The organism is Bacillus cereus group sp. BfR-BA-01311, assembly GCF_022664295.1.
In the GTDB taxonomy this organism is placed as follows: Bacteria; Bacillota; Bacilli; order Bacillales; family Bacillaceae_G; genus Bacillus_A; species Bacillus_A cereus.
This window is the reverse complement of sequence record NZ_JAKUHC010000004.1, coordinates 115,344-173,014: the sequence shown is the minus strand read 5'-3', so window position 1 is coordinate 173,014 and position 57,671 is coordinate 115,344. Positions and strand designations below refer to the sequence as shown.

Below are 57,671 nucleotides of genomic sequence, written 5' to 3'. Positions count from 1 at the left end.
AGAAAAATGGTCCATGTAAAAGCTGTATTAGCAGATCAGCTATTAGCGAATGCAAATGATCCCAGTTGGTATATGCCATTTTCAGATGCAGTTAAGGATTTATCTGAGAGGGAAGCTTTCTGGAAACCGAATGAAGAGAGTAATAGTATAGCTGAAATCGTACAACATTTACTGTATTGGAACTCTACGTGGCAAACTAGGTATAAAGAATCAAATGTGAATGCAGTACCCGCTATAGGAGATAATAACAAAAGTTTTATGCTCTCAGATAATCAAATTTTCGATGAATTACGGGAAAAACTACTAGAAAAACTGTTACAATGGCAAAATCTCATAAATGAAGAAAAGGTTGAAAGTGATGTAGTGGGATTTCCTGTTTCTGCAAAGTGGTGGGAAGTGCTAGCGAATGTAACAACTCATAATGCATATCATATTGGTCAAATTATTTACATCCGAAAATTACAGAAGAGCTTTGATAATGAATAAAGTAACAATTCTCTTATTAAGGGAACAAAAGTGGACAAAACGAGACAAACGTCTCATTTTGTCCACTTTTTTATTGTTAAAAGATAGAGAAAACCTATTAAAACAAGGATTAGAATTTGGCACGGTACTTGCAATATAAAGGACGAACAAGAAAATAGGAGGGCTGGACATGTTAAAAACAACTGAAAGTAAAGGGAATGAAATTACGAAAGAACAAGCTCGTTGGATGTACGAAAAAATGTTAGAAATTCGTAAGTTTGAAGATAAGGTGCATGAATTGTTCGCGCAAGGCGTTTTGCCAGGTTTCGTTCATTTATACGCAGGTGAAGAAGCGGTAGCAGTTGGTGTATGTGCCCACTTAACGGATAGTGACAGTATTACAAGTACACATAGAGGTCATGGACATTGTATCGCAAAAGGTTGTGATTTAAATGGTATGATGGCTGAACTTTTCGGGAAAGCGACAGGATTATGTAAAGGTAAAGGCGGTTCCATGCATATTGCCGATTTAGATAAAGGAATGCTTGGTGCGAATGGCATTGTAGGCGGGGGTTTCCCACTTGCTTGCGGTTCAGCATTAACAGCTAAATATAAAGGAACAAAAGATGTAAGTGTTTGCTTCTTCGGTGACGGAGCAAATAATGAAGGAACATTCCATGAAGGGGTTAATTTAGCGGCGATCTGGAAGTTACCAGTTATTTTTATTGCAGAAAATAACGGTTACGGTGAAGCAACTACATTTGAATATGCTTCAAGTTGTGATTCTATCGCTGATCGCGCAAAAGCTTATAATATTCCAGGTGTTCAAGTAGATGGAAAAGATCTTCTAGCTGTATATAAAGCTGCTGCAGAAGCAGTTGAACGTGCGCGTAATGGTGATGGTCCAACAATTATTGAATGTATGACATATCGTAATTATGGTCATTTCGAAGGTGAAGCGCAAACATATAAAACATCAGAAGAAAAAGAAGAACATTTAAACGAAAAAGATGCAATTGTGAATTTCCGTAAGCATTTAATTCATGAAGGTTTATTAACAGAATCTGAACTTGTTGATATGGAAAAAGCAGTAGATGATGCAGTACAAAGATCCATTGAATTTAGTGAAAATAGTCCATACCCAGACGATGAAGAATTATTAAAAGATGTATACGTTTCTTACAAATAAGAGGAGGGTGAAAAATTATGACTAGAACAGTAAGTATGTCAACTGCAATTAATGAAGCGATGAAAATCTCAATGCGTCGTGATGAAAATGTAATTTTAATAGGTGAAGATGTTGCAGGCGGTGCACAAGTTGATCACCTGCAAGATGATGAAGCTTGGGGTGGTGTTCTTGGTGTTACGAAAGGACTTGTACAAGAGTTTGGCCGAAATCGTATATTGGATACACCAATTTCTGAAGCGGGTTATATGGGAGCTGCGATGGCAGCTGCTGCAACTGGGTTACGTCCGATAGCTGAGTTAATGTTTAATGATTTTATCGGTAGTTGTCTTGACCAAGTATTAAACCAAGGTGCGAAATTCCGTTATATGTTTGGAGGTAAAGCAAAAGTACCCGTTACAGTACGTACGATGCATGGCGCTGGTTTTAGTGCAGCAGCTCAACATTCACAAAGTTTGTACGCATTATTTACGAGCATACCAGGTATTAAAGTTGTTGTTCCTTCCACACCGTATGATGCAAAAGGCTTATTATTAGCGGCAATTGAAGATGATGATCCAGTAATCTTCTTTGAGGATAAAACACTTTACAATATGAAAGGTGAAGTGCCAGAAGGATACTATACAATTCCATTAGGAAAAGCAGATATTAAACGGGAAGGTTCTGATGTAACAATTGTCGCAATCGGAAAGCAAGTTCATACAGCGCTTGCAGCTGCAAAGCAATTATCGAAAAAGGGGCTTGAAGTAGAAGTAATTGATCCACGATCTTTATCACCACTTGATGAAGATACTATTTTATCATCTGTTGAAAAAACAAATCGTCTTATCGTCATTGACGAAGCGAATCCTAGATGTAGTATTGCAACAGATATTGCGGCAATTGTAGCGGATAAAGGTTTTGATTTATTAGATGCACCTATTAAACGAATTACAGCACCACATACACCTGTTCCGTTCTCACCACCACTTGAAAAGTTGTATTTGCCAACGCCAGAAAAAGTAATTGAAACTGTATCAGAAATGATTGGAGACCAATCTTTATTACATGTGTAATAAAACGATGAGAAGGGAGAGAGAGACATGGCTGTAGAAGTTGTAATGCCGAAGTTAGGTATGGCGATGAAAGAAGGTATTATTACGAGCTGGAATATTAAAGCAGGCGATAATGTAGCAAAAGGAGAACTAATTGCTAGTATTAATTCAGAAAAAATTGAAACGGAAATTGAAGCGCCAGCTGATGGTACGGTACTTGATATAGCTGTAAGTGAAGATGAAGGAGTGCCGCCTGGTACTGTAATTTGCTACATCGGTAAACCGAATGAAAAGGTAGAAATGCAGGAAAGCACACATGTTGTAGAAGAAAAAACATCTAATATAGAAGTACAAAATCAAGAACCAAATGGGAAAGAAGTATCGAAGCAAAGAATTAAAATTTCACCTGTAGCCAAGAAAATTGCAAAGTCTGAAAATCTGGATATCAAGGCATTAGTTGGTACAGGTCCTGGCGGAAGGATCACAAAGGCAGATGTATTAAAAGTACTTGAGATAAGAGTAAACGTTCCGGAAATATCTGAACGAGAAGAAAGTAAAGCGATTCCTGTTACTGGTATGCGTAAAGCAATCGCAAATCGTATGCACGCAAGCTTACAAAATAGCGCACAATTAACGTTAACGATGAAAGTAGATGTAACAGATCTAGTTGCTTTACATAAAGAAATAGCGGAAGTTGTACAAAAAAGATATGATAATAAATTAACTATTACGGATTTCGTCTCGCATGCTGTTGTATTAGCACTTGGAGAGCATAAAGAAATGAACAGCGCTTATATAGATGATGCAATTCATCAATTTGAACATGTGCATTTAGGCATGGCAGTCGCATTAGAAAAAGGGTTAGTCGTTCCAGCTATTCGCTTTGCAAATAATTTATCTTTAGTAGAATTGTCTAAAGAGATTAAGAATGTGGCACAAAAGGCGCGAGCAGGTAGCTTAAGTAGTGATGATATGCACGGAACGACATTTACAATTAGTAATTTAGGTAGCTTTGGTATTGAATATTTCACACCTGTATTAAATACACCTGAGACTGGCATTTTAGGTATTGGCGCAATTGAACATGTTCCTGTATATAAAGGGAAAAAATTAAAAAAAGGTAGTATGTTACCTTTAAGTTTAACATTCGATCATCGTGTACTAGACGGTGCACCAGCAGCTGCATTTTTACGCACAATTAAACATTATTTAGAAGAACCTATAACAATTCTTCTATAAAGAGAAGGTGAGAGAATGAGTAAATTAGTTGTTATTGGGGGCGGACCTGCTGGCTATGTAGCAGCAATTACCGCGGCTCAAAATGGCAAAGATGTCACTCTTATTGATGAAGCTGACCTTGGCGGAACATGTTTAAATGTTGGGTGTATGCCGACGAAATCACTGTTAGAAAGTGCTGAAGTACATGACATTGTGAGAAAAGCGAATGATTATGGGGTTACGCTTAATACAGGAAGTATATCAATTGATTGGGATCAAATACAGGCGAGGAAATCACAAATCGTAATGCAACTCGTCCAAGGAATACAATATTTAATGAAGAAAAATAAAATTAAAGTTGTAAAAGGAAAAGCGAAATTCGAAACGGATCATCGTATGCGAGTTGTACAAGGAAATAAAGAAGAAGTAGTTGATGGAGAGAGCTTTATTATCGCAGCTGGTTCCGAACCTACAGAATTACCATTCGCTCCGTTTGATGGAAAATGGATTTTAAATAGTAGCCATGCCATGTCTCTTGAGAGTGTACCATCGTCATTGTTAATCGTTGGCGGTGGTGTAATAGGATGCGAGTTTGCAAGCATTTATAGTAGACTTGGCACAAAAGTATCGATAGTTGAAATGGCATCGCAATTAATACCTGGTGAAGATGAAGATATCGCGAATACTTTAAGAGAGAAATTAGAAAAAGATGGGGTGAAAATTTTTACGGGAGCAGTTTTAAAAGGTTTAAATAACTATAAGAAGCAAGCTTCATTTGAATACGAGGGAATTACTCACGAAGTAACTCCAGAATTTGTTCTTGTTTCTGTAGGAAGAAAACCACGAGTGCAACAATTAGGATTAGAAAAGGCAGGGGTTCAGTTTTCAAATAAAGGGATTGCTGTGAATGAACATATGCAAACGAACGTATCGCATATTTACGCAGCTGGTGATGTGATTGGTGGAATTCAGCTTGCTCACGTTGCCTTCCATGAAGGAACGACAGCAGCATTACACGCAAGCGGAGAAGACGTGAAAGTAAATTATCACGCTGTGCCCCGTTGTATATACACAGCTCCAGAAATAGCTAGTGTCGGGTTAAGTGAAAAAGGTGCAAGAGAACAATATGGTGATATTCTCATCGGAGAATTTCCTTTTACAGCGAACGGAAAAGCTCTTATTTTAGGAGAACAAGTAGGTAAAGTAAAAGTCATTGTAGAACCTAAATACCAAGAAATTGTAGGGATTTCTATTATCGGTCCTCATGCAACTGAACTTATTGGTCAAGGAACCGTAATGATTCATACAGAAGTTACCGCTGATATAATGAGAGATTATATTGCAGCACATCCAACTTTATCTGAGGCGATTCATGAAGCGTTAATGCAAGCAGTAGGACATGCTGTACATGCTTAAATAGAAATATGATAAACCACTATTCTCTAAATGAAAGAGAGAATAGTGGTTTGAATTTTTATAGAAGAAATTAAATATCTTATTACTATTTAATTTCAATCGCTGAAGTAATATCGTTCCAATCAGCAGCTAAATTAGCAGTTTTACCGTACCAATCAGCATGTTTAAATAAAACGCCTTTTCCATATCCTTGTGTTGAAGTGTGCTCCCAAAGTGTAGTTGAATAACTTGCAGAAGGTGACGCTGTACTTACAGAAGAAATTCTGTCATTCCAGCTAGATGGTAAGTTTTTAAAGCCGCTACTCCAGTAAATATATTGTCCACCTTTATCTTTATGTTCATAAAAATCAGTACTACCAGCACCGCTACCTAAAGGATTAATTTTATTTTTAATTGCTTTTTTATCCTTTTCAATATACGCATCTAATGTTTCACGGCTAGTAAAACCATAAGCTAGCCAATCTCCATTTTCATTTTGCTCTGGTAATACCATAGTAATTTGGATATCTTTCTTATCCTGCTCACTTAATTTTGCAAATGAATTAACATTTTGTTCATCCACTTTTAAATAATCAAATGACTTAATTGTGTTACTTTTTTCTTCAGCACTTACCGCACCTAGTCCTCCAGTTAGTGCAAAACCCGCTACTAATGTCCCTGCTACTAATTTCTTCAACATATAACCATCCCTTTTTGTTTGAATTTTTGTACAGGTGAATCTTGTACAGCTAAAATGTATTCTAATTTTATACTTTTGTAAATATTCTGAAGTTTTAGAAATAACAGGCGGAATATTTACAGTTTTACATTTTTTCTTTAGAAAGAATGGTTATTGGAATGATATAATAAGTGGATATATTGTTTTTACTGGATGTAAAGATGTTTTAGGAGAGGTGTCATTGAAATATTTTACAAGAGATTGGTATAAAGAAATGCAAGTTTTAGAATTTGTAAGTTTTATAGATTCTATAAAATAATGGTCGGAAATGGATATAGAAAGTTTAAAGGAGGAAATTGAGAAAAGGAAAATAGATTTATTAAAGTTCCTTCCTGAATCGATATACTCAATTATACAAAACATCACAACTAATTCAGAATACCCATCAGGTGAACTGAAAAAACGTATGCGAAAGTGGTCAACAGATTATGAGAAAAGAGTGGCACAATTAGATCAATCATACGTAGAATATTTTAATTCCATTGAGAAAAAACTTCCGTCAAATGTCGTTCAGTTACACAAGACATCATTACACGACAGTGTAATTAAAGTAGTAAAGAGAGAATCAGAAGATACTTTGTCTATCGTATTAGATTGCAGTGGTACTTTTAGTGAATTTGATAAACTTGAAGTAACCTTTATAGGAGTAACAAAGTGTTCTATGCCGGAAAACTTTGAAAATGCTTGGTGGTTATATCATGAAATAGCTCTTACTGAAGATGGTTTTGAACTAGGTGTTTTATTCGACTGTCCATTTAGAGAAGTGACGATTTGTGCGACAGATGTATTACTTGTGAAGAAATAATTTTTTATGGAGCATTACAAACGTTTGACATAATAAAAAAATAAAGTTATTGTAGATACATGAAGTCTACAATAGGGGCTGTACTATGAAATATTCTAAAGCTACAAATTATGCTCTTCATACAATGCTTTTTCTGGCAAAGGCCACACCAAATAAGTTAGTTAGTGTTCACCAATTGGCAGAAATGCAAAATGTTTCACCAACGTACTTGTCTAAAATACTAACTAAGTTGACGAAGGAAGGGATGATACACTCATCATCTGGTCCAAAAGGCGGTTACTCGCTTAGTAAGAATTGGGAAGATATTTCATTTTTAGATATTATACATGCAATTGAAGGTAAAACATCATTGTTTGAATGTTGTTTACATGACAAACCGGGATGTTTAATTAATGAAGTAATGCTTGCAGCAGAAGAGAAAATGGAAGAAGAGTTACGAAATCAAAAAATCGTAGATCTTGCGAAAAAAATAAAAGTGGATTTTTAATCTGCTTTTATTTTTAAATTAATTAAGGATAAAAAGACTCTTTAATATCTTTAATTGTAGTTAGAAAATGATATGAAGAAGGAGAGAAGATGATGACTAAATTTTGGAATGATCGATATAAATTAGATGAATATTTTTACGGGGAAGAACCTAATACATTTATTAAAGAACAAGCATTTCGTTTAGCAAATCACAATAAAGTAATAGCATTTGCGGAGGGAGAAGGTAGAAATGCTGTATTTCTAGCAAGACAAGGGAACGAAGTAACAGCTATTGATTATTCGGAAGATGGATTAGAGAAGACAAAAAAATTGGCAGAGAAGCACAACGTAAACGTGCATACAAAAAAAGTAGATTTATTAGCTGATAGTTTGCCAGAAAATGAATATGATGCAGCAATTATGGTATTTGGACATTTTCATGATGATTATAAAAAAATGATATTAGGTAAAATGATACAAACGATAAAGCCTGGTGGTTTAATTATGTTTGAAGTTTACTCAAAAAAACAAATAAACTATGGTACTGGTGGACCAAAAGATGTTGATATGCTGTATGATCCAATTGATATCCTTACTTGGTGTGAAGAACATAAGGTAATTCATTTCTTTAATGGCGAACAAGAGCGAATTGAAGGGAAAGGGCACACTGGTTTAGCTGATGTTATTCAAGTTGTTATTAGAAAATTAATATAAGTGTTAATGAAAGTTAAATGTATGAATGTAAAAGACCAGTCATGTAAGACTGGTCTTTCTATTTAGATACTAAATTATCAAGCTTCCAATATGTATCTGTTAACGGCGCTGCTTTGCTATCTATGTATAAATACATATTATTTAAATCTTTTGGTGAAGTTTTCAGTTCAAATACAACGTCAGTAGTTAAAGAGAATTCGTGTGGAACATTTTTATAGTGCTCGTCATCTATTGGATGAGCTTCACCTTCATATTTCTCACCAGTTTTTTCATCTTGTATGAAATATTTTATTTCCGAAAGATCAATAGTTTGTCCATCGTCTCGAACATTATTAATCATAACACGAGTAGTAAGGCGCCGCTCTTTGTCTATTTTTTCAAACTTTGCATTCTCAACTGTCGCTCTATAGTATTCGTTTTTAACTATTTCTCCATAGTGCATTGCATTCTTTTCGAGAGCGCTTTTTTCTTGTTTTGATGTAGTATTGCTATTACATCCTGTTAATATTCCAGTAAATAATAATGCTGTACATGTCGTTTTGATTAATGATTTCATAGTAATCCCTTTCTGTATTAAAAAGTAAAACATAGGAATAATTTTACATCAACAGGAAGGTAAATGGAAGTATTTTTGCGTAATATACAGATATACATTTATTTGGTTGTCAAGTTAACAGGATAGAAAGAGGGAGAAGACTGTATAAAACGGAATAAATAAGAATTGAAAATATTGTAAAACGGAAGAGGCATGCATATAATTAAAATAAAGTTTAAGTTTCTGAACCTTCAATAACGGTGGTGATAACATGTTTACTGAAGAACGTCGAGAGAAAATTTTAGAACTACTTAATACAGATGGAAGAGTAATAGCAAAGGATCTTGCGGAAAGATTTGATATGTCTATTGATTCTATAAGAAGAGATTTGTCTATTATGGAAAAGGATGGTTTATTAAAAAGAACGCACGGAGGTGCAATTGAACTTACGCGAGTGAGAAACTTAGCTGCGGAACCAACTAAACGTTATAGTGATAGCTCAATATATGAGGACACAATTGCAAGAGTTGCGGTATCTTATATACAAGAAGGTGATTCAATTTTTATTGGTGGGGCTTCCGTTCATAATGCGATGCTGAAATATTTACCGGAAGTATCATTTACGGTTATTACGAATTCTATAGAAATAGCTGGTTATCTACGAGAATATAAGAATATTGATACGTATTTAATTGGCGGAAAAGTAAAACCTTCAGGGAATATTACTGATACACTTGCCTCTGAATTGATAAGTAGATTTTCTATTGATCTGTATTTCTCTACAGGTGGAGGCATTTCATTACAAGGTATTAGTACCGCAACACCTGAAGTTGCTTATTTTAGTAAAAGAGTAAGTGAAATTGCTAGAAGAAATATTTGTTTAGTTCCGCATAATAAACTTGGAATAGATTGTTTTATAAGAGGAGAGTCTCTAAAAAAAATTGACATTATTATAACTGACGAAGAGGCTAGTAAAGAAACTGTTCAGGACTTTGAGAAACAAGGTAAACAAATTGTAATAGCACCATTATATTCATTTGAAAGGAGTTTGACATGATTGTAAAAGAGCAAGAGTTTCATATAAATGGATTAACTTATACAATTCGTTCTGCAGCTGAGAAAGATGCTGACCAGTTATCGAAAATTAGAGTTCAGATTGATGGAGAAACTGAAAATATGGATAGAGATGCTGGAGAGGGATTTATAGATAATCTAGAATTTCAAAAAATAATAAAAACAGATAGTGAAGAGACGAAGAATCTCTTTTTAGTTGCAGAAGTGCACAATCGAATCGTTGGATTTTCAAGGTGTGAAGGATCAAATTTTAAGAGATTATCTCATAAAGTGGAGTTTGGCGTTTGCATTTTAAAAGAGTTTTGGGGATATAAAATGGGGAAGAGCCTATTACAACAATCTATTAAATGGGCTGATGAAAATGCAGTAAATAAAATATCTTTACAAGTATTAGAGACAAACGAGAAAGCTATTCATCTTTATAAAAAATTAGGTTTTGAAGTAGAAGGCGTTTTGAAAAATGACAAAAGACTATCGGATGGAAAGTATTATAATACGGTATTGATGGGAAGATTTACTAATACTTTTCATGAAAGAGGTGAAGAAGTATGTTTTACAGAAGGAAGTACTATGTAGTGAAAAATGAATTCATAGAAGTATTTAATGATCATTTCAATAATACGAACTTACCTAATCAATTAAAGCATGGTTCTAGGCTAATAGGACGCTGGATGAAAGATAATAAGAATGGTACGTCTGAAGTATTTGCCATATGGGAATATGATAGTTATGAACAGTATAATGAAATAGAATCGAAAATTAGAAGTGACGAGAGGCATATTAAAGGAATACATGAATGGTATGAAAACCATGGCGGGAAAGAATATGTTTTACAGGAGTACATAGTAGAGATGAAAAATGAAGAGTTAGTATGTACTGTAAAGTAACAGAGGGGTGAGGGATAATAGAAATTAAAACAAAATTATATTTTAGTTTAGCATCCGTTATTTTATTTGCAATAGCCGTGATTGTTTTCTTTATAAATGGTAATCCACAAAAGTGGTTTTGGTTCTTTATTTTCTTTGCGTCCATTATACAAAATATAGTGCTACTAAAAAAGAATAAAGAAGTGTATTAGGATATTCAAATTATTAACATATTTGTGTCGTATTGCTAGTTGTATTGAAAACGCTTTTATTCAGTTTTATAATAAAAGTATGTTTTATAAATCTCCAAAACAATTAAAAGGGAGATGATACAATGTTAGCTTCACCGTTTTACTTACATGCATGGAAAAAGTTTGTTAATGAAGGTGTTCTTGATTCAAATCGCATAAATCAAAGAATTTCAGAATCGTGGCATCGATGTAAACAGGCTAATGTTAATCCTCACATGAATAAAGGTCAGAAAATTTTGTCTTCTCATATTTTTCGAGAACAAAAGAAAAAGAGTGAAATTTTCCTTGATATAGCACTACCTCAAATACAAAATATGAGAAAAACCATTGATGAACTACAAATGATGGCATTATTAATCGATCCAGATGGTTACGTTCTATCGTTAAGTGGAAATAAACAAACGTTAAAGCGAGCGAAACATATTAATTTTATTGAAGGTGTAAAATGGACGGAAGCAGCTGTGGGGACAAACGCAATAGGAACAGCGCTAGAAATTGAAGAAGCTATTATGATAAGTGGTACTGAACATTACTCCGTGGCATCTCATAGCTGGAGTTGTGCGGCTGCTCCCATTCATAACGATGATGGGAAATTAATTGGTATTCTAGATTTCTCCTGTCCAATTGAATTTTCACATCCATATATGCTCGGTATGGTAACTTCAATTGCACATGCGATTGAACGTGAATGTAGCATAAAAGTTCATCAAAATGAATTACACTTAATCCATCGTTTTTTAGATGTCATTGATAGTGATGAACAAGTAGTTATTTGTAATCATCGTGATGTTATCGTTTCTGCGAGTAAGAGCGTTCGGGAACGAGTAACTAATTGGTCAAGAATGAAACTTGAAGATTTAGTGCACCATGGATTGGAAACTAAATTAGAGATACCGGTATATAGTAATGAAAGAATGATCGGGAAATGTATGTATTTAAAGGAAAACAAACAAATGAATACATATTCTGCTTTCACATTTATAAAAGGAATTACTTTTCCAGGAGTTACCGGGACAAGCAAAGCATTTCAACACACACTAGAAGAAATTAAGCTTGTTTCACCGACTGATGCTAGTGTGTATGTATGTGGTGAGACAGGAGTAGGAAAGGAATATGTCGCGAGAGCGATTCATGAAAATAGTCCAAGAAAAGACGGGCCCTTTATAGCTGTTAACTGCGGTTCTTTGCCTAAAGAATTAATGGAAAGTGAATTGTTCGGTTATGCTGAAGGTGCGTTTACAGGTGCGCGACGTCAAGGATATAAAGGGAAATTTGAACAAGCGAAGGGAGGAACATTATTTTTAGATGAAATTGGTGAAGTACCACCAGAGATGCAAGTAGCCTTATTGCGTGTTTTACAAGAACGCACAATAACTCCAATAGGAAGTTCAAAAGAGGTACCAGTAAATATTCGTATTATTACTGCCACACATAAAGATTTACTAAGGTTAGTAGAAGAAGGGAAATTCCGTCAAGATTTATATTATCGTTTACATGTTTATCCACTATATGTTCCATCGTTAATAGAAAGAAAAGAGGATATTCCATATTTTATACAACACTTTTGCGAACGGAAGAATTGGAATGTTGTATTTCCGAAGAGTATTTGTAATCAATTTTTACAACATACATGGCCCGGAAATATTCGAGAACTAGTAAATGCATTAGAACGCATTTACATTTTGTCGCAAGGACGGGAAATATGCGAAAAACAAGTCGCTTTTTTGATACAAACAATGATGGGAAATCAACAACAACTTGAGTTACAAGTTGAAAATAAAACCGAACATACATTGAATTTTCGCGAAAAAATACAGCGTGATAGCATGATTGAAGCATTACAAAAGACAAACGGAAATGTTTCATTAGCTGCAAAACTATTAGATGTACCCCGTAGTACATTTTATAAACGAATGCAAAAATATAAGTTATAAAGTAGATTTTTGTAATCTACTTTTTCTTTGTGGGCTCATGTTCTGTCGGAATGTGCGCTTACCGGGGAAATAATAGAATTGTTAGAAGGGAAATTTCCTAATGGGGGTTAGTGTGTGAAGTACATTGAAATTGGAATCGGGAATAGGTGGTTCGTTCGAACAGAAACCGAAAATAAAGATGGAACTGAATTTGAAGAACGAGGAATTATAAAACCTGTTTATTTTGAGTCTTTATACATACGTATTTGGTTTCGGAAAACTTGTTTTATTTTTGATACGAAAGAGGGGTTTAAGAAAGATAAGAAGAGGAGGGTTGAATATAAATTTATAGTTGGAATTGTAAGTAGACTGGATAAAGAAGAAGTGGGCTAACATACGTAGTTATATTGGACAGGTAATTCTTTTGACTTATATCAAATTCATGAAAAGCACATTTACTAAATATAAATTGTTAATAAAACCACTAAAAATTATTATCAAGACCTAAAAGCTAAAAATCCTAAAAAAATAAAGGGCCAGATTGTTGAGGAAACAGTAATAATAAGAATACTCAAAATATTGTTTGTGAAGTGTTACACTTAAACTAACGGGCAGTTTAGCTTAAGTACATTTTTTCACAAATTTAAATGGGGAAATTTCCCCATTTTTTATACCAGCTTAACGTTGATTCGGGAATATTGAACTTCGCTACCTGCTAATTGAATTCTACTTCATCTGGAGACCTTTAAATTAAAATGCTTCCTTTCTTCTGACAGACTTATTAAATTTCGAAAACAATCAATTCAATCATCTTTTCGTATAGAAAAACTTATTAAGAAACATGCACTAGAAAAAATATAAATCATATATAGGAGATATCCCGTTTGAATGCTTGAGGAGGATATTATGAAACCTATGTTACCTAGTGAAAAATATTTCGGTAATTTAGAACTAGTTTATGCATTTTATGGGGCTATGCCTACAGGTGTTACTGTTTCAGAAACCGGTCGTATTTTCATTTGCTTTCCGAAATGGGGAGACGATGTTAAATTTACGGTGGCGGAAATTTTTGAGGATAAATTGCAGCCTTATCCTAATTTACAAACCAATTTGGCTAACCCCGAGAATATCCCAATGACTTTCATCAGTGTCCAAAGTGTAGTTGCTGATGGAAGGGGAACGCTTTGGATATTAGATACAGCGGCACCCAATTTTTCTGAACCTATTAAAGGGGGAGCAAAATTAGTCGCTGTTGATTTAGAAACCAATACAATAAGAAAAGTATATACCTTTACAGAAGATGTTGTCCTGCCTACAACTTATCTGAATGATGTCCGTTTTGATTTTCGTGTTGGAAAAGCAGGTTATGCCTATATAACGGATTCTTCTTCGAGAGGACCAGGAGCTATTATCGTCGTAGATTTATCAAATGGAAACGCGTTTAGACGGTTAAATGGAGCAAATTCAACTTCACCCGATCCCTATTTTTTACCGAAAGTAGAAGGTCAAATTTTAATGAATCGAAACAAAGACGGTTCAACTTCTCCATTTAGGTTGGCGTCTGATAGTCTTGCGATTTCTCCCGATGGAAAGATATTATTTTTTGCTCCACTAACCAGTCGGCATTTGTTCTCGATCTCAACAGAAGCCCTGAGAAACAGAACGATACCGGACATGAATTTACCTTATCATGTGGAGTATTGGGGAGAAAAAGGTGCGTCTGATGGAATGATCACTGATGCAAAGGGAACTGTTTATGCTGGAGATTATGAAAACAACAGTATCCGTAAGATATTTCCAAATGGCATAATGGAAACTATCGCACATGATCCGAGAATTTTGTGGCCGGATACTTTTTCAATTGGTCCGGATCAATATTTGTATGTCATTGTGAACCAATTACATCGACAGCCTAGATTTCATTATGGAAAAGACTTACGACAGAAACCTTATAGTTTACTTCGTATCAAAATTGATGAATTTCCTGCTCCGACCTTTTCATAATAAAAATAGTCAATAATGTTTTAAAAAATATGGTGAAGTAGTAATACCCGAACTTATGAGTGAAATTAATGAAAAGTTAAAATGGGATGTTGTTAGTTATGTAGATCATAAGGAGTATGCTTTATGGCCACTACTAAAATATTTTAAAAAGATAATTAAACAAGATTCACAAGAATGGAAAACACGAGGTTTAGAACTGTATAAATTATCTAGTGTAGCAGATATAAAGGGGAGTAATTTTCTTATCCTTTCTATATAGAAATTGCTATTGGTATTATTATACAATAGGTGTCAGAAAATACAGTTGTTTATTATTGGAGTGGGAGAGAATTATATGTCGATGTCGCTATATTATAAAAAAATCCGTGAGCAATTAGGCCATGAACTAATTCTAATACCGAGTGTAGCTGCTGTTATAAAGAATGGGCAGGGAGATAGTTTGTTTCAATATCCTGGCGGGGAATACTGGAGTTTGCCAGCTGGAGCAATTGAGCCTGGAGAAACTCCAGAAGAAGCGGTAGTTCGTGAAGTGTGGGAAGAAACGGGTTTGAAAGTGCAAGTAAAAAAACAAAAAGGGGTATTTGGAGGGGAAAGGTTCCGTCATATATATCCGAATGGCGATCAAGTAGAATATATTGTTGTTGTGTTTGAATGTGAAATTACTAGTGGAAAACTGAAATCGATAGATGGTGAATCTTTAAAACTACAATATTTCTCATTTTCTGAAAAGCCTACTTTAGCGCTACCATACCCAGATAATATATTTTTATAGATGTAAAATAACACACCTTACTTATTGAAGGTGTGCTATTTATATAACCCGGTCGTATACATCTCCGTTAACGTATACACAATTTCCTCTAAGTTAATCTTTTTATCATTTTGCGTAATAGTCCAAAGAAACGATTCATTCATCGCGAACCAACCGCGTGCTACAATCTCTTTATTTAAATTAGGTTGTGCTAATCCACTTTCTTGAGAGTAAGTAATATCCTGTTTAATACTTGTTATAAAACGTTTCCGAATCTCATCCCATTTTTGCCGTATTTCTCTTGATAATCCTATCGCTTCCTCTACAACTTGCAAAATAGCGCGTTCTTCATCTGCTAATTGCAGGAATGCTCTAACTTGATTTTGGATCATTATACGTGCTTCCTCTTTTGTTTGTGGAGAAAAAGAGCGCTCAGCAATATTATAAAATTGATTCATAACATCTTCCATTAAACTAATTAGGAGATCATCTTTGTTTTTGAAGTATACATATGCTGTTCCATAACCAGTTTCTGCATGTTTAATAATTTGTGTAATTGTCGTTTTTTGAAATCCATTATTTATAAAAATAGTGTAACCAGAGTGTAATAGTTTCTTCTTCGTTTCTAAGGAGCGGTGTTTTCTTGATGAAAGAGTAGAATTTTTCAAAGAATCACCTCTTTATACTGAAATATCTGAAAATATAACTGTATTGTAAAAGAAGTTCATATATAAAGTCAACTGACATAATATCATTGACGTTGTATCAATTAAGGTGATATATTTCAATTAGTTAGAATAAAAAGAAAATTAAGAGAAGGTGACACCATGTATAAAGAACCATTTCAACCAACTTATGAGTATGCGCTTGAATGTGATAAACATGATGAACTGAAAGATTTTCAAACTGAATTCTATAAAAACGAAGGTACTATATATTTAGATGGAAACTCATTAGGGCTACTTTCAAAAAGAGCAGAGAAATCATTACTTACGTTGCTAGATTCGTGGAAAGAGTATGGCATTGACGGCTGGACAGAAGGTGAGCACCCGTGGTTTTTCCTTTCAGAGAAATTAGGTAAACTTACAGCCCCTCTTATTGGTGCTTTACCGGAAGAAACTATTGTAACCGGTTCTACAACTACAAATATACACCAAGTTATTGCGACGTTTTACGAACCAAAAGGAATACGTACAAAAATACTTGCGGATGAATTAACTTTCCCATCAGATATTTATGCACTTCAAAGTCAAATTCGTTTAAAAGGATTAGATCCAGAGGAGCATTTAGTAAGAGTGAAAAGCCGAGATGGTAGAACACTTTCTGAAGAAGATATTATTTATGCGATGGAAGATGATATCGCTTTAATTTTATTACCTTCTGTTTTATATAGAAGTGGTCAAATTCTGGATATGAAACGTTTAACAACGGAAGCTCATAAACGCAGCATTCATATCGGATTTGATTTATGCCATTCAATAGGATCTATTCCGCATCATTTCAAAGATTGGGATGTCGATTTTGCTGTTTGGTGCAATTATAAATATTTAAATGCAGGACCGGGTGGCGTTGCAGGAATTTATGTGAATAATAAACATTTTAATAGACTACCAGGGTTGTCTGGATGGTTTAGTTCTAGAAAAGATAAGCAGTTTGATATGGAGCATACATTAACAGCTGCTGATCATGCAGGTGCTTATCAAATTGGTACACCGCACGTTTTAAGTACAGCACCATTAATTGGTTCACTTGAAATTTTCAAAGATGCTGGTATTGAACGTTTACGTGAGAAATCTTTACATATTACGAGATACATGCTGAATTTAATTGGAAATGAATTAAAAGATTTCGAATTTACAATTGGAAGTCCATTAGAGGATGAAAAACGAGGTGGGCACATTTATTTAGAGCATGCAGAAGCAGCACGTATATGTAAAGCACTAAAAGCAAATGGAGTAATTCCAGATTTTAGAGCGCCAAATGGGGTGAGACTTGCGCCGGTCGCTTTATATAACACATACGAAGAAGTGTGGAAATCTGTACAAATATTAAAGAAAATTATGAAAAATGAAGAGTATAAGCAGTTTGAAAATAAGCGAGAGGTTGTGGCATAAATATGAAAACATCAGAGTGGATTGATATTTCACAACCGCTAAATAATAATATTGCAACGTGGCCAGGAGACACACCGTTCTCGTATGAAGTTTCATGGTCAAAAGAAGAAAGTGGCTCAGTAAATGTCGGAAAGTTAACGATGAGTATTCATACAGGCACTCATATTGATGCACCATTTCATTTTGATAATGATGGAAAGAAAGTATTGGATTTAGATGTTCAAGTTTATGTTGGCCCAGCACGGATTATTGACGTTTCTAATCTTGAAAGCATCGGGAAAAAGGAATTAGAAAGCTTTCATTTAGAAGGTGTAGAACGATTATTATTACGTACATCTTCACATGGAAAAGCTGAAGAATTTCCAGAGGTGATCCCTCATTTACGTGCAGACATAGCGTCGTTTCTTTCAGAGAAAGGTATTCGTTTAATCGGAGTAGATGTACCATCAGTTGATCCGCTAGATGATAAAGAATTAGCAGCGCATCATCAATTATTTAAACATGGAATTCATATTTTAGAAAATGTCGTACTAGATCATGTAGCAGACGGTGATTATGAACTTATTGCATTACCACTTGCATTAACTGATGCAGATGGAAGTCCAGTTCGAGCCGTTATTAGACCAATATAAGTAGAATCATATAAAAGGGGCGTTTGGCTAATATGAAGGAAAATGAAAAAGTAATTATGGAAAAAGGGATTCATACGGATTTTAAAGAGAATATGACGTATGGGGAGTATTTACAATTAGATAGTTTACTATCTTCTCAAAAAAGATTATCGGACCATCATGATGAAATGTTATTTATCGTTATTCACCAAGCAAGTGAGCTTTGGATGAAGCTCATTTTACATGAGCTAAATGCGGCGATTGAATCTATTAAACAAGATAAATTACAACCAGCTTTTAAAATGTTAGCACGTGTATCAAAAATTCAGTCTCAAATTATTCAATCTTGGGATATTCTTGCGACATTAACACCATCAGAATATATTGAGTTTCGTGATTCACTCGGTCAAGCTTCAGGTTTTCAATCGTATCAATATCGTATGATTGAGTATGCACTTGGCTATAAAACGCCACACGCATTAAAAATTTATGAAAAGGATCCAGAATTACATGCACGACTTCATAAAGCGCTACATGCACCAAGTCTATATGATGTCGCGATTCAAGCATTAGTAAAAGAAGGATTCCCTATTCATAAAGATGTATTAAACCGTGATATTACGCAGCCTTATGAAGAAGATGCAACAGTAGAAGCGGCATGGCTTGAAGTGTATGCGGATGTGAAAAAATATTGGAATTTATATCAGCTTGCTGAAAAATTGATTGATATTGAAGACTGGCTACAACAATGGCGTTTCCGTCATATGAAAACAGTAGAAAGAATTATTGGACATAAAATGGGTACAGGTGGATCCTCCGGTGTTTCTTATTTAAAGCGAGTACTTGATCAACAATTCTTCCCAGAGCTTTGGAATGTTCGTACGAAATTATGAAAATAAACCTGTCAGTTCATTATGGCTGACAGGTTTATTTTTATTTGAGCACAATTATGTTTAAAATGAAGGAACAAGATATAATAAATGGAGTAACTATTTAAATGGAGGTAAAGTTTTTGGATTTCAAGCAACTAGAAAATAAATTCGAAAAGAAAAAAGTGAATACATTTCTTGTTTATCAAAAAGGGGAATTAACAACTGAGTATTATAAAACACCCGAATGTGCAAATAACTTATATAAAATAAATTCGATTACAAAAAGTATCGTATCTTTATTAATTGGTATTGCAATTGATAAGGGCTATATAAATGATATACATACATCAATTACAGAGTGGATTGAAAATGTACCTGGGGAAAAACATGATTTAACGCTATATCACTTATTAACAATGACTACTGGTGAGGACTGGAAAGAGTTTGGGAATGGAGTAGTATTCCCAAATGACTTTGTAGAATCAGAGAACTGGGTACAGTACATATTAGAAAAGCCAATAATTGAAGAACCTGCTACAAAAATGAATTATAATTCAGGTTCTTCTCATTTACTGAGCTATATTATTCAAGAAGCTACTGGAATGTCGACAGAGCGGTTTGCAAAGAAATATTTATTTGATCCATTAAAAATTAACGAATACGAGTGGCAACAAGATCCGCAGGGTATATATGTAGGTGGCTTCGGTATGAAAATGAAATCTACCGATTTATTAAAATTAGGAAAATTATGTTTGCAAAATGGATATTGGAATGAAAAAGAAATTGTATCAGCGAAATGGTTAGAAGAGTCAAGTAGAGCGCAATTTGAAACATATGAACATGTCGGCGCATATGGATATCACTGGTGGGTATTACATAACGAAAGATTTCACATACCGTATTGTATATATTTCGCTATGGGATACGGCGGACAATACATCGTTATCATTCCTCAATTAGAAGTAGTATCTATTATAAGTAGTCATATGCCAAAACGTGGGCTCGTTCCGTTAAATTTATTTATTGAGCATGTACAGGGAAATTCTAATTATATATAAGAAAAGGAGGGAATGTATGAAAGATGAAAAAATTTTATCTTTATTTAGACTATGTTTAAGCCTTCTAGCATTTAGTGCAATCATTACGCAATTTATAATACGGGCACAAGTGAAACCGTTCAATCCAGTTAACTTTTTTAGTTTCTTCACGATCGAAAGTAACATTTTAGTTGCATGTATTCTCCTTTTAAGTAGTATCGGAACAGCTACATTTGGTCGATCAGAACAGTTTGGTATACTTCGTGGTGCAGCAACGGTATACATACTTACGACTGGACTCATTTATTTTTTATTATTAAGAGGGTTAGAAGAATCACTTCAAACGGCAATACCATGGGTAAATACGGTGTTACATTATATCATGCCAATTGCTATGCTTTTAGATTGGATATTAAATCCACCAAATAAGAAAATCACTTGGAAACAAGCTTCAAGTTGGCTCTTATTCCCGTTTTTTTACGTTGTATATAGCTTAATTCGTGGTCCAATCGTGAATTGGTATCCTTATCCATTTTTAGATCCGAGAATAGGTGGATATGGTAGAGTACTTTTATACAGTATAGGGATAGCAGTTGTAATTGGCACTATTTGTATATTGGTAAGATTTTTAGGGAATCGATATTTTAGAAAAGAATTTTAGAAATGAAAGAAACCCGGCTGTTATGAATCTAAATAGCCGGGTTTCTTTCATTTTATCTACTCGTCTTCTGAAACGACATTTTAATAAATTTCTCCGTCTTCGTTTCAAATTCCACATCAACAAAAACACCATATTCTTTTCCGTCTTCACGTAGCCACAATTTGAATTTTTCAACTGTTATTTGAACGGTTTTTGGTTTTCTACCTATATGAAGGTAATCAATAATCTCTGCTTTTGGGTACTTTTCTTTCGTTTTCTCTACAGCAAGCTTACCCCATTTTGCATACGGCGGCTGCGCATGAACAATTGATGAGCCTGTATATACATTTGAACATGTTGTTAGGAACAGAAGGACGAGTGCGACACGCTTTAACAAATTCTTCATGATGAACTCCTTTTATCCTTTTTTTATATTGTTTACATTTTCTTTCTACGATATTAGTTTGGATTTTTTTGTCTTCTTTACATAAAAGCGAGGCTTTTACAAAACATAACCAAGAAATCATTTACATAATTAAGGAGGGAAAATTATGCGCCAAAAAGCTATTTTTAAAATAGCGGTTTTACTTGCGTTCATAGGACTGTCTTTAATGGTCAGTAGTATACAACTAAAGAATGTAGAAGCATTTTCTAATCAAGTCATTCAAAGAGGAGCATCGGGCGAAGATGTCATTGAACTGCAATCTCGTTTAAAATATAACGGATTTTATACGGGAAAAGTAGATGGTGTTTTCGGATGGGGTACATATTGGGCACTTCGGAATTTTCAAGAGAAATTTGGATTACCCGTTGATGGTTTAGCTGGAGCTAAAACGAAGCAAATGCTCGTGAAAGCAACGAAGTATGACAAGTCAACTGCTAATAAAGGGACGACAACGAATAAAGGAAATAGTGGTGGCACTGCACAAGAGAATAAACCACCTCAAAATAAAGGGACAAATGTTCCGAATGGTTATTCTCAAAATGATATTCAGCTTATGGCAAACGCAGTATACGGAGAATCACGCGGTGAACCATATTTAGGACAAGTTGCAGTAGCTGCTGTTATTTTGAACCGTGTTACAAGTGCGTCATTCCCAAATACTGTTTCAGGTGTAATCTTTGAACCTAGAGCATTTACAGCGGTAGCCGATGGACAAATATATTTAACACCAAATGAAACAGCAAAAAAAGCAGTTTTAGATGCGATTAACGGATGGGATCCAACAGGAAATGCTTTATATTATTTCAATCCAGATACTGCGACTAGTAAATGGATTTGGACTCGTCCACAAATTAAAAAAATCGGTAAACATATTTTCTGTAAATAGAGCGGAGGTGGGACAATGTTACGAGGTATTATCATTGTATTATTAACAGTCGGTGTAGTAGGAACAGGCTATTGGGGCTATAAAGAGCACCAAGAGAAAAATGCGGTTTTAATTCGAGCGGAAAATAGCTATCAACGTGCATTCCATGATTTAGCATACGAAGTCGATTTATTACACGATAAAATTGGCACAACACTTGCGATGAATTCACGATCATCTTTATCACCTGCATTAGCGGATGTATGGCGTTTAACATCTGAAGCTCGCTCAGATGTAGGACAACTACCTTTAACATTAATGCCATTTAATAAAACGGAAGAATTTTTAGCGAATATCGGTGATTTCAGTTACCGTGCAGCCATTCGTGATTTAGAAAAAGAGCCGTTAAATGAGCAAGAATATAAAACGCTACAAACTTTATATTCAAATGCAGGAAATATACAAGATGAACTAAGAAAAGTACAACATCTTGTTTTGAAAAATAATTTACGCTGGATGGATGTAGAAATGGCACTTGCATCAAATCGCGATCCAGCAGATAACACAATTATTGATGGATTGAAAACTGTAGAGAAAAACGTAACATCATATTCTTCTACAAACTTCGGACCGACCTTTACAAGTGCGCAAAAAAATAAAAAAGGTGGATTTGAAGCGGAAGGAAAGGCAATTTCTAGAGATGAAGCGGCGAAAATTGCCAAATCGTTTTTGAATTTAAAAGGAAATGAAAAAGTAGATGTTGAGAAAAGCGGAAAAGGTGCGAAAGAATCCTTCTATAGTGTGAAAATTAAAGATGAAGCAACGAACAATGAGTTCTATATGGATATTACCGGAAAAGGCGGATATCCAATTTGGGTTATGAATAACCGCGAAATTAAAGAACAGAAAGTTAGTTTAAACGATGCAGGTAGTAAAGGTTTGAAATTTTTAAAGGACCATAAGTTTAATAATATGGAGCTTTATGATAGCTCTCAATATGATAATGTTGGTGTATTTACGTATGTAGTAAATGAAAATGGAGTACGAATTTATCCAGAATCAATCCAAATGAAAATTGCTTTAGATGATGGTTCTATCGTTGGGTTCTCCGCAAAAGAATATTTAGCGTCACATCAAAAGCGAGCAGTTCCATCGGCAAAGCTAACTGCAGCAGAAGCAAGAAAGAAAATCAATCCGGATGTAAAAGTCATGGAAGAACGTAAAGCTTTAGTAGTCAATGATTTGCATAATGAAGTGCTTTGCTATGAATTTGTAGGCACTTTAGGAAAAGATACGTACCAAATATTCATTAATGCTAATAGCGGGGCCGAGGAAAAGGTAAAGAAAATGCAAGCTGTTGAAAAAATTTATGATTAAACCTTAATAGTGAAGTGGTGAAAATAATGAAAACTCTAATATATATATTGATGCTTTGCTTCGTTATAACTGGATGCAGTATTGGAAAAAAAGACAATCCAAACGAAAAGCCGGAACAAAAAAATGTTTCAATGAAAAATGTTAATTATACGAATAAATCAAATAAGCCAAATGAAAAAGCAGCAGATCATTTAGCATCTTTAGCAGCAAGTGTGCCAGGTGTGAATGATGCAACAGCGGTCGTTGTTGGAAAATATGCTATTGTAGGTATTGATGTAAAAGCAAAACTTGATCGAACTCGAGTTGAATCAATTAAATACTCTGTTGCAGAAAGTTTAAAAAATGACCCTGACGGTGCTAATGCAGTCGTTGTAGCAGATGTTGATACGTATGAACGCCTCAAACAAATCGGAAAGCAAATTAAAAAAGGAAAAACAGGTGAAGGTATACTAGATGAATTAGCCGCTATTGTGGGCCGAGTAATGCCACAAGTTCCAAATGATATGATAGAAAATAGAGAAACGAATCCAATTAAAGATAATGATAAACAATTACCAAAAGATGAAGAACAAGAGTTAAGAAAAGAACAGGATGATCAATCAAATAATCATTTGAATAAATGAAATTAGCCTCGTACTTAATTGTACGAGGTTTTTAAATATAATATTAAATATTCAGTTTATTTTTAAGGGAATATATGGTTTAATTATCATGGGAGGGACAACTGTTATGATGAAAAAAAGCGCATGTATATTGTTTAGTTTATGCTTAGGTTTCAGTATGACAGCGTGTGAACAGAGAAAAGAAGTGAAAAACCAAACAGCAACTTCTTCTACTGTGATGGAAAGGCAACAGAAAGAGTCTATCAATATAAATCATTTCTCGAGTATAAATGAAGGAATGACTTATACAGAAGTGAAAGATTTAATTGGTTTTGAAGGAGATTTACTTATAGAAGAAGGGGTAGAGCATTCTACACAAATTAAACAAATTTTTGCTTGGAAAGGGAACGATCCAAATTCATTTGTTGAAATTACCTTTTTAGATGGAAGAGTGCATTCAAAAGCACAGCAAGGTATAAGTTAATAAGCTGAAAAATGGGAGAGTTTAGCATGAACATACACACAGGGGAAATTCAATTAGCTCCGTATAAGGAGAAATATAAAGAAGTTATACAAACATTTACTTTACCAAGTGAACAAGTTCAGTTTACATCAGATCCAAGCGCATTACTGGAGAAAGCAAAAAGTGATTATACAAAAAATGTGATTGTTATTTTAGATCACAACGGGGTACCGGTGGGTCTTTTCGCATTGGAAACGGGAGATAGAGTAAAGGAGTTCACAGATAATGAGGATGCTTTACTTTTAACGTCATTTTCTATTAATCACAATAGACAAAGAAAAGGATTCGCTAAAAAGTCATTGTTATTATTAGAAGAGTTTGTAAAACGTTATTTTCCAATAAAAAATGAAGTTGTACTTGCTGTGAATGAAAGAAATATTCCTGCACAAAATTTATATGCAAAAGTTGGTTTCCAAGATAAAGGTTTTAGAAGAATGGGACCAATTGGCCAACAAATAATAATGCATTTACCTATAATGAAATAATGAGATAGAAAACTTACTCTTGAATATTCAAGTAGTAGGTTTTTTTATTTTAACAATATATAATATATGTATATAAAATGAAACAGGAATGAAGGATATAAAAAATGAATCAAGATAGAAAATGGAATATCGTTGGAGGAAGAGTGATTAAAACTGGGATTGCAGTTTTTCTTACAGTGTTAGTTTGTGATTTTTTTAACATCCCAACTATTTTTGCTGTAATAACAGCAATTGTTACAATTGAACCAACTGCAACAGACTCAATAAAAAAAGGACTTATTCGCTTTCCGGCCTCAACAATTGGATCGGCATATGCCATGACTTTCACATTTTTCCTAGGCCACCAAGCAATTTCTTATGCATTAGCTGCAATGTTTACGATCGTTACATGTCAAAAACTAAGGTTACATGCGGGAACTTTAGTTGCAACTTTAACTGCCGTAGCAATGATTCCAATTACGGCAAATCATTATTTTACTGCATTTTTAATTCGTTTAGCTACTACATCTACTGGTATTATAGTATCTACTTTAGTGAATTTTTTCATTTTTCCACCCCACTACACGAAAATGATTTTTGGATGTACAGAGGATCTATTTGCTAAAACAGCAAATATTATGGAAGAATGGATTACTGCATTAGTTGCAGGAAAAGGTGTGAAAAAGGAGACTGCTCAGGATTTATCTAAATTGACTTTATTATTGCATAAGGCGATACAATTTGTTCAATATGAGCAGAAAGATTGGAAATATCATCAACATACAAAGAAGGAAATGAGAAGCTTTTTAACGATGCAGAAGCAACTTCATATATTACAGCAAATCATTTACCATATAGATAATTTAGCTCGGGTATCAATTGAGACTTGTGACTGGTCACAAAGTGAAAGAGAAATATTACAACGAACAATTCATTCTATAATTGCTATATTGAGAAACCGTTGTAATGAAATTGATGAGGAACATTTCAAACTTATTGCTGAATTAGACAAGCAATTTTGGAGTTATAAAAATGATTTAAAAGATTATAAACCAAATCATTATCATCACCATTTTTCAAGTGAATCTATTATTTTATTTGAGGTATTATCTATTCATGATATGTTAGAAGAATTAAAACAAATATCCGAGAAATATGAGTGGGAAAACCGATTCAATTGATAAGTTCATTTTACTGTGGGGGGGGATAATATGACATTTTACATTGCATTACTAAGAGGAATCAATGTCGGTGGCCATAAAGTAATCAAAATGGCTGATTTAAAACGAGTGTTTGAATCAATAGGGTTAAAACAAGTGAAAACATATATACAGAGTGGTAATATTGTGTTCGAATCTGAGGAAGGTATAAACTTTCTAAAGGACCAAATACAATCTGAAATAAAAAAAGAATTTGATTTCGATGTTCCAGTCATGCTAAGAACACATGATGAATTTATAAATATTATTAAACAATGTCCATATGAAGTTCATTCATTGTTAGAAGGAGAAAGTGTTCATATTGCTTTTTTAGCTAATGTACTTTCTGAAGAAGAGAGTAGTCAATTGCTTACATTTAAAAGTGAACTTGAAGATTGCTATATAGATGAGAAGGTCGTTTATTTATTTTTCAAAAATAGCATTCGAAATTCTAAATTAATGAACCAGTTTCAGAAGTTACATACACCAGCTACAGTTAGGAATTGGCGGACTGTGAATAAATTAAAAGCAATTGTAGAGAGTATGTAAATATAAAAAGATGAGGTTTTCTACATGTAGAAAACCTCATCTTTTTACTTATATTGTTTTGCAACTATGAGTTCGACAATAGGATAAATAAAGAATGAAGAGCAAATTGCGATGAACAGGGGGAGATTTTTTACTCCATCTAAATTAGCCCCCATAGAAAATCCTTCGGAGAAGATTAATAAAAGGAACATTACAACTACAAGCACAAAATACGCAATTTTAAAGCTTTTATATGTAATTTGTTGTCCCATCTCATCTTGACTTTCTTCTGACACACCGTGGGGATCTCCCCAAGTAATGTGATTAATTAAATTACTAAGTATTAACGAAATAGCAAAAATCGTACCACCTAAAATAGAACCTTCAGTTATGTATTTATATGTGCCATGTACTAGTATTGCAATTAATGCTAAAACAATGATTATAAAAATAGTTTTTTTAGTATTCAATAAATAATTGCCCCCTCGATTGTAAAAAACTCTTTACAAATATAAGTATAAAATTGGAAAAGTGTCATGTCAAATACTTTTTACACACAATATGTAAGTATGCAATATTTTGTTTTTATGATAAATAAAAAATTACAATACATTTGAATGTAAAAGAATGGGCTCGCATATATTTGGAAGGGATGTCAGATTAATTTAGGGGGTAGTTATGTCTATACTTTTAAAAGCTGGTGCAGATGCAGGAAACAACGGTTTGAAGTTAATGGTGAAAGGGCAAGACCCTATTTTTATTCCGAGTATTTATTCTTTATATATAGGTGAGCCTACAGGACTCTTAGATGAGGTAGATGTTTCATTATCTGAATTAGAAAACCACATTGATGTGACTATAAGTTCGCCATCGTTAATGCTAAATAATGTACGATACATCGTTGGAGAAAAAGTTATTCAAGATCAATTAAAAGGTACTGAGGTAGAGAAGAAATCGAATAAGTCAACGGATGAGTTAATGGTTATTACAATACTATCAGGTTTGGCGGTAAGCGCTATGCGTCAAAGTCCAACTTCTAGCCATATTAATATTCGTTATGATTTATCTGTCGCTCTTCCTATGCAGCTTATTACACAAGAAATAGCTGCTGAAAATGCAAAACGTTATATGGGAAATCATAAGGTTATTTTCCATTATCCGAACGGACGCGATGTGACAATTAATGTTTCAATTGAGTATTGTAAATGCCTGCCGGAGGGCGCTTCTGGTACGTGGGGCATTGTATACGATGAAGAAGGAAATGTTGTGAAACATAAAATAGAATGTGAGCAAAATCAAGTTTCTGAAATTGATTTTGTAGATAAAACTCTACTCTCTTTTGATATTGGTGCAGGGACGACAGAAGAAGTCGTTTCATTAGGGGTGAATTTCCGTCCGCAACTAAGTAAAGGTTTATCTTATGGTGTAAAAGAGACGTTACTACAAATCATTACGAGATGGAACCGGAAGTATCCAACTAAAACGATTGATAGTATTACAGAATTCAATCAAATTTATTTAAATGATAAGCATCCGAGAAATACCTTATTAGTTGAGGAATCACAGCCAGCGCTATTAGGTTTAGCAGCACGTGTTGCAACAGATATTATAAATAAAATTGATGATATGAAAGACGATCCATACGTGTTTATTTATGGCGGGGGTGCAGTAATTATTAAAAATAGTTTAAAAATGATTTTAAAGCAAAAAGGACGACTCAAAAATGTAATCTTTGTAGATAATCCGTTATTTACAAATGCACGAGGATTATTAGTTTATACTTGTTCGCCAAAATATAGAGAGCATAAGCAAAAAGAGTTAGGATTTACAAACTTAACGATAAGTTAGTTGGTGGAAGTATGCGATCTAGGCGATATAAACGTGGTGATCGAGTAAAAATCAATATTCATAAATCGGTATCACCTGAAATGCTTGCGTGGCTGAATAAACAATCAAATCCAACTAATTTCTTCTTTTTTGCTGCGCAGCAACTATTTAAACAAGTTGGAGATATTGACGTTTCAAAAGCTTTACCAAGCAGCCATGTTTTCTCATTATATGTGGAGCCTTCATCCTTATTAAAAGTCGAAGTAAACCCTTTTAAAAACATGACACTAGACACAAATACATCCACCGAAAATGCAAAAAAAAAATTATGGGAATCTGTTGATCAATTAGATTGTCCATTTTTTTAAACATAGAAAAATATAAAAAGTCCCCATCACTATACATACGAATACAGTGATGGGTTTTTGTTTGTAACTAGAAGGGGGCACAATTTGTGCCCCCTTCCATTAGTTATTTATCTAAATTTTAGATGTATGTTTAGAAACAGCGTTAATTATGCTTTCCCAGTCATCTGGATGGTTTTCATGGCCTGCCCCTTTAAGAGTTAATAGTACTGAGTTTGGAATTTCATCAATTAGTGCGAGGCCATGTTCAAATGGGAGTGCTGTATCGTCTGTTCCGTGAATAACCAATGTTGGTGCTTGTATGGAGTGAAGTACACCTTCATATGCATCATCACCTTGAAGTAAAGCGTGATTAAACATACTTAATAAATTGTTTGCGCGTTCTATTTCTTGTTTTACTTGTGTATAAACTCTATTTTCATCAAATATTCGTTCTGATCCACATAATAGACGAGATCCTGAAACTAAATATTCTGCCACATCATTTTTATTTGTCCAATCTATACTTGCGCTCTTTACATGATGTGTTAAAATCCTTTCATCCATTGGGGGTAAATCGCGAGTATTATTATCAGATCCTATTACACTAGTCGCTAGTAAAGTTAGCGTCAAAATTCTTTCGGGATGTTTTACAGCGGCAATTTGAGCAATCATACCACCTAATGACATACCAAAAAGATGGGCTTTATCAATATGATAAGCGTCTAATACTCCGATTGCATCTTCAGCCATATCTGTTACTGTATAATTGGAAGTTCTAGGTTCATAGGCAACAGAGCGTCCAACATCACGGTTATCAAAGCGAATAACAAACTTCCCCGTACTAGCCAACAGCTCACAAAACTCTTCGTCCCAATAAACCATGGAACATGTAGCGCCCATAATTAATAAAATAGCAGGGTTCTTAGGGTTCCCAAAGCTTTCTGTACATATATCAATTCCGTTTATTTTAAATATCTTTTCACTCATATAGTTAGCCTCATTTCTTTTGAATTTAATTAATAAAACAGTTTTGGATGATTCTAAGATGTGTGTAAGATTCGTATTGGAATTTATCCCGCTATTTGCCGGGCAGTAAGAGTCCCATTTCAAAATTCCGGGAAAGTAAAGAAGTTGGGAGGGGACCAACTGCCCGGAAAAGCCCGATTGGCGAGGGTTGATTAAAGTTTCACTTTATAATGCTTCTTGCATAATTACCCCCAAAAATAATTATATGTTAATTCAAGGCAAAAAATTTTGAGAAATAATTGTATGTTATTAAAATAAACAGCAAGGAGGAGAGGAAATGAAAGCAATTGTTATTGATCAATATGGTAGTGTTGAAGAATTAAAAGAAAGACAAGTTTTAAAATCGGTTGTTAAGAATAACGAAAAAGCTCAACAATAAATAATATCCCATACTATACATTTTCGGGTATTATTTATTGTTGGCTAATGTGATATTGCTTCTAACAAATACTTTTTCGTATTGTATCATGTAATTTCTCTAATCCGATTTCCATATCTTTCTCGTTTAACATTGAATAGCTAATTCTTAATTGGTTATCATTTGTTTCGTAGTTTAATAGACAAGCTGTTCCTGGTAAAAAAGAGACATCTACTTCATTTGCTTTTTGTAATAAGGTAAAGGGATCTATCGAATCAGGTAGTGTCATCCATAAATTAAAACCTCCATTTGGTATTTCAAAGTGTAGTTCTTTTAATGGCGATAATATATCAATTGTTAAATCACGTCTCATTTGTAAAGCTGTACGTAATTTTTCTAAATGGTTTTTCATACGTTCTGCACGTAAAAACGGTAGAAGTGCCTTTTGTGTTAATAAAGGACTACCGATATCCATTGAACCTTTTACTGCATATAGCCATTCAAAAATAGGACCATCGGCAATAAGCGCCGCGATACGCAGTCCTGGTGCTAACGTTTTACTAAATCCTTTTATATATATTACGTGGCCATCCTTATCAAAACTTTTGATTGGGGGCGGGATTATAGCATCTTCAAAATATATTTCTCCGAAAGAATCATCTTCAATGATAAAAAATTGATATAGCCCCGCTAGTTCTATAAGTTCCATTCTGCGTTCTTTACTCATTACTGTACCTGTCGGGTTTTGGAAGGTCGGATTCGTATACAATAAAACGGGATTTTTACTTTGACAAATATCATCAATTAAGTCGGAGCGAACTCCATGATTATCAAGAGAAACAGGAATGATTTGAACACCTTTATTGATGAAAACATCAAGCGCAGCACTGTAACACGGACTTTCTACTAATACAGTATCTCCAGGTTTTAATAATGTTTGAGCAATTAAATCAATTCCTTGTTGTGCTCCGCTTGTAATTAATAATTGAGATGGATCCGTCACTAATTTCTGGTGTTTATTTAAGTAATTTGCTATTTCAACTCGCAATTCATAATCGCCTTGAACTGGCCCATAAGTTGCTAACAACATCGGATTTTTATCCAGCAATTTATGCATTTCATCTGCCAAAAATGGATTTGGTAACAGACGAGGATACAGAATTGCTTGTGAAAAATTATAATATTTACGGTGCTTATTCATTGCATATTGAGAACGCATAACATTAATAGATCTTGATTGTTGCCATTTATACGGTATCGGTTTGAAATCTTTCTTTACACGTTTATATATGTAAGCACCTTTTCCTTGTTCGATGCGTATATACCCTTTCGTTTCTAACTGTTTATAAGCTTTACGAACAGTTAATACATTGATTTGTAAATCTGTGGCCATACAACGTAAAGAAGGAAGGGATTCACCATGTGAAAGCATACCACTTTGTACTCTTTCAACAATTTGCATATATATTTGCTTGTAATACGGTATGTTTGATTCTTTACGCAATACAATCTTCATAGGTTCACCTATTTTTCTTTTTAATTTAATTAAAGCGAAAAATATATAGGGAATCAACTACAACTTGAAGTAACTGTTATATGTACCGATACACTGTTATACACCATACCCTCTATACTCATTTTAAGAGTAAAAAGGAGGAAGAAAAATGGTCATTTTTAATTACATTTTAGTATGTATTATTTTCGGGACAACATTTTTAACGATAAAAATTGGAATTGAAGCAGGGGCGCCACCGTTGTTTTCAGCAGGAATTCGCTTCTTTTTAGCGGGCATAATCCTTATGATTATTTTTAAATTAAAGCGAAAAGAAATTATGCCACATATATTTTCAAAACGCATTATGTATGCTGGATTTTGTTTAACATTTATGACATTCGCAAGTTTATATTGGTCAGAACAATATATTTCTTCGGGATTAGCTGCTGTTCTTTCTGCTACGGGACCAATGATGATTTTATTAATACAAGCAAAGAGGAATAGGGAGAAATTACAAAAGGAACAACTCGTTGCTTTAGTTATTGCACTAATAGGTGTTATATTTGTTTCTTTACAAGGAATGCATCAACAAGTAAGTTTCATATGGAGTATTGCTTGTATTGTTTTAGTTATAGGGGAGCTATTTTACGGAATAGGCTCTATTCGTTCGAAAGAAATACTGTCAGATTTATCAACTGTATCACCATTTCTTATTAACGGTATTCAAATGTTTTATGGAGGGATTTTACTACTCATCGCATCTATTATTGTAGAACAACCAAATGTAACCGTATTAACTTCATGGAGTGTGCAATGGCCTATTTTATATCTCATATTTATCGGATCGATTGGTGGACATGGATTATATTACTGGCTCTTATCAAAAACAAATCCAGTATTTCCATCGACGTGGTTATATGTATCACCATTAATTGCAATAATTGTGGGATATATCATTTTAGGAGAGCCTTTAAATCCTACAATGGGAATGGGGGCTTGTCTTATATTGATTGGTGTATTTTTGGCCAATCGTTCAACACTACGGACTTATTTCAAAAAAGGGCGGTTATTAGAGAAGGAGATGTAGTTTAATAAAGCAACAGCCCTGTATATTACAGGACTGATAAAATCAAAAACACAGTTGGAAAAATAACCAACTGTGTTTTTGATAATTAATTCACTTTTTTAATAAAGCCTTTATAATGACGTTTTACAAGCTGGCTTTCTAACGTCTTCATAGTTTCTAGTGCTACACCGACAATGATAAGTAAGCTTGTACCACCAATTTGAGCAGAAGGTGGTAACGTAGCAATTTTCGTGAATACGAGCGGTAATATAGAAATTACACCTAAGAAAATTGCACCAATAAATGTTAAACGGTATAAAATTTTAGTTACATATTGTTCAGTTGCTTTACCAGGACGAATACCAGGAACATATCCATTTTGCTTTTTCAAATTCTCAGCCATTTGTTCAGGATTTACTTGAATAAATGCGTAGAAGTATGTGAAAGCAACGATAAGACCGACATAAAGTGTCATTCCAATTGGATGTGCGAAATCAAGATTTGCAACTAACCATTTTGATACGCTTGAATCAGGGAAGAGCTGCGCAATTGTACGCGGCGTCATTAAAAATGCAGAAGCAAAGATAACTGGTATAACACCAGCACTATTTACTTTAAGCGGTAAATGAGTGTTTTTTGCTCCTTGATATTGATTGTTTCCTGAAACAGCTTTTGCATATTGGATCGGTATTTTACGTACAGCTTGTTGAATGTAAATAACACCAACAACTATCGCTAAAATTACGAGTCCAATTAAAACAATTTTTATTATGTGCATAAATAGCTGATCGCCAGCATTTTGGAATTGTTGTAAATAAATTTGATTTGCAACATTTGGAATCGCGGCAACGAGACCTGCGAAGATAATCATCGAAATACCATTACCAACTCCGTTAGCGGTAATTTGTTCGCCTAACCAAAGTAAAAATGCAGTACCTGCAGTTAAAACTGTCGCAATAAATAAGTATGTAGTCCAGCTTTGATCTGTTATTAATTGTCCACCTGCTATATTATTAAAGCCATAAGACATTCCGATGGCCTGTATGAATGCGAGAATGATTGTAAAGTATCGAGTGAATTGAGCTGATTTCTTACGGCCCATTTCTCCTTGCTTTGCCCATTCCGAAAATTTAGGTATAATATCCATTTGTAGTAACTGTACTATGATGGAAGCTGTAATATATGGTGTAATACCTACAGCAAAGATTGAGAAGTGTTGCAATGCTCCTCCGCCAAATACGTTTAACATACCTAGAACGTTAGCTTGATCTTGTACTTTTAATACCTCTGCGTTAGTATGAGGAACTGGAATAAACGTGCCAATTCGAAAAACGATTAACATCGCTAGTGTAAAAAGGATTTTCCTTCTTATCTCAGCTACTCTCATGAAATTTGAAATCGTACGAAACATTATGTCGCCTCCTATATTTTTATCAGTAAAAAACTGATTATTATACCCTATGAAGTAACCACAAACCTCCTTCCGCACTAAATTCATTTGACAAATGGATTTTCATACACTTTGTAGTTTTCACGGATATAAAAATATAAGGTGTTATATAAGCGACCTATACACTTCACGTAATCATTCAATACCCATAATATATCGAATAAATTAGCAAATGTACATACATACGCATTAAAAATGAATAAATAGGGTCATTTTTTACATTTATTTAATGATAAATTGATAGGACATTATACTGGTAAATGCGCTTCGTATATTCCTTTAATCAATTAAAATCCTCCACCTTTTTATTTTCTTACAATTAATATATCGATTTAAAAAGAATGTAAAATCAAATAAAAGTATGAAAGTACATACTACTTTAGTAGTAATAGTAATCAATTATATTTCAATTCAAATTCATCTCCCGCTGATTAAAGTTTCACTTTATATGATTAGAGAATTCTTTTTATTTAAGAAGGAATAAATGTTAAAGAAAGCTAATTAAACAGTGTACATATTTATAGGGGAGAAGATATAAATGAAAGTTGTTATAAAAAAATTACCACCATTAGAAGTAGCGTATATAAGACGAACTGGTAGCTACTTTGAACCGCAAGATCACTGGGGAAAGTTACTGAATTGGTCAATTGAAAATAAACTGTATCCACCAGAGCAATCATTTATCGGAATATCATTGGATAATCCTGAACTTGTTGCAAGTCATAAGTGCCGGCATGATGCATGTGTTACGATTCCTGAAAACTTCGATAAAGAAAAGTATCATGATGTGCAATTTAAAAAATTAGATGGAGGTACATATGGTCTATACCAGTTCTATGATGAACCTCATAAATTAAGTGAAGCGTATCAATACATGTATGTAGAGTGGCTACCAAATAGTGAGTATGATGCAGATTATGATAGAGATAATTTAGAGTTTTGCTTAAATAATGTTGCTGAAGATCTAGACGGAAAGTTAAAGGTTGATTTATTTGTGCCAATTAAAAAGATAAAAAAAACAAATAAGTTCATTTGTGGCTTTAAAATAAAATTGGAATAGTAGTGAAAGAAAAACTTTTTTTGAAGATAATATCTCTAGCGTAGAAATTTAAGTATGTAGGTTGCAATGAAAGGAGAATCCACATGGATACATTTGTAAATGACAAGTTTTATGAAACGAGAGATCAATTATTTGAGGAAATTACTTTGTTGAGTGATGCTCAATTTAATAGGAAACCAGATAAGGATAAATGGAGTATTGCACAAGTTTGTCATCATTTAGTTTTATTAGATGAGAGAGTGATAACAGTTATTTCCTCAGGGTTAAAAAAGTTAGATAGTACCCAAAATGAGCGTAAAGAAATTCACACTATTTTATTAGATAGAACGAAAAAGTTTATAGCTCCAGAAATGATTGAACCAAGTATAGAACCATTTGAAGTGGAGCAAATGCTCAATATGCTAAACGAATCAAGAAAAGAATTGATGCGTTTCCTGAGTACAATAGAAGATGAGTCTATATTAGCGAAAAAATCAGTGATGCATCCAGCTCTTGGAGAATTATCCCTTGATCAGTGGATAGAATTGATCTATTTACATGAACAGCGTCATATTTCACAAATAAAAGAGATAAAATTGCTTTGTGAAATTGAAAAGTAAAAATTATTCCCTATTTATTGATACGTATTATAAACAGGGGAAACGGTTGATTCATATTGATTCAGAAGAAAACAAAAATAGAATGAAATTAGTTGAAAGTGACCAATAAGCTTAAGAAAATATGAAACTATCCGATTTTCTGTATAAGTGTAACCCCGTCTTAAATGAAGAGCGGGGTTATTTTTTTGAAAGTACACTTCACACGCTTAAGGAAGGAGTATTCTGTCAGAAAACGATAAAATACAATTCTGTTAGGGGATGTATGCAATTTATTCTCTTTATTTTTGCAACAGAACCACCTTCAAAATTATCTTTTGTAGTTGAAGTTTCCTGAATAATAAGTTACATTTTTAAAGTTCAAGCAACTTTATGAAAGTACAAAAAGGGGAGAAATATTATTATTATGCAAAAAATGAAATGGAAGAACTATGTATGTTACTTTGTAATTTTATTACTGCTTGGAACGGCAGTAATAGTCAAACCATCTATCTCTAAGGCTGAGGAATCTGAAGTTAATATTACATTGTTAGGTACTGCAGATATTCATGGTAGATTTATGCCTTGGGATTATGCGCTTGATGGAGCAAATATGAGTGGAAGTTTGACGCAGCTTTATACGGTTATAAAGAAGGTCCGTCAAGAAAATCCAAATACCATATTAGTAGATGCCGGGGATACAATTCAAGGAAACTCAGTAGAATTATTCAACGATAAGCCACAATCGCCAATGATGGTAGCGATGAATACAATGGGATATGATGCCTGGGCATTTGGAAATCATGAATTCAACTTTGGATTAGATACATTGAAAAAAGTTAGTGAGCAATATAAGGGAAAAACGTTAGCAGGAAATATTTATAAGGAAAATGGAGAGCGCTTTCTTCCTGCATATACAATTGTAGAAAAAGGTGGAATTAAAGTTGGGATTATTGGTATGAATACACCAATGATTAGTGATTTTGAAAAAGGGACAGATCACTTAAATGGTTTAGTGGTGAAAAATCCAGTAGAAGAGACGAAAAAGGCAATTAAGGAATTAGAAGGTAAAGTAGATGTAATGGTAGGAGTTATGCATATGGGATTAGAAAATGAGAATGGTATCCCTGGTACTGGTGTTCAAGATATTGCAAATGCTTGTCCGGAACTAAGTGCTATTTTTGCGGCTCATATGCATAAACTTGTAAAAAAAGAAGTTGTAAATGGCGTAATTATTACAGAACCAGATAAATATGGAACACATATTTCACGTATTGACCTTACTTTTACAAAGCAAGATGGGAAGTTGGCTTTAAAAAATAAAACTGCTACCGCTATACCTGTAAAAAATGCTGATGGGACAACGATATTATCCGATCCTACACTTGAAGAAACATTAACACCTTTTCACGAATATGCGAGAGGAGATGCAAATGTTGTAGTCGCTCAATTAAAGGGTAGAAATCTTGTTCCTGAAAATGAAATAAAGGGTATTCCAAGTGTTCAGATTCAAGAAACACCTTTATCAGATTTCTTTCATGAAGTTATGCTCTACTACAGTAAAGCAGATGTAGTAGCCCATCAAATTGATAATGATTATGCCCGTTTAGATACAGGCCCTATTAAGAAAAAAGATATTGCGTACAATTACCAATATGCCTTGGGAGAAATTACAGTATATAAGATTTCTGGAAAAGATTTAAAAGACTATATGGAATGGGCAGCAGGATATTTTAACTCATCTCGTGCCGGAGATGTAACCGTTAGCTTTGATAAAACCCGCCGTGCATCTAAATACAGTACGAACGATTTCTTTGGAGGCGTAAAATACGAAATTGACTTAACAAAACCATATGGAAGCAGAATTACAAATTTACGCTCTATTCGTACAAACAAACCAATCAAAATGAGCGATGTTATGACGTTGGGAATGAATGCATATAGAATGGAGGCTCTTCAGGCAAAAGGTGGAGCTTTAGAGGGGCGTAAGTTTGAACAAATTTGGTCATCTAAACAAGAGAATGCATTTGGAGAAACAGGCGGAACCATTCGTAACCTTGCTATTACATATTTAAAAGAGGTAAAGAACGGTGTATACACACCAAAAGTTATGCATAATTGGAAAATTACTGGTGTAGATTTACATTCTTCAGAGCATAAGGCGGTAGTTGATCTTGTGAATAAAGGGATTTTAGAAATTCCAAAAACAGAAGACGGAAAATACACAAATATAGCATCTATAAATACGAAAGACTCAATTTCAAAAGAAGAGATTATATTACTCTCACAAAAAGCAAATATTAATCCAAATCAGTTTAATCATGTAAAGACAAAAGGTGAATTTTACAAAAAACTTAGTAGGATTACTAAAAAAATATAAATTATAAAATTTCTTATAGTAATTGTTATTTTAATAACATTAAACCCACTCTTACAATAGTAAAGAGTGGGTTTTTATGTTGTTATTTAGAGGTAAGTATACTTTTATTACAATGAATATAGATAATTAATAACTAACCAATTGGGTGAGCACCTATAAGGACTCTCTTTTATTCAAATTAATGTACATATGTGTTCCGTTCATTATTTATAATATTGACCACAATTTATGTAATTTTGCATAATGTTACATAAATTGTGTATTTTCTCTTTTTTTAGACATTAATAGACAGTATACTTTGTACAAGCTTTCTATTTCAAAAATTATACGAGGTGAAATAATGAAAAACAAAAAGACATTAACTAAGGTAGCATTAACAACAGGATTAGCTTTAACAGCTGTGGCACCGTATGGGGTAGGTCATGCAGAGGAAACAGATCAACTACAAGTTCAAATTCAGGAGGAATCGTTCCGTTCGGGTGAACTTACACAGCCGTCACAAAAGGCACCAGAAAATGTAGTAAAGGATGCACTTAAGGAGAAAACAGAACAAGCTCTGTCCCAAAAACAAGTCAATGGAGAAGCAGGAGTAGATTATAAAGTCCTTCAAAAACGTGGTTCGTATGATGGAACTACACTTGTGCGTATGCAGCAAACATACGAAGGAAAAGAAGTATATGGACATCAATTAACTGCACACGTAGATAATAAGGGTGTTATTAAAAGTGTTTCAGGCGATAGCGCGCAAAATTTAAAACAAGAAGAATTGAAAAAACCTATTAATCTATCAAAAGATGAAGCAAAACAATATATTTATACGAAATACGGGAACGATATCAAGTTTATTTCTGAGCCAGAAGTTAAAGAGGTTATTTTTGTTGATGAAAATAATGGACAAGCTAGCAATGCATACCAAGTTACCTTCGAAGCTGCAACACCAAACTATGTTTCTGGTACTTATTTAGTAAATGCACAAAATGGTGATATGTTAAAAAATATGGTAAAAGAATCTAACTTAAAAGCAAGTGAAAAACTAGTTGGAGCTTTAAAGAAAAGTAAACAAAGCAGTCTTACATCATTAACCGGAACAGGAAAAGATGATTTAGGTATTAATCGTTCATTTGGTATCTCTAAACAAAGTAATGGCAAATATGCTCTTGCTGATTATACAAGAGGGCAAGGCATTGAAACATATGATGTGAATTACAGAGATATTACTAAAGAAGAAAGCTATTATCCTGGTACATTAGCGACAAGTACTTCGGCAACATTTAACGATCCAAAAGCAGTAAGTGCTCATTACTTAGCAACAAAAGTATTTGATTTTTATAAAGATAAATACAAGCGTAATAGCTTTGATAATAAGGGACAAAAGGTAGTTTCAGTTGTACACGCTTGGGATTCTGAAGAGACGAATGATCCGAAAAATTGGCAGAATGCATTAAGTGCTAATAATGGAAGTATGCTTGTATATGGCGATCCTATTGTTAAAGCATATGACGTAGCTGGACATGAATTTACACATGCTGTTACTTCTAGCGAATCTAATCTTGAATATTACGGGGAATCCGGTGCGATTAATGAGGCGCTATCTGATATTATGGGAACATCTATTGAGAAATACGTAAATAATGGAAACTTTAACTGGACAATGGGAGAACAAACGGGATCTGTTTTCCGTGATATGGAAAACCCAGCTTCTGTTCCATCTTCACTTGGAGTGCCTTATCCAGATGATTACAGTGAATTTAACGATTTTAATGGATGGGATCAAGGCGGTGTTCATTTTAATTCAAGTATTATTAATAAAGTTGCGTATCTGATTGCAAAAGGCGGAACTCATAACGGAGTAACTGTTAAAGGAATTGGTGAAGATAAAATGTTTGATATTTTCTATTATGCAAATACAGATGAGTTAAACATGACTTCTAATTTCAAAGAATTGAGATCAGCATGTATTCGAGTGGCAACTAATAAATATGGTGCGAATACAGCTGAAGTTCAAGCAGTTCAAAAAGCATTTGATGCAGCAAAAATTAAGTAATTTAGAAATATAGTTATCATTCATATATTAATACATTATGAAAAACAGCTAATGTCATTTTAAGGATATTAGCTGTTTTTTACGTGGCAATGTATCGTTGAAAATAAACTGACTAAGCAATAATGAGGCACTTTATCTGTAAGAAGTTGTGACAAATAAATAAGGTTTAAAATATATAAAAACAGAAAATTAATAATATATTGACCTCTTGATAGAAAGTCTATAAAATGAAAGCGATAACAAACGATTGCTTTAAAATGTTTTCCCTGATCTTTTAGTATTTACAAATATATGAAGGCATAAACAAATCTATTTTTTTAAGTACTAATGCAAACGTTTTCGTATTAAAAGGTCATTGAAATACATACGTGAAAATAGCCGATATGGAGGTGAAGTAAAAGAGATTTCTAGATTAATTTAAGCAGTGTTATTCAGTGTAAGCATAATAAATCGTTAGTAATATTTGAAGAAAGGGTGTATGTGATGCAAATTACCAAAAGATTAATTAACAAAACAGTTTTATTACTTACTTTAATCGTTATGTTATCATCTGTTTTCTCCTTTCAGAGTGTGAAGGCAGTTTCAAATTCGAAAACAACTGAAATTATCATTCATTACAAAGAAAAGCTTGGAAATACAAAAGACTGGAATCTTTGGTTATGGGGAGAAAATGCAAATGGTACATCTTATGAATTTACTGGTGAAGATGAATTTGGAAAATACGCTAAGATAAAAATAGACGGTGACTATAATCGTGTAGGATTTATAGTTCGAACAAATGAATGGGAAAAAGATGGTGGGGATCGTTGGATTGAAAATATAAAGGACGGTCGTGCTGAAGTATGGATCCTTTCGGGTGATGAAAAAGTATATAACTCTAAGCCTTCATCGGATCTCTCAATTCAAAAAGCAACTATTGATAGTTTCCATGAAATTACTGTAACGACTAATGTCCCGTTTCATATTAAGGAAAAGAAAATTGAAATTGAAGGCATTAAAATTAAGAATATTACTCCTTATGATATAAACAGTGGCGATATTACTAATAAGGTCAAAATAATTACGGAACAGAAAATTGATTTAAAACAAACATACAAAGTTAAAATAGAAAACTTAGCTGATACGAATACTGAAATTGGTAAAGTCATTCGTAGCGAAGAATTTGATAATTTATTTTATTATGGTGGTAACGATTTAGGAAATACATATACTCCGCAACATACAAAGTTCCGTTTATGGGCTCCTACTGCAAGCGAAGCGAAGTTAGTTACATATAAAAACTGGAACGATAAAATAGGTGCTGAAATAAACATGCAACAAGATGAAAAGGGAACTTGGACAGCAGAACTAAAGGGGAACCAAAAAGGGCTCTTTTATACGTATAAGGTCAAAATTGGTGATAAGTGGACTGAAGCGGTTGATCCATATGTGCGTGCTGCTTCTGTAAATGGGGATAAAGGTGCAGTCGTTAATTTAGAAGAAACAAATCCGAAAAAATGGAAAGCAAACAAAAAGCCAAAATTTAAAAATCCGGAAGATGCTATTATTTATGAGTTACATGTACGCGATCTTTCCATTCAACCTGAAAGTGGTATTAAACAGAAAGGGAAATATTTAGGTGTAACAGAAAAAGGAACAAAAGGGCCAGAAGGTGTAAAAACAGGACTTGATCATATAAAGGATCTTGGTGTTACTCACGTTCAGTTTTTACCGATATTTGATTATGCTTCTGTAAATGAAGAGACTTTAAATGAACCGCAATATAACTGGGGATATGATCCTAAAAATTTCAATGTTCCAGAAGGCTCCTATTCTACAAATCCTTATGAGCCGACTGTGCGAATAACTGAATTAAAGCAAATGGTTCAAACACTACATGATAATAATCTTCGAGTGGTGATGGATGTAGTATATAACCATATGTATAACGCTGCTGAATCTAATTTCCATAAGTTAGTTCCAGGTTATTATTATCGTTACAATGAAGAGGGAACATTTGCAAATGGAACTGGAGTAGGAAATGATACTGCTTCAGAAAGAAAAATGATGAGGAAATTTATGATAGATTCCGTCACATATTGGGCAAAAGAATACAATTTAGATGGATTCCGTTTTGATTTAATGGGTATTCATGATTATGAAACGATGAATGAAATCCGTAAAGCTGTTAATCAAATTGACCCTTCTATTATACTACACGGAGAAGGATGGGATTTAAATACACCTCTTGCAGCTGAGCTAAAAGCAAATCAAAAAAATGCAGAGAAAATGAAAGGGATTGCTCATTTTAACGATAATATACGTGATGGGTTAAAAGGTAGTGTATTTGAGGAAAAAGAAAATGGTTTTATAAATGGAAAGGAAAACATGGAAGATCGTATTAAAAAAGGTATTACGGCAGGTATTGACTACGATACAAATTCGTCTACTTATCAAGATCCAGAGCAGGTGCTAACTTATGTGGAAGCACATGACAATCATACATTATGGGATAAACTTGAGTTGACTAATTCAGGTGATAACGAAGAAGTGCGAAAACAAATGCACAAATTGTCTTCTTCGATTTTATTAACATCACAAGGTATTCCATTTTTACATGCAGGGCAAGAGTTTATGCGGACGAAATACGGTGATCATAATAGTTACAAATCTCCAGACTCAATTAACCAGATGGATTGGCTGCGCCGTGCAACGTTTAATAATGAAGTAGATTATATGAAGGGTTTAATAGAATTACGCAAAAAGTACTCAGCTTTTCGAATGACATCTGCAGAGCAAATAAAAAAACACGTATCATTTATTGATGCTCCAAAAAATACTGTAGCTTATATAATAGAGGGGAATAAACATGAATACTTTACAGTGGCTCACAATGCAAATAGAGAAGCTGTTGAAATAACACTTCCATCGAAAGGGCCTTGGAAAGTACTAGTAGATGGCAAGCAGGCGGGAAGTAAACCACTTTATGTTGTCCATGACAATAAAATTAAAGTTCCTGCATTAAGTTCCATTGTTTTAAAATCAGAAAAACCGATTAAATAAAAGCGAAGAGTGTGGAAATAAATACTGAATTGAGCAAAGTTAATAAGGATTGCAAATGAAAAAAGCGAAGTGAAGATTATTCTCACTTCGTTTTTAAAGTTAATGTAATATAATTTCACATACTGTAATTATATTACAATTTAATAAAAAAAATAAGCAATAGATTATTTCTTTTGTGGCAGTAGGAAGAGAAGATATCTTTGAGTTTATTTATAAAATTATATGAAATACATTCGTAATTCATATAATTTTTATTAAATATTCGAACATATAACGAACTAGATGTTCGAGTTGTATTAATTCCTACAAATCTTTTAAAAATAACAAAAGCGTAAAAAGTATATGGAATTAAAATAGAGAAAAGACACCATTCAAGGTGTCTTTTCTCTATTTTGAATATGAAATGTAAGTAACTCGATTGTATGTAATAGTATGTGATATTTTCACACTAACTGATTAAGAAAAATTTAAAACTCTTTTCTTAATCTATTTGTAATAAATTGCATCATAAAATTTTATCGATATAATAAATAAAACTTTCTCAACATTATTTGATTTAATAACTATATTCAACCGCTCTCCAATCTATTACAATAATTTCACATTGAAAATACATGAATATTCTCAATGTTATAAATGGTTTATACCTTATAGGATTACTATGGGAAAGGATGTGAAATATCAAAAAAAAAATCATTTTTTATGATGAAATAAAAAATTTTAATGAAGAAAAAGTTATTTCATTATTTTCAAGTTTCGTTAAAGTGCATGTATTTATAATCACTATGAGACAAGGAGCAGAATCTAAAAAAATTTTGTAAATTAGAAAATTGCATTTCAAAAATAAGTTAAACGTTTATGGAGGGTTATATGAGCGAGAAAATTTATTACTGGTCTCCGATTAAGCATTGGGAGAAGTTGCATAATGAAGTTTTGATAGGGGAAATGAGATTTACAGGTATTCTGTCTGAGTGGTTTCCTGATTTTTATTTTATGGCTCAAAAAGGTGTGAAAATTAGTGAACTAGTAGAGCGCTTTTCGTTAGGAAATGTAGAAGAGACACAAAAAAACATAGAGCTCATGATAAAAAATCGTGTGTTAGTAAGTAACATATTACACCCAAGAGAAGTATTTTCTTCACAAGAAAAGATTTTTCCAAATCCATATAGCAACCAGATTCGCTTTTCTAAAGAAGAGTTAGATAAGTATATGAGTGAACAATTAAATCGCACCCACGTTGCTGCACGGTCAACCGAAATTCAACTTGAAACAACAGATGAGCTACCCACTATAATCAAGGAACGTAGGTCTTGTCGTCAATTTGAAATGGAAAAATACATTAGTTTTTCGGAATTTTCCCAATTCTTATCAACTCTAAAACAGGTTAGGGAAGAAAAAATATACTATCATTATGCAAGTGCAGGCGGGCTCTATCCCATTGATATCTTTGTTTATATAAAACCAAAACGTATAGAGGGTATGAAAGCTGGATTTTATTATTATAACCCATCAAAAAATAGTCTTGTGATTGTAAACAACATTGATCAAGTGATCAAAAGTGATCATGAGTTAATTAATCAGGATTTATTTACTCAATCTGCATTCTCAGTTTATTTGGTTTATAATGCGAACGCTTCCATCCCGAAATACGGTTCAGATGGATATTTATTTGCTTGTATCGAGTCAGGGATTATCACTGCTACCTTAAGTATGGTTGCTGAGACATTAAATTTAGGGGGTTGTTCAGTTGGTCATATGAAATTTGAAGAGATTCAGCAATTTTTATGTTTGGATAACCATCAAGTGTTTCTCCATGGGCTTGAAGTTGGCTTGAAAATTAACGAGTAGAAGAAATGAATATTAGGGGGATAAAGATAAAAATGCACATTAAAGATCGAAGTTCAATTCATGAAAATAAAGAAGTAGAAGCGTTTTGGAAGGAGCAATTATCTTCCGAGATTCTCGATTTTTCTGTATTTAATAGCGATAACCAACTAAATAAAGAAACACCTTGTGAGTACGTTCAAGTCATAGTGAATGTAGAGTTTAGTAAAAGTATACAAAAAATAAGTAAGTCTCAAGATTTATTATTATTTAGCTGGTTTCAAGCCGCTTTAAGGGTTTGTTTGGCACATTATACAGATCAAGAAAGAATTACTATTGGTATTCCTATAATTGAAAAGAATCTTGAACAAAGTGAGAATCTTAATAAGTTGATTCCTTTAGGAAGTGAAATCCATCCGCATCACACCTTTAAACAATTAGTAAATGAGATTGAACAAACGACTTTATTCGGGTATGAAAATCAGGAGTATCCGCTCTCTGAATTATTAGTTAAACACAATTTAACTCCTTTTCAAATTGTAATCGGGATGGAAGGATTACATAATGAAAATTCGCTAGAAGAATACGCAGAGAATAATTTAGTCCTATGGATACGAAAAAAATGGAATGAAATACATAATGAATTTGAATTTCAAATTTCTTGCAAGTCCCGTTCATTCTCTTCTTTGCAACAGTTTGCCAATTCGTATTGTTATGTTTTAAAGCAAGTTTCACAAAACCCGAATTTGGCATTGAAAGATATTTGTATTATTGCAGAAGAAGAAAAAGAGTTGCTAGAAGGATTGAATACTTTTCAAACGGGCATAGACTTGTTTCAATCATTTCAAGATTTGTTTGAAGCGCAAGTATTAAAAACTCCAGATCAAATTGCTGTTGTTTGTAATGATCAATCTTTGACATATAGAGAATTGAATAAGAAAGCGAATCAATTGGCTTCTATTCTTCAAAGTAAAGGGGTTTCAAAAGAAAGTATTATTGGCGTTATGGTAGATCGGTCATTAGAAATGATTATTGGTATGATGGGGATTTTAAAAGCAGGAGCAGCCTATTTACCAATCGACCCTAACTACCCAACTGAACGAATTGAATATATGTTACAAGATAGTCAAGCAAAATATTTACTTAGTAAGCGAACAGAAGAAGTATTGCCACAATTTGCGGGTGAAGTACTGTATCTTGATAAAGAATATCTTTTTCAAGGTGAAGAAATTAATTTAGTACGAGAACATAATCCTAATGATTTGGCTTATGTTATTTACACATCAGGATCGACAGGAAATCCAAAAGGGGTAATGATAGAACAAAAATCGCTAGTTCATTTTTTAAATGTAATGAGAGAAAAAGTAAAGGCTAATCAATCATTCTTGTTTCTTGCTAGTGTATCTTTTGATATTTCCTTGTTAGAAATATGTCTTCCTTTAACGCAAGGTTCAAAAGTAGTAATTGCTACAGAGGACCAGTTTGCAACAAAAGAATTGGCTCATTTAGTCAAAAAACATAAGGTGGATTTATGGGAATCAACGCCATCGCGAATGGAAGTGATTTTGAGTGATCCAGAAGGGGCAAATTTTCTGAAAGATTTAAAATCTATTTTATTAGCAGGAGAAGCATTTTCCATTGATTTGGTTGAAAAAATTCGTTGTATCAGTGAAGCAACAATTTTAAATATTTATGGTCCCACGGAAACAACCATTTGCGCAACAGTAAAAGACTTGAGCACTTCCAAAGAAGTTACGATTGGCAAACCTAACCCGAATTATCATTCCTATATATTGAATAAGTATGGCCAATTAAAACCATTTGGAATTCCTGGTGAACTCTGCATTGCTGGCGTAGCGGTAGCACGAGGGTATCTTGGTAAAAGTAAACTGACAGATGAAAAGTTTGTACCGAGTCCTTTTGCGGCAGGGGAAATGATGTATCATACAGGTGATCTCGTTCGTTGGTTGCCTAATGGAGAACTTGAATATTTAGGTCGAATGGATCATCAAGTGAAAATTCGGGGGTATCGGATTGAATTAAGAGAAATCGAAACTCAATTAAGGGAATATCCAGAAATAAACCAGGCTATCGTTGTTGATCAAGTGTATGGAAATAGGAAATTATTAGCTGCCTACTATGTATCGGATAACAAGGTGTCTTTTGGTGAAATCAGAAAATATTTAAGTGATAAACTACCTGAGTTTATGATTCCTGAAAAAATGATTCAGGTAGAAGAGATTCCATTGAATCCAAATGGAAAAGTGGATAGAAAAAGGTTATTGGATATAACACAAACGGATTATGTATCAATTCCATACGTTGCCCCACGCAATGAAATTGAACAAAAATTAGTGTGTGCGTGGGAAAAAGTTATGGAGATTGAGGGAATCGGTATTCATGATAATTTTTTTGCATTAAAAGGAGAATCCATTAAAGCACTTCAGGTAATTAATTTATTAAGAAAAGACTGCTTAAAAATAAGTACAACAGATTTTTTTAAGCACCCTACAATCGCTCAACTGAGTTCTTGTGTAAAGTTAGAGCATAAAGAGGAAAACTTTGAAAGTAGACCAACTCATGTTAAAGATTTGTCTAATCCATTTTCCTTAACAGAAGTTCAGACAGCGTATATGTTAGGAAGGAATTCACAGTTTGAATTAAGTGGTATTTCACCTCAAACATATTTTGAATATGAAACAGCATTGGATATCAATTGTCTTTCAAAAAGTTTTCAAAAGGTAATCCATCGTCATCCAATGTTGCGAGCTGTAATTTTACCAGAGGGAAAACAACAAATATTACAAAGCGTTCCTGATTACGAGATTGAAATAGTGAGTCTCATAGATTTAGATGATAGGAATCAAAATGCTCGCTTACAAGAAGAGCGTTCTCGAATGACTAACCATGTATTCCCTTTGGGGCAATGGCCTTTGTTTGAATTGAAAGCTTTTCTTTTAAAAGAAGACACGTATTTATTATGTTTTCGATACGATGCTTTATTAATGGACGGAGCAAGCATGAACATTGTTGGACAGGATTTGTTGCATTATTATTATAAACCAAATCAAAAATTAGAATCTTTATCTTTTGATTTTCAAGATTATATGTTTATCTATGATGAGATGGAACAAAGCGAAGAATATAAAACAGCAAAAGATTATTGGACAAGTAAGCTTCCTGACTTTCCGTTTGCACCTTCTTTGCTGTTAAAAAAGGATCCAGCAGAGATTGCTACTCCTAAATTCCAATCACTTACAAAAATCCTGGACAATGAAAAATGGACAAAGCTACGAAAGTTAGCACAAGAGAAAGAGGTAACGCCTTCCGCTCTACTTTGTACAATATATGGTGATGTGTTGGCATATTGGAGTAATCAACGTCGATTAGCAATTAATTTGACTGTATTTAACCGTTATCCTGTTCATGATGAAGTAGAAAAGATTGTTGGAGATTTCACATCGCTTATTTTGCTGGATGTTGATGTAAAACCAGGGCAAAATTTCTTTACTAGAGTAAAAGAAACGCAATCTACTTTATTAGATGGCCTTGAACATCGTCATTACGATGGAGTTAACTTTATTCGAGATTTCACTCGATATCATCAAATGACGCCAAAAGCAGTTATGCCAATCGTTTTCACCTCGATGTTAGCAGGTGCAGGTGCTTTCTCTTGGGAACAACTTGGTTCTCTTCGCTATATTCATGCTCGGACTCCACAAGTATATTTGGATAATGTAGTAATTGAAAAAAATGGAGAGTTATTAATTAGCTGGAACTATGTTGAAGAGCTGTTTGATGTTGATGTAATAGAAGCAATGTTTTCCCAATTTGTTGACTTATTGGAACAATTGGTGAAACAAAGCGATATAACATCTTTGCAGATGAAAGAATCGGATCAAACTTTAATTAAGCAATACAATGAAACAACAGAAAAAATACCTTCAACAACTCTGTATCAATTATTTACAGACCAAGTAAAACGTACACCGGATGAAGTAGCAGTGGTATTTGAACAAGAATGGTTAACATACTCGGAACTTCATAAACGCTCCAATCAAATTGCCCACTTCTTAAAAGAGCAAGGCATTGGTCTAGGTGATAAAGTGGGGCTTTTAGCAAAAAGGCGAGTTGACACAATTGTTAATATGTTAGGTATTTTAAAAGCAGGTGCCGCTTATGTTCCGATTGATTCCGATCATCCTTTAGATCGCCAAACATATATTTTAAAAAATAGCTCATGCAAACTTTTATTAGAACCTAGCCTTTATGAAGAAAATGATTTGTCATTTTATACAACAGAAGATATGCCTGCTATTGCTGGTCCAGAAGATATTGCCTATATTATATACACTTCAGGAAGTACAGGAAAACCAAAAGGAGTAATTATTACTCACCAAGCGGTTACAAATACTATTCAAGACATAAATCAAAAATATGAGGTAAATGAAGATGATCGTATTATTGGTATCTCTTCCATGTGTTTTGACCTATCTGTATACGATATTTTCGGAGCTTTAAGCACAGGTGCAATGTTGGTGATGATTCGTGATCCAAGAGACATGCAAGAATTAATCCGCACTGTCGAACGTAGAGGGATTACAATTTGGAATACAGTGCCTGCAATCATGGATTTGGCATTGGATCAAGTAGGTTCTCATTTTGAACATTCTTCTTTACGTTTAGTTTTACATAGTGGAGATTGGATTCCGCTTTCTTTACCAGAAAAAATAAAACGACATTTTCCGATTGCAGAAGTAGTTTCACTAGGAGGGGCAACAGAAGCATCGATTTGGTCAATTTATTATCCGGTCAAACAAGTGAAATCACATTGGAATAGTATTCCATACGGGATGCCCTTGGCAAACCAAACGTATTATGTGTTGAACTATGAAAAGAAAATGTGCCCTGTTGGTGTAATTGGAGATTTATATATCGGGGGAGTGGGCCTTGCTAAAGGATATTTAAATGATGAAAAGAAAACAAATGAAGCGTTTGTGTCACATCCTGTTTTTGGTCTTATATACAAAACAGGAGATTGTGGAAAAATGCATTCTGAGGGATATATTGAATTTTTAGGCCGCCAAGATTACCAAGTGAAAATTCAAGGATATCGAGTAGAGTTAGAAGAAATCTCTCATTGTCTTCTAACTTATAAACAAGTCGAACACGCTGTCGTAATTGATCAAACAGATGAGAACGGAATAAAATTTTTAGTTGCATATGTGGTAACTGAGCGAAATATTAGTACAACAGAACTACGAAAACATTTGCGAGATCACTTGCCAGATTACATGATTCCTTCTTATTTTGTTTATTTGGACCAATTACCCTTGACTCCAAACGGTAAATTAGATAGAAAAGCGCTCCCTACTCCAGAGAAACAAAAAAATGAAGTATTTATTGCTCCAAAAACTGAAATGGAAAAAATATTAACTAGTATTTGGCAAGAAGTACTCAAAATAGATCAAGTTGGAGTAAATGATCATTTCTTCGCCTTAGGTGGAGATTCGATAAAAGCGATTCAAGTGTCCGTCAGACTGTATCGACAAGGATTTGAGCTTGAACCAAAAAATCTATTTTCATTTCCTATATTAAGGGACATGGTTCAATTTGTTAAAGAGCTAGACCATTTTTCAAGTTCACAAACAAATGATGTAAACATAATGAACGATAATAAAGCTGCATTACTAAATATTAAAGATAAACAACTTAATCAACAAACGCTTACCAAAATACAAGAAAAAATGCCGGATATAAAAATAGAACATATTTACCCGTTAGCACCTTTCCAAGAAGTTATTTATGAACATGCTACGAATGAACCTGATACAAATGCATATTTTGAACAAACAATTTGGGCTCTTGAGGGGGAGCTGGATATTAAACTCTTTATTCAGTGTTTCCAACAATTGGTTAATCGTCATGATTCTTTAAGAACAATAATTGTGCAAGATGAACAAGCAAAACCTTGGCAAGCTGTTCTATATGATGTTCAAATAAATTCAGAAATAAAAAACTTGATTGAGATGACGAAACAAGAACAGCAAGAATTCCTAAAACAGTGGATGAATGAAAATTTAAGTCGAGGATTTAAAAATGATGAACTTATGACACGTCTCTGTATATTCCAACTAGGTAATAACGAGCATAAGGTAATTTGGAGTTCCCATCATCTGTTATGTGATGGTTGGAGCGTCAGCATTTTGATAGACCAATTATTCCAGCTCTACGAAACTACAAATGCGGGAACTATGGTGGAGTTACCTATGGTAAAACCCTTTGAAACATTCATAGACTGGACTTTGGCACAAGATCATGAGAAAGCACGTCATTTTTGGCGAGATTATTTATCAGGATACAATCAGAAAATTAGTATTCCTAAAAAGAAAGTCCCATCTAAAAGTGAAGGGTTAAACTTCACTTTTATGGATTTAACATTAGACAAGGATTTGACTAATCAGTTACAGACATTTGTAACTAAAAACAATATAACTATGAATACAGCACTACTAGCTGTATGGGGAATATTACTTGGCAAATTCAACGGAACGAAAGAAGTCGTATTGCCTAATCTAGTATCAGTCAGACCTCCCGAAGTAGAAGGAATTGAAAATATGTTCGGTCTGTTCACAAATGTTTTGCCTATCCGATTAGCATGGACAGAAACGCAATCTTTTGTGGATTTCCTACAAAAGGTACAACTAGAGACATTGAAATGTAATGAGTATGCATACTATTCATTTGTTGATATACAAAAGCAAAGTGAATTAAAAACAGAGTTGACTGACCATCTTTGGGTTTTTGAAAACTATCCAACTAATCCAGCAATCTTTTCTTCAAATGAAAACAGACATTTTGCTATCACGGATTACGAAGTTGTTGATGAGCCACATGTAAAGTATGGAATTATGTGCTTCCCTGAAGAAAACCTTACAATAAAGTTTGGATTTGATCAAACCGTATATGAAGCAGAGAAAATACAGGGAATATTAAATCACATCCATGGATTAATCAACATGATTCTTCAAAATCCAATACAAGCAATTGGTGATTACAAATTATAAAAAATGAAAAGGCGAGCAAGAACTCGCCTTTTTAAATAGAATAGGAGTAAACCAAATGACAAAAAACTTGCAGTTATCAGCCGAAGAGATGCGTCAGTTAGGATATCAAGCGGTTGACTTGATTGTTGATCATATGAATCATTTAAAAAGTAAACCAGTTTCAGAAACGATTGATAGTAATATTTTTAGAGACAAGCTAATTGAAACGATTCCGGAAAACGGATCTAATCCAAAAGAATTACTTCATTTTCTTAATAACAATGTGTTTAATCAAATTACTCATGTGGATCATCCTCATTTTATGGCTTTTGTACCAGGTCCTAATAATTATGTTGGTGTATTAGCAGATTTTTTAGCAAGTGGGTTTAATGTATTTCCTACAGCTTGGATAGTAGGTGCAGGTGCCGAACAAATTGAATTAACGACAATTAACTGGTTAAAATCAATGCTAGGATTCCCTGATTCAGCTGAAGGACTATTTGTCAGTGGTGGTTCCATGGCTAATTTGACTGCACTTACTGTAGCGAGACAGGTTAAGTTGAATAATGAAATCGAAAATGCGATTGTTTATTTTTCTAACCAAACTCATTTTTCTGTAGATCGAGCGCTTAAAGTATTAGGTTTTAAACAGCATCAAATTTGTCGAATTGAGACAGATGAAGATTTAAAAATTTCAGTTAGTACTTTAAGAAAGCAAATAAAAGAAGATCGATTAAAAGGGAAAAAACCATTTTGTGTTATTGCGAATGCAGGGACAACGAATTGCGGAGCGGTGGACTCCCTCGATGAATTGGCTGATGTATGTGGTGATGAAGATATATGGCTACACGCGGATGGGGCTTATGGAGCTGCAGCAATTCTCAGCGAAAAAGGAAGAGAGTTGTTAAGAGGAATTCATCGTGTTGATTCTTTGACGTTAGATCCGCATAAATGGCTTTTTCAGCCTTATGATGTTGGTTGTGTACTCATTCGAAATAGTCAATATTTAAGTGAAACGTTTCGTATGATCCCAGAGTATATTAGGGATACGGAAACTAATATAGAAGAAAAAGTGAACTTTGGGGAGCGTGGAATTGAACTTTCTCGTAGATTTAGAGCATTAAAGGTATGGCTTTCTTTTAAAACATTCGGAGTTACAGCTTTTCGTGAGGCAATTGATCATGGCATTATGCTAGCTGAACAAGTTGAAGAATTTTTAAGGAAAGAAAAAGATTGGGAAGTAGTAACACCTGCCCAATTAGGAATTGTTACTTTTCGTTATATTCCATGTGAGCTAACATCTACAGATACAATTCATGAAGTAAACAAAAAATTGGTGGAAGAAATTAATCAAAGAGGATTTGCTATGCTAAGTACGACTAAATTAAAAGAAAAAGTAGTAATTCGACTTTGCTCTATCAACCCAAGGACAACAAAAGAAGAAATACTTCAAATCATGATGAACATAAAAGCATTGGCAGAGGAAATAAACACAACGTCTAAACATCTTATATCTGTTTCTCAACCTTGATATATTAGGCGGATTTTACATATTAATAGCCGATTCTTATTTAGAATCGGCTATTATATTTAAATGATAAATACATATATACTATTTATAAGTAATTCTCTTGTAATGGGATTAAGCCTTAACCTTGGATACTCGTTTGAAACCAGTCTTTATTGCTTGTACTATTTCGTTCACAGCATAAATAGATACATCGGCATTTGGATTTAACCCTTCAAACCAGTGATAGGCATTTGGATATAAATGAAACTCCACATCAACACCAGCTTGCGCTAGTTTGCTTACATAGGTTAATGTTTCGCTGCGGAATGGATCTAATTGACCAACAAATGTGTAAGTATACGGTAAGTCACTATAATCCTCAGCTCGAGAAGGTGCTGCATAGGCAGGGATTTGATCCGTTCCATACATTTCTCCTAAATACATTTTCCAGCCAGCTTCATTTGCCTTTTGGTTCCAAACAAATCCTTCTTTAATTTCATTCGCTGAAGGTGTATCATTTCTGTCATCAATCATTGGATATAGTGGCATTTGTAAACAAATTGAAGGATATTTTCGATCTCGTGCTAATAATGATAATGCTGCTGTTAGTCCACCGCCAGCGCTTACTCCTGCAACCCCAATTCGATTCGAATCAATGTTTAATGACTTTGCATTATCAGCAATCCATTTTAAAGCTGAATAACAATCCTCAATTGGTGCTGGGTAAGGGTGTTCAGGTGCTAAGCGGTAGTCTACAGACACGACCACACAGCTAGCTTCTTTTGCAAACCTCATACAAGTATCATCGTTATCATCTATAGACCCTAAGATATAACCTCCACCATGTATCCATAATAAGACAGGTAAAGATTCATGATTTGATTTTGGACGATAAATTCGTAATGGTAACGGATTATCATCAGGCCCAACAATGACTTTATCTATTAAAGAAAGGGAGTCATCAACAACGGTAGGTGGTCTCATTTGAGCTATTCCTTCTCTGATTGATTGCAAATTTTCTGGGCGTAAATCGAGATCCGGAAACATCTCTAACCCTTGTAATAATTCTGGATTTACTCTAGTTTTCATTTTAGCACCTCTATTTGTAATTGTTTTCAAATAAATGAAGTGTATTCTAAGTAGTTTAATTGTGAAAGAACACCACAATTAAATTGTAAATTGGATATGTTATAACAGTCAACAGAATATTCGGAAATTAAAACCTTTCTCAAGAAGGAGTTTCATGCAATAAATAATACAAGTAGTGGATTTAAGAGCAAAGAGGTTTAATGTCGTTGTAATTATGTACATTAGAAAAATTTCTTTTCTAGACTCATGAAGAATTATGAAAAGCAAAATTTTATAGATAGTTATCTTAAAAATAAACAAAGAGAGAAGAACTAACCAATGTTCTTCTCTCTTTTTCATATGTAATTAGGGTATCCATAACTGTAAATACGGATGGTATAGATTAATGGATAAATAATTTATTTTATTTCATTTTCAATATTGTAAGGCTTGGGGCTAAGATTTACAAAGGTGACTAGTAAAAAATATAACAATATAAGTATAAGATTTTGTACTTAGTAATCTCGCGTTTTAAGGCATGGCGTTGAATAAGTGCGGGGAGTTCAATCGATTTTGAATAAAATTGATAGTATCAGTTGCAATTTTTTTACGTTTAAGAACGATCCCGGCATGCCCACATGTATAAATATATCGTGTAGGTCTTTCCCAAGATTCCCACAAGTAGTCTGTATCCTCAGAATGCACATATAGATCGTGCTTACCTGAAATTAATAAAATATTTTCTTTTTTTACTTTTGGTAATGCTTGACTCGGTTCAGTGATTTTCCAATAGTTTATTAAATCATCATACGTAACACCATGATGTTCCAAGTCTTCTCTAATAAATTTACCCGGAGTTGTATTCCAAATAGAATAAGAAAGTCGATTTGCATAGAAAATGGATGCTAACACATCAATTTCTTCTTCAACAAGAGAGGTTAAGTTAGTAATAAATCCGCCTAAACTAATTCCTATTAGAATCAGGGGCCCATTTTTATTTGTTTTAATCCATTTAATCAAAGCTCGTAAATCAGCTACCGCTTGTTTAGTTGCTTGTACTGTTCGTTCAATATTTGCACTTACCATATACTCTCCACTGAATAAGGATTGATCGGGTTTTCTTTCAAAATGATAGGGTAGAGTGAAATAATACATATTCCACTTCAGGCTGGTCATATGATCGTGGAATATGTTTTTCACACGTTCGTTAGAATCCATTCTCCAACCGTGAACAAAGATAACATGAGGTGCATCTTCATTTTTATGTAAGAATAATTCCCCAGTTACAGAGTCGTTGCGTGAATCACCTGATTGAACCGAGCTTTTATAGTTGAATTGCCCAATCATGTATTCATTTTCCTGCTTTGAATGCTTAATGCCAAAAGGAATATGTGATGGTTTTACTTTATAAAAAGATTCTATGTTCTTTATATTTAATGAAGTGTTAGAAAGGGAAGTAAACTGAAACGCAACACTTCTTTTTTTGTGTAAATCATATAAGGCGTACCGATCAATGAGTTTTGAAAAAATCAAATTAACCTCCTCCAAAATACATATTGTTTAAAACATAGACAAAATATATGTTTTAAATTAATTGGAAAATATTCTCTTTCCCTAATAGTAGATGCTTGAATTATAAACACAGGTGATAAATTTGTATATTATATTATAAAACTTACAATAAATAATTTATACTAAAATTTAAGTAGCAAGTTAATATTCTTATCTATATAAAAGAATGTTAACTTGATTCTTTTCTTATTAAAAGGCTGTAATTCCTATAGAGATATTCACAGATAGGTTCTCTATATTTATTGTATAGAAATTATACAATGAATATATTTTTTATGTTACATACATTAAATCAAGCTAAACCCTCTTTCTTAAATTGACTAACTCCTTACCAATATTCAACAACGACTGCGTTTTTGAATTTGTGTTCTAGCTTTTCTTGAACAGGTAAAATTTGATTTATCATAAAATCAAGCCATAATCAAAATGGTCTCCCTGTACTGAATGTTAAAATAGTTTGTTGTTCCCGTTTTATTATATTTGGTTACTTATATCATGGGATAATTACACATAAAAAACGGGACATTACCTAGATGTATGACCTAAATATCGTCCCGTTTACCTACTCTGTATAGTTATTGCACAATTAAACCTACAATCATAATTAAACTAAATACTATCATCCAACCAAACGCACAATAGCCAAAAATTCTAATCCATTTAGGTAATTGATGCATGTTAATTTTATTTGTGGGAACTCCTTGCATAGAAAATATCATTTTTTGATCTCTATCTCTATTATTTTGTTGTTCATACATAATATCATCACCTTTCCAGAACTATTGTGTTTATAGTATATCAGCCTAAAGAAAATTATGTACAGAATAAGAGGGGATAGCAAAAATATCATGTGGTTAATTTTGTGAATAAAGACATTTAATTGCCATGGTTTTAAGCGCTAATCCGTTATAAATACTGAAAAAGAGCCCTACATAAATAGGACTCTTTTTCTTCAAATATTAAGTTGCTGGATATAAATCAGAACCAAGGTAACGTTCTTTTATAATTTGAAGATGATGAAGCTCATGACCAGCAATGATGTATGCTAATGCACGAACTGTAACTTCAGAATTATTCGCATATCCTCTTTGTGACCAAGCTTCTTTATCTAAGCTTCTAAGTAAATGCAGGGTAGATTGGCGAACAACTATTAAATTCTTAAGAAGATCTTGCATAGATTGCTTATCAAAAGTAGCTCTAAGAACATACATATCATCATTATAGCCTGGAAGTTCTGCTGTCTCGCCTCGAGCGATAGATAGCAATCGATACGCCATAATCCGTTC

51 protein-coding genes (1 of these 51 only partly in view) are annotated in these 57,671 nt (G+C 33.6%); 39 read left to right on the top strand and 12 right to left on the bottom strand.

Features of this window, described 5'->3' with window-relative positions:
* Nucleotides 1–6: 6 nt before the first annotated feature.
* Genes MR136_RS11450 through lpdA form a run of 6 tightly spaced genes read left to right on the top strand, consistent with a single transcriptional unit; the run spans nucleotide 7 to nucleotide 5,319 of the window.
* Complete coding sequence (locus tag MR136_RS11450) at nucleotides 7–486, top strand: DinB family protein (protein WP_088859549.1); 480 nt, start codon at nucleotides 7–9, stop codon at nucleotides 484–486.
* On the top strand, nucleotides 479–625 hold the full coding sequence (locus MR136_RS11445; RefSeq protein WP_001045414.1) for a hypothetical protein: 147 nt from the start codon (nucleotides 479–481) through the stop codon (nucleotides 623–625). The genes MR136_RS11450 and MR136_RS11445 overlap by 8 nt, the downstream gene beginning before the upstream one ends.
* A gap of 30 nt (nucleotides 626–655) precedes the next feature.
* A complete protein-coding gene (gene acoA, locus MR136_RS11440; protein ID WP_000921275.1) occupies nucleotides 656–1,654 on the top strand; it encodes an acetoin:2,6-dichlorophenolindophenol oxidoreductase subunit alpha in 999 nt (332 codons plus the stop codon).
* Between the two features lie 17 nt (nucleotides 1,655–1,671).
* Entirely contained in the window at nucleotides 1,672–2,706 is a 1,035-nt protein-coding gene (acoB, locus tag MR136_RS11435) for an acetoin:2,6-dichlorophenolindophenol oxidoreductase subunit beta (RefSeq protein WP_000198898.1), read from the top strand.
* A 27-nt stretch (nucleotides 2,707–2,733) separates the two neighbouring features.
* Complete coding sequence (locus tag MR136_RS11430) at nucleotides 2,734–3,924, top strand: dihydrolipoamide acetyltransferase family protein (RefSeq protein WP_103621996.1); 1,191 nt, start codon at nucleotides 2,734–2,736, stop codon at nucleotides 3,922–3,924.
* 15 nt (nucleotides 3,925–3,939) lie between these two features.
* On the top strand, nucleotides 3,940–5,319 hold the full coding sequence (gene lpdA / locus MR136_RS11425; protein WP_242259406.1) for a dihydrolipoyl dehydrogenase: 1,380 nt from the start codon (nucleotides 3,940–3,942) through the stop codon (nucleotides 5,317–5,319).
* A gap of 85 nt (nucleotides 5,320–5,404) precedes the next feature.
* Here the strand turns inward: lpdA and MR136_RS11420 are convergent, their stop codons facing one another.
* Nucleotides 5,405–5,998 carry a hypothetical protein gene (locus MR136_RS11420; RefSeq protein WP_000914443.1) on the bottom strand — a complete coding sequence of 198 codons (594 nt, stop codon included), beginning with the start codon at nucleotides 5,996–5,998 and terminating at the stop codon, nucleotides 5,405–5,407.
* Between the two features lie 307 nt (nucleotides 5,999–6,305).
* Here MR136_RS11420 and MR136_RS11415 point away from each other — a divergent pair, with 307 nt between their 5' ends.
* The 3 genes from MR136_RS11415 to MR136_RS11405 all read left to right on the top strand — a co-directional run bounded on the left by MR136_RS11415 (nucleotide 6,306) and on the right by MR136_RS11405 (nucleotide 8,024).
* A complete protein-coding gene (locus MR136_RS11415; RefSeq protein ID WP_242259405.1) occupies nucleotides 6,306–6,842 on the top strand; it encodes a DUF4085 domain-containing protein in 537 nt (178 codons plus the stop codon).
* A gap of 85 nt (nucleotides 6,843–6,927) precedes the next feature.
* Nucleotides 6,928–7,329, top strand: a complete 402-nt coding sequence (locus MR136_RS11410) for an Rrf2 family transcriptional regulator (protein ID WP_000877650.1) — start codon at nucleotides 6,928–6,930, stop codon at nucleotides 7,327–7,329.
* Between the two features lie 89 nt (nucleotides 7,330–7,418).
* The gene (locus MR136_RS11405) at nucleotides 7,419–8,024 is read left to right on the top strand and encodes a class I SAM-dependent methyltransferase (RefSeq protein WP_242259404.1); all 606 of its coding nucleotides are present in this window, start codon (nucleotides 7,419–7,421) and stop codon (nucleotides 8,022–8,024) included.
* Nucleotides 8,025–8,082: 58 nt separating this feature from the next.
* Here the strand turns inward: MR136_RS11405 and MR136_RS11400 are convergent, their stop codons facing one another.
* Nucleotides 8,083–8,580, bottom strand: a complete 498-nt coding sequence (locus tag MR136_RS11400; RefSeq protein ID WP_000838466.1) for a hypothetical protein — start codon at nucleotides 8,578–8,580, stop codon at nucleotides 8,083–8,085.
* 250 nt (nucleotides 8,581–8,830) lie between these two features.
* Here MR136_RS11400 and MR136_RS11395 point away from each other — a divergent pair, with 250 nt between their 5' ends.
* From MR136_RS11395 to MR136_RS11365, 7 genes are all read left to right on the top strand, one after another.
* The gene (locus tag MR136_RS11395; protein WP_119683515.1) at nucleotides 8,831–9,616 is read left to right on the top strand and encodes a DeoR/GlpR family DNA-binding transcription regulator; all 786 of its coding nucleotides are present in this window, start codon (nucleotides 8,831–8,833) and stop codon (nucleotides 9,614–9,616) included.
* Nucleotides 9,613–10,209: a GNAT family N-acetyltransferase gene (locus MR136_RS11390; RefSeq protein WP_242259403.1), complete on the top strand. Its 597-nt coding sequence runs from the start codon at nucleotides 9,613–9,615 to the stop codon at nucleotides 10,207–10,209. The genes MR136_RS11395 and MR136_RS11390 overlap by 4 nt, the downstream gene beginning before the upstream one ends.
* The gene (locus MR136_RS11385) at nucleotides 10,182–10,520 is read left to right on the top strand and encodes an NIPSNAP family protein (RefSeq protein ID WP_000499992.1); all 339 of its coding nucleotides are present in this window, start codon (nucleotides 10,182–10,184) and stop codon (nucleotides 10,518–10,520) included. Before MR136_RS11390 ends, MR136_RS11385 begins: the two co-directional genes overlap by 28 nt.
* 313 nt (nucleotides 10,521–10,833) lie before the next feature.
* Nucleotides 10,834–12,684 (top strand): sigma-54-dependent Fis family transcriptional regulator, encoded by a 1,851-nt coding sequence (locus MR136_RS11380; protein ID WP_242259402.1) that lies wholly within the window; start codon nucleotides 10,834–10,836, stop codon nucleotides 12,682–12,684.
* Between the two features lie 114 nt (nucleotides 12,685–12,798).
* Nucleotides 12,799–13,056: a DUF3977 family protein gene (locus MR136_RS11375; protein WP_242259401.1), complete on the top strand. Its 258-nt coding sequence runs from the start codon at nucleotides 12,799–12,801 to the stop codon at nucleotides 13,054–13,056.
* A 513-nt stretch (nucleotides 13,057–13,569) separates the two neighbouring features.
* A complete protein-coding gene (locus tag MR136_RS11370) occupies nucleotides 13,570–14,667 on the top strand; it encodes a major royal jelly family protein (protein ID WP_242259400.1) in 1,098 nt (365 codons plus the stop codon).
* A 334-nt stretch (nucleotides 14,668–15,001) separates the two neighbouring features.
* Nucleotides 15,002–15,439, top strand: a complete 438-nt coding sequence (locus tag MR136_RS11365) for an NUDIX hydrolase (protein ID WP_242259399.1) — start codon at nucleotides 15,002–15,004, stop codon at nucleotides 15,437–15,439.
* 35 nt (nucleotides 15,440–15,474) lie between these two features.
* Here the strand turns inward: MR136_RS11365 and MR136_RS11360 are convergent, their stop codons facing one another.
* A complete protein-coding gene (locus MR136_RS11360) occupies nucleotides 15,475–16,086 on the bottom strand; it encodes a TetR/AcrR family transcriptional regulator (protein ID WP_098583847.1) in 612 nt (203 codons plus the stop codon).
* A 159-nt stretch (nucleotides 16,087–16,245) separates the two neighbouring features.
* Here MR136_RS11360 and kynU point away from each other — a divergent pair, with 159 nt between their 5' ends.
* The 5 genes from kynU to MR136_RS11335 all read left to right on the top strand — a co-directional run bounded on the left by kynU (nucleotide 16,246) and on the right by MR136_RS11335 (nucleotide 20,713).
* On the top strand, nucleotides 16,246–17,532 hold the full coding sequence (kynU, locus tag MR136_RS11355; protein ID WP_242259398.1) for a kynureninase: 1,287 nt from the start codon (nucleotides 16,246–16,248) through the stop codon (nucleotides 17,530–17,532).
* A gap of 2 nt (nucleotides 17,533–17,534) precedes the next feature.
* Nucleotides 17,535–18,164, top strand: a complete 630-nt coding sequence (gene kynB, locus MR136_RS11350) for an arylformamidase (protein WP_000858074.1) — start codon at nucleotides 17,535–17,537, stop codon at nucleotides 18,162–18,164.
* Nucleotides 18,165–18,196: 32 nt separating this feature from the next.
* Nucleotides 18,197–19,036 (top strand): tryptophan 2,3-dioxygenase, encoded by an 840-nt coding sequence (gene kynA / locus MR136_RS11345; protein ID WP_000661957.1) that lies wholly within the window; start codon nucleotides 18,197–18,199, stop codon nucleotides 19,034–19,036.
* 119 nt (nucleotides 19,037–19,155) lie between these two features.
* Complete coding sequence (locus MR136_RS11340) at nucleotides 19,156–20,073, top strand: serine hydrolase domain-containing protein (protein WP_000346250.1); 918 nt, start codon at nucleotides 19,156–19,158, stop codon at nucleotides 20,071–20,073.
* 16 nt (nucleotides 20,074–20,089) lie between these two features.
* Nucleotides 20,090–20,713, top strand: a complete 624-nt coding sequence (locus MR136_RS11335; protein ID WP_000650955.1) for a Pr6Pr family membrane protein — start codon at nucleotides 20,090–20,092, stop codon at nucleotides 20,711–20,713.
* Nucleotides 20,714–20,765: 52 nt separating this feature from the next.
* On the opposite strand, the gene MR136_RS11330 is transcribed toward MR136_RS11335, so the two are convergent.
* A complete protein-coding gene (locus MR136_RS11330) occupies nucleotides 20,766–21,098 on the bottom strand; it encodes a YqzG/YhdC family protein (protein ID WP_000793371.1) in 333 nt (110 codons plus the stop codon).
* A 145-nt stretch (nucleotides 21,099–21,243) separates the two neighbouring features.
* On the opposite strand from MR136_RS11330, the gene sleB reads away from it, so the two are divergent.
* The 7 genes from sleB to MR136_RS11295 all read left to right on the top strand — a co-directional run bounded on the left by sleB (nucleotide 21,244) and on the right by MR136_RS11295 (nucleotide 26,716).
* The gene (sleB, locus tag MR136_RS11325) at nucleotides 21,244–22,023 is read left to right on the top strand and encodes a spore cortex-lytic enzyme (protein WP_001249053.1); all 780 of its coding nucleotides are present in this window, start codon (nucleotides 21,244–21,246) and stop codon (nucleotides 22,021–22,023) included.
* A 15-nt stretch (nucleotides 22,024–22,038) separates the two neighbouring features.
* Nucleotides 22,039–23,379 carry a germination protein YpeB gene (ypeB, locus tag MR136_RS11320; RefSeq protein ID WP_242259397.1) on the top strand — a complete coding sequence of 447 codons (1,341 nt, stop codon included), beginning with the start codon at nucleotides 22,039–22,041 and terminating at the stop codon, nucleotides 23,377–23,379.
* Nucleotides 23,380–23,405: 26 nt separating this feature from the next.
* A complete protein-coding gene (locus MR136_RS11315) occupies nucleotides 23,406–24,002 on the top strand; it encodes a YhcN/YlaJ family sporulation lipoprotein (RefSeq protein WP_000854053.1) in 597 nt (198 codons plus the stop codon).
* A gap of 106 nt (nucleotides 24,003–24,108) precedes the next feature.
* Nucleotides 24,109–24,465 (top strand): hypothetical protein, encoded by a 357-nt coding sequence (locus tag MR136_RS11310; RefSeq protein ID WP_000976446.1) that lies wholly within the window; start codon nucleotides 24,109–24,111, stop codon nucleotides 24,463–24,465.
* A gap of 11 nt (nucleotides 24,466–24,476) precedes the next feature.
* Nucleotides 24,477–24,989, top strand: coding sequence for a GNAT family N-acetyltransferase (locus MR136_RS11305; protein WP_002025890.1), 513 nt, complete (start codon nucleotides 24,477–24,479; stop codon nucleotides 24,987–24,989).
* A 104-nt stretch (nucleotides 24,990–25,093) separates the two neighbouring features.
* Nucleotides 25,094–26,149, top strand: coding sequence for an aromatic acid exporter family protein (locus tag MR136_RS11300; RefSeq protein WP_001070829.1), 1,056 nt, complete (start codon nucleotides 25,094–25,096; stop codon nucleotides 26,147–26,149).
* 30 nt (nucleotides 26,150–26,179) lie between these two features.
* Entirely contained in the window at nucleotides 26,180–26,716 is a 537-nt protein-coding gene (locus MR136_RS11295; RefSeq protein ID WP_000145145.1) for a DUF1697 domain-containing protein, read from the top strand.
* Between the two features lie 44 nt (nucleotides 26,717–26,760).
* On the opposite strand, the gene MR136_RS11290 is transcribed toward MR136_RS11295, so the two are convergent.
* A complete protein-coding gene (locus tag MR136_RS11290; protein ID WP_001093141.1) occupies nucleotides 26,761–27,165 on the bottom strand; it encodes a hypothetical protein in 405 nt (134 codons plus the stop codon).
* A 208-nt stretch (nucleotides 27,166–27,373) separates the two neighbouring features.
* Between MR136_RS11290 and MR136_RS11285 the strand changes: the two genes are divergently transcribed.
* Together MR136_RS11285 and MR136_RS11280 are read left to right on the top strand one after the other, a co-directional pair.
* Entirely contained in the window at nucleotides 27,374–28,543 is a 1,170-nt protein-coding gene (locus MR136_RS11285; RefSeq protein WP_000025622.1) for a ParM/StbA family protein, read from the top strand.
* Nucleotides 28,544–28,554: 11 nt separating this feature from the next.
* Entirely contained in the window at nucleotides 28,555–28,890 is a 336-nt protein-coding gene (locus MR136_RS11280; protein WP_001257760.1) for a hypothetical protein, read from the top strand.
* 111 nt (nucleotides 28,891–29,001) lie between these two features.
* On the opposite strand, the gene mle is transcribed toward MR136_RS11280, so the two are convergent.
* Together mle and pdxR are read right to left on the bottom strand one after the other, a co-directional pair.
* The gene (gene mle, locus MR136_RS11275; RefSeq protein WP_017673308.1) at nucleotides 29,002–29,856 is read right to left on the bottom strand and encodes a BCA family alpha/beta fold macrolide esterase; all 855 of its coding nucleotides are present in this window, start codon (nucleotides 29,854–29,856) and stop codon (nucleotides 29,002–29,004) included.
* Nucleotides 29,857–30,335: 479 nt separating this feature from the next.
* Nucleotides 30,336–31,769, bottom strand: coding sequence for a MocR-like pyridoxine biosynthesis transcription factor PdxR (gene pdxR, locus MR136_RS11270; RefSeq protein WP_242259396.1), 1,434 nt, complete (start codon nucleotides 31,767–31,769; stop codon nucleotides 30,336–30,338).
* 148 nt (nucleotides 31,770–31,917) lie between these two features.
* On the opposite strand from pdxR, the gene MR136_RS11265 reads away from it, so the two are divergent.
* Nucleotides 31,918–32,835, top strand: coding sequence for a DMT family transporter (locus MR136_RS11265; RefSeq protein ID WP_242259395.1), 918 nt, complete (start codon nucleotides 31,918–31,920; stop codon nucleotides 32,833–32,835).
* A gap of 85 nt (nucleotides 32,836–32,920) precedes the next feature.
* Here the strand turns inward: MR136_RS11265 and secY are convergent, their stop codons facing one another.
* The gene (gene secY / locus MR136_RS11260; RefSeq protein WP_103622004.1) at nucleotides 32,921–34,225 is read right to left on the bottom strand and encodes a preprotein translocase subunit SecY; all 1,305 of its coding nucleotides are present in this window, start codon (nucleotides 34,223–34,225) and stop codon (nucleotides 32,921–32,923) included.
* Nucleotides 34,226–34,802: 577 nt separating this feature from the next.
* On the opposite strand from secY, the gene MR136_RS11255 reads away from it, so the two are divergent.
* From MR136_RS11255 to MR136_RS11220, 8 genes are all read left to right on the top strand, one after another.
* Nucleotides 34,803–35,324 (top strand): AraC family transcriptional regulator, encoded by a 522-nt coding sequence (locus tag MR136_RS11255; protein ID WP_098772117.1) that lies wholly within the window; start codon nucleotides 34,803–34,805, stop codon nucleotides 35,322–35,324.
* Between the two features lie 83 nt (nucleotides 35,325–35,407).
* Nucleotides 35,408–35,923 (top strand): DinB family protein, encoded by a 516-nt coding sequence (locus MR136_RS11250; RefSeq protein ID WP_000379366.1) that lies wholly within the window; start codon nucleotides 35,408–35,410, stop codon nucleotides 35,921–35,923.
* 403 nt (nucleotides 35,924–36,326) lie between these two features.
* Nucleotides 36,327–38,279 carry a bifunctional metallophosphatase/5'-nucleotidase gene (locus MR136_RS11245; protein WP_001171089.1) on the top strand — a complete coding sequence of 651 codons (1,953 nt, stop codon included), beginning with the start codon at nucleotides 36,327–36,329 and terminating at the stop codon, nucleotides 38,277–38,279.
* Between the two features lie 340 nt (nucleotides 38,280–38,619).
* Nucleotides 38,620–40,323, top strand: a complete 1,704-nt coding sequence (locus MR136_RS11240) for a M4 family metallopeptidase (protein ID WP_061457318.1) — start codon at nucleotides 38,620–38,622, stop codon at nucleotides 40,321–40,323.
* Nucleotides 40,324–40,806: 483 nt separating this feature from the next.
* Nucleotides 40,807–43,365, top strand: a complete 2,559-nt coding sequence (pulA, locus tag MR136_RS11235; protein WP_103622006.1) for a type I pullulanase — start codon at nucleotides 40,807–40,809, stop codon at nucleotides 43,363–43,365.
* Between the two features lie 870 nt (nucleotides 43,366–44,235).
* The gene (locus MR136_RS11230; protein WP_142391015.1) at nucleotides 44,236–45,213 is read left to right on the top strand and encodes a SagB/ThcOx family dehydrogenase; all 978 of its coding nucleotides are present in this window, start codon (nucleotides 44,236–44,238) and stop codon (nucleotides 45,211–45,213) included.
* Between the two features lie 32 nt (nucleotides 45,214–45,245).
* Nucleotides 45,246–52,256 (top strand): non-ribosomal peptide synthetase, encoded by a 7,011-nt coding sequence (locus MR136_RS11225; RefSeq protein ID WP_242259394.1) that lies wholly within the window; start codon nucleotides 45,246–45,248, stop codon nucleotides 52,254–52,256.
* A gap of 55 nt (nucleotides 52,257–52,311) precedes the next feature.
* On the top strand, nucleotides 52,312–53,766 hold the full coding sequence (locus MR136_RS11220; RefSeq protein ID WP_061457314.1) for a pyridoxal phosphate-dependent decarboxylase family protein: 1,455 nt from the start codon (nucleotides 52,312–52,314) through the stop codon (nucleotides 53,764–53,766).
* Between the two features lie 111 nt (nucleotides 53,767–53,877).
* Here MR136_RS11220 and MR136_RS11215 read toward each other — a convergent pair whose 3' ends face one another.
* From MR136_RS11215 to MR136_RS11200, 4 genes are all read right to left on the bottom strand, one after another.
* Nucleotides 53,878–54,834 carry an alpha/beta hydrolase gene (locus tag MR136_RS11215; RefSeq protein WP_078420805.1) on the bottom strand — a complete coding sequence of 319 codons (957 nt, stop codon included), beginning with the start codon at nucleotides 54,832–54,834 and terminating at the stop codon, nucleotides 53,878–53,880.
* Nucleotides 54,835–55,344: 510 nt separating this feature from the next.
* Entirely contained in the window at nucleotides 55,345–56,346 is a 1,002-nt protein-coding gene (locus tag MR136_RS11210) for an alpha/beta hydrolase (RefSeq protein WP_103622011.1), read from the bottom strand.
* Nucleotides 56,347–56,960: 614 nt separating this feature from the next.
* Entirely contained in the window at nucleotides 56,961–57,143 is a 183-nt protein-coding gene (locus tag MR136_RS11205; RefSeq protein ID WP_000273223.1) for a hypothetical protein, read from the bottom strand.
* A 201-nt stretch (nucleotides 57,144–57,344) separates the two neighbouring features.
* Nucleotides 57,345–57,671, bottom strand: the 3' portion of a protein-coding gene (locus MR136_RS11200) for a DinB family protein (protein WP_103622012.1). Its footprint extends 210 nt past the window's final position; 327 of the gene's 537 nt are visible here — the last part of the coding sequence; the start codon falls outside the window, past its right edge — the gene reads right to left on this strand; it ends in the stop codon at nucleotides 57,345–57,347.

Bases quoted from the DNA above. Each gene is read 5' to 3' on its own strand.
- lpdA (WP_242259406.1), top strand. From the start codon at position 3,940: ATGAGTAAATTAGTTGTTATTGGGGGCGGACCTGCTGGCTATGTAGCA.
- MR136_RS11255 (WP_098772117.1), top strand. From the start codon at position 34,803: ATGAAAGTTGTTATAAAAAAATTACCACCATTAGAAGTAGCGTATATA.
- MR136_RS11220 (WP_061457314.1), top strand. From the start codon at position 52,312: ATGACAAAAAACTTGCAGTTATCAGCCGAAGAGATGCGTCAGTTAGGA.
- MR136_RS11365 (WP_242259399.1), top strand. From the start codon at position 15,002: ATGTCGATGTCGCTATATTATAAAAAAATCCGTGAGCAATTAGGCCAT.
- MR136_RS11300 (WP_001070829.1), top strand. From the start codon at position 25,094: ATGAATCAAGATAGAAAATGGAATATCGTTGGAGGAAGAGTGATTAAA.
- MR136_RS11395 (WP_119683515.1), top strand. From the start codon at position 8,831: ATGTTTACTGAAGAACGTCGAGAGAAAATTTTAGAACTACTTAATACA.
- pulA (WP_103622006.1), top strand. From the start codon at position 40,807: ATGCAAATTACCAAAAGATTAATTAACAAAACAGTTTTATTACTTACT.
- MR136_RS11410 (WP_000877650.1), top strand. From the start codon at position 6,928: ATGAAATATTCTAAAGCTACAAATTATGCTCTTCATACAATGCTTTTT.
- MR136_RS11405 (WP_242259404.1), top strand. From the start codon at position 7,419: ATGATGACTAAATTTTGGAATGATCGATATAAATTAGATGAATATTTT.
- MR136_RS11385 (WP_000499992.1), top strand. From the start codon at position 10,182: ATGTTTTACAGAAGGAAGTACTATGTAGTGAAAAATGAATTCATAGAA.
- mle (WP_017673308.1), bottom strand. From the start codon at position 29,856: ATGAGTGAAAAGATATTTAAAATAAACGGAATTGATATATGTACAGAA.
- MR136_RS11370 (WP_242259400.1), top strand. From the start codon at position 13,570: ATGAAACCTATGTTACCTAGTGAAAAATATTTCGGTAATTTAGAACTA.
- MR136_RS11380 (WP_242259402.1), top strand. From the start codon at position 10,834: ATGTTAGCTTCACCGTTTTACTTACATGCATGGAAAAAGTTTGTTAAT.
- MR136_RS11225 (WP_242259394.1), top strand. From the start codon at position 45,246: ATGCACATTAAAGATCGAAGTTCAATTCATGAAAATAAAGAAGTAGAA.
- MR136_RS11415 (WP_242259405.1), top strand. From the start codon at position 6,306: ATGGATATAGAAAGTTTAAAGGAGGAAATTGAGAAAAGGAAAATAGAT.
- MR136_RS11240 (WP_061457318.1), top strand. From the start codon at position 38,620: ATGAAAAACAAAAAGACATTAACTAAGGTAGCATTAACAACAGGATTA.
- MR136_RS11230 (WP_142391015.1), top strand. From the start codon at position 44,236: ATGAGCGAGAAAATTTATTACTGGTCTCCGATTAAGCATTGGGAGAAG.
- MR136_RS11400 (WP_000838466.1), bottom strand. From the start codon at position 8,580: ATGAAATCATTAATCAAAACGACATGTACAGCATTATTATTTACTGGA.
- sleB (WP_001249053.1), top strand. From the start codon at position 21,244: ATGCGCCAAAAAGCTATTTTTAAAATAGCGGTTTTACTTGCGTTCATA.
- MR136_RS11450 (WP_088859549.1), top strand. From the start codon at position 7: ATGGTCCATGTAAAAGCTGTATTAGCAGATCAGCTATTAGCGAATGCA.
- MR136_RS11420 (WP_000914443.1), bottom strand. From the start codon at position 5,998: ATGTTGAAGAAATTAGTAGCAGGGACATTAGTAGCGGGTTTTGCACTA.
- MR136_RS11310 (WP_000976446.1), top strand. From the start codon at position 24,109: ATGATGAAAAAAAGCGCATGTATATTGTTTAGTTTATGCTTAGGTTTC.
- MR136_RS11445 (WP_001045414.1), top strand. From the start codon at position 479: ATGAATAAAGTAACAATTCTCTTATTAAGGGAACAAAAGTGGACAAAA.
- acoB (WP_000198898.1), top strand. From the start codon at position 1,672: ATGACTAGAACAGTAAGTATGTCAACTGCAATTAATGAAGCGATGAAA.
- MR136_RS11285 (WP_000025622.1), top strand. From the start codon at position 27,374: ATGTCTATACTTTTAAAAGCTGGTGCAGATGCAGGAAACAACGGTTTG.
- MR136_RS11295 (WP_000145145.1), top strand. From the start codon at position 26,180: ATGACATTTTACATTGCATTACTAAGAGGAATCAATGTCGGTGGCCAT.
- MR136_RS11250 (WP_000379366.1), top strand. From the start codon at position 35,408: ATGGATACATTTGTAAATGACAAGTTTTATGAAACGAGAGATCAATTA.
- MR136_RS11215 (WP_078420805.1), bottom strand. From the start codon at position 54,834: ATGAAAACTAGAGTAAATCCAGAATTATTACAAGGGTTAGAGATGTTT.
- kynB (WP_000858074.1), top strand. From the start codon at position 17,535: ATGAAAACATCAGAGTGGATTGATATTTCACAACCGCTAAATAATAAT.
- kynU (WP_242259398.1), top strand. From the start codon at position 16,246: ATGTATAAAGAACCATTTCAACCAACTTATGAGTATGCGCTTGAATGT.
- MR136_RS11335 (WP_000650955.1), top strand. From the start codon at position 20,090: ATGAAAGATGAAAAAATTTTATCTTTATTTAGACTATGTTTAAGCCTT.
- MR136_RS11390 (WP_242259403.1), top strand. From the start codon at position 9,613: ATGATTGTAAAAGAGCAAGAGTTTCATATAAATGGATTAACTTATACA.
- secY (WP_103622004.1), bottom strand. From the start codon at position 34,225: ATGTTTCGTACGATTTCAAATTTCATGAGAGTAGCTGAGATAAGAAGG.
- MR136_RS11205 (WP_000273223.1), bottom strand. From the start codon at position 57,143: ATGTATGAACAACAAAATAATAGAGATAGAGATCAAAAAATGATATTT.
- MR136_RS11280 (WP_001257760.1), top strand. From the start codon at position 28,555: ATGCGATCTAGGCGATATAAACGTGGTGATCGAGTAAAAATCAATATT.
- MR136_RS11430 (WP_103621996.1), top strand. From the start codon at position 2,734: ATGGCTGTAGAAGTTGTAATGCCGAAGTTAGGTATGGCGATGAAAGAA.
- ypeB (WP_242259397.1), top strand. From the start codon at position 22,039: ATGTTACGAGGTATTATCATTGTATTATTAACAGTCGGTGTAGTAGGA.
- MR136_RS11245 (WP_001171089.1), top strand. From the start codon at position 36,327: ATGCAAAAAATGAAATGGAAGAACTATGTATGTTACTTTGTAATTTTA.
- MR136_RS11330 (WP_000793371.1), bottom strand. From the start codon at position 21,098: ATGAAGAATTTGTTAAAGCGTGTCGCACTCGTCCTTCTGTTCCTAACA.
- acoA (WP_000921275.1), top strand. From the start codon at position 656: ATGTTAAAAACAACTGAAAGTAAAGGGAATGAAATTACGAAAGAACAA.
- MR136_RS11315 (WP_000854053.1), top strand. From the start codon at position 23,406: ATGAAAACTCTAATATATATATTGATGCTTTGCTTCGTTATAACTGGA.
- kynA (WP_000661957.1), top strand. From the start codon at position 18,197: ATGAAGGAAAATGAAAAAGTAATTATGGAAAAAGGGATTCATACGGAT.
- pdxR (WP_242259396.1), bottom strand. From the start codon at position 31,769: ATGAAGATTGTATTGCGTAAAGAATCAAACATACCGTATTACAAGCAA.
- MR136_RS11305 (WP_002025890.1), top strand. From the start codon at position 24,477: ATGGGAGAGTTTAGCATGAACATACACACAGGGGAAATTCAATTAGCT.
- MR136_RS11265 (WP_242259395.1), top strand. From the start codon at position 31,918: ATGGTCATTTTTAATTACATTTTAGTATGTATTATTTTCGGGACAACA.